We start from the raw sequence: 57,216 nt of genomic DNA, 5'->3' as shown, positions 1-57,216 counted from the left end.
ACCGTCTCCAACCTGGTGATCGTCCCGGTCGAGCACGGCAAGGCGACCTTCTACAACCACGCGGGTACGGTCGACCTCATCGCCGACGTCGCCGGTGCCCACACGCTGTGGGACGACGCGGGCTCCCTGTACCAGCCGATGACCCCCTGGCGTGCCCTCGACACCCGCGTCGGCCTCGGTGCTCCCCGGGCCACGGTGAAGGGCGGCTCCCGGGCGCACCTGTCCCTGCGGGGAACCGCCGCGGGCGGCGCCGACGTGACGGCCGTCGTCCTCAACGTGACGGCGACCAACGTGACGGGCAGCACCTTCGTCGCGGCCCTGCCGACCGACGCGCCGGTGGTCGGCTCACACCTCAACCCGAGTGCGGGCGAGACCCGTTCGAACCTGGTGGTCGTGCCCGTCAAGAACGGCGGCGTCGACCTGTACAACCACGCCGGCGCGGTCGATCTGATCGCCGATGTGGCCGGCTACTACACCGGTGCGCACGTGGGGTCGCTCTACAAGCCGCTGGCACCGGCCCGGCTCATGGACACCCGCATCGGCGTCGGCGTCACCAAGGCGAAGGTGGGCCCGGGCCGGACGGTCACCCTGACCGTCGCCGGAAAGGACGGGGTCCCCGCCACCGGCGCCACCGCCGTCGTGCTCAACGTGACGGCGACCAACACCACGGCGAGCACGTACGTCACGGCCTACCCGTACGGCACCACCCGTACCAGCGCGTCGAACCTGAACGTGCCGGCCGGGGCGACCGTCTCCAACCTCGCCGTCGTCCCCGTCAAGGACGGCAAGGTCACCTTCTACAACCACGGCGGGTCGGCGGACCTGATCGCGGACGTGCAGGGCTTCTACGCCGAGTGACGGCGCGGAAACAGAGCGAAGGCCACCCGGGAGTTCCCGGGTGGCCTTCGCCGTATTCGCGGTGGCCCCACGCTCACGTCGCCTGCGGGCGCCGGGCGGCATACAGCCGGTAGGAGACGTGGTTGTCCGGCTCCGGGCAGTCGATCGCCGTGACCGTCTCCATGATGAAGCCGTGCTGGACCAAGAGGCCCTCCCACAGATGCGGGGTGAGGACCCACATGTTCACGGGGTGGTCTTCAGTGGTACCTGGCAGCCGCAGGATCTCGGGGCGCGGCATCAACTCGGTCGACGGCCCGATGCCGTCCGAGTTGGTGTGCAGCGCCGAGAAGAGGAGCCGGCCGCCCGGTGTCATGCCGTTGGCCAGGACGGGCAGCAGCCGGTCGGGGTTCAGATACGGCATGGAGCCGACGGAGTAGACCAGGTCGTAAGGATCGGCGTCGCGCAGGAAGGTCACGGCGTCGGCGCACACCAGGTGCAGACCCGGAGTGTCCGGGTAGCGGGCGAGGGCGCGTCGGTGCTGGGTGGGAGACGCATCCACGGCGGTGACGTCGGCGCCCCGGGCGGCGAGGTGAGCGGCGTGGCGGCCAAGGCCGCTGCCGAGGTCGAGGACGCGCAGCCCGTTCACGTCGCCGAGGGCTTCGATACCGGGACCGATGTCGAGGAGGCCCCAGTCCCACCGGCCCAGCTCGGGCAGCTCCAGCCCTCTGGCCAGTTGGTGGGCGCCGTAGACGTTCCAGGCCTCGAAGGTGTCCGATTCGGTGGTCACCGAGTACTCCATCCGGTAGCCGGAGCGGGGGTCAGGGACGCAGGGCGAAGCAGCGCAGGACGTCGACGTCGGCGGTCTGGACGGCGGACCAGCCGGTGGTGAGGATCTCCGCCTGCGCGGTAGTGATTCCGAGGCTCTGCGAGGAGTGCGTAGTGGCACGGCGCCCGGAGATCTCGGCGACCACCCAGAAGGTCCCGCCGGGGGCAAGGAGGTGCCGGACGCGGCCGAGGAAGGCGGCTTTGTCATCGATCCACCGGTAGACAAGGCGGCAGGTGACGACCGCGTACGCCGGCTCCGGCAGGGCGCGGAGGTCGTCGGTGGTGATGTCCATGCACCGCCAGACCGGTTCGTGACCGGGCCCGGCGTCCTGGGCGGCGGCGAGCGCGACGGCGCTGGAGGAGCAGTCGATGCCGGTCGTGCGGTAGCCGAGCTGGGTGAGGCGTCGGGTAAGCGAGCCGTCGCCGCAGCCGATGTCGAGGGCGGGCCGGTCGTCACCGGGGCCGAGACGGTCCTCCAGCAGCCGGTTCTCGGCGTCGTCGAGCTGCCGGTAGCGGCGGCCGTGGGACCATAGCGACTCCCAGTAGGCCGCGGACGCGGTGGTCATGAAAGGGCTCCTTCAGGACGGGGACGACGTGGAGGAGCGCGCCGAGGGCGGGGGCGGCCCGGGCATCGAGGAGGACGGCCACGACGCCGGGCGGTGGCGGCGGAGAGCGGGAGGTCCCCGAGTCGAGCGGGCTGCTGGCGGACTGCATCCTGCCCAGAAAGGCGGGGTCGCACACGACGTGGCGCGGGCACGACTGACTGGCCCCCGACGCCGTCATGGAATATCCGCACCGCCGGCGTGGCGGCCAGGAGGAATGGCCGGGCGACGGGGCTGACCGCCAAACCCCACGATGATCGTGGGACCGGTGCCCTCTGGGGAGTGGCTACAGCCGGCCGGCCCCCGCCTCTCCAGCCGGCCGGCGGTCCGCCGCGCAGTAGCCTCTCGCTTCTCTCAGGGGCGTCCGTGCCAGTCGAGGCAGACCACCATGGCGTCGTCGTCGGCGTCGATGGAGCCGCGGTGGCCGGACAGCTCCTGGAGCACCGCTCGGGGTACCTGTGAAGGCGGGAGGAGGCGGGTGTTGGCCATCGCGCGGACCAGGGCGCGCTCGCTGTAGCGTTCGCCGGCCGGGGATGCCACGTTGTATACGCCGTCGCTGACGAAGAGCAGCCGGTCGCCCGGCTCCACGTGGAAGCGTTGCGCGGTGTACATGGTGTCCTCGAACATCCCGAGCGGAAGCTGGGCGTCGAGTGTGATCGGTTCGGCTTTGCCCTGTCTCAGCCGCCACATCTTCGGGGAGCCGGCGTCGATGATCTCCGTTTCTCCTGTGGCGAGGTCAAAGCACAGGTGCAGCACCGAAAGGTGTACCCCGCCTCGGTAGTGACCGTAGACGGCTTGGTCGGCCAGGCAGACCTGATCGGAGAGGGAGAGGCCGGCGCGGCGTGCGTTGCGCAGGGCGTTGATGGCGAGGTTGGTGAGGAGAGCGGCTTCGATGCCTTCGCCCATGCCGTTGGTGACCGTGAGGGTCAGGTGGTGGGCGGACGTCGACCAGTCGAAGTTGTCTCCGTAGATCGCGTAGGCGGGTTCGAGCTGGGCTCCGAGCTCGTACTCGGGGCGGGAGCAGGAGCGGCCGGGCAGCAGCTGCCATTGCATCTCGGCCGCGAGAGTGAGACGGTCCGCCCGGCGGGCCTGGAGGTAGAGGTCGGTGTCCCGCTCGGCGACCACGATGCCGTAGCCGAGGACCTCCGCGACGTCAGCCAGTTCCCGGGCGACGTCCGCGTCGTAGGCATCGTCAGGAAGCCGGACGCTGAGAATGCCGATGCGGTCGCCCCGCACGCTGATCGGAAGATGTGCCAGAACGGTGTTGGTACGTTTGTCCGTCTCTACGTATGGTTCCTGGGCGCCGAAGGCCCGGCCGGGGGCGCTGGTGTGGATGGGAATCGGCTCGGCAGTGTAGGGCAGCGCGCTGACCGGTTGCAGTATGGTCATCGCGTAGTCGGCCATGAGCAGGTCGACGGACTCGGCGGCGTAGGCGGTGGCGAGTGCACGTTGCACCGCTTCGAGCAGGGCGTGGGGCGCGGCTCTGCGCAGGGCGCGTTCCACGGCCGTGAATCTGTCCACCGTTCGGTTACCACCTGTTCGGAATGTCGGGAAAGGAGCGGACGGTCTCTCATGTCGCAGCGACTGACAGGACCTTTGCGAAGTGTCACAGTTGGGGACATGCATTCCCAAGGTGCTCCCGGCGGCGATCGGGATGCTGCCGCGCAGACGACTCGCGAGGTCATCGAGCTGCTTGAAGTGCTCTGGAGCCAAGGCCGCGATGCGACGTCGACGGCTCCAGTGTCGTCGTCACAGCTTCGGGTGCTCTACGCGCTGGACCGCAATCGGGGGATCAATCTACGTACCCTGGGTGAGGCGCTCAGTTCGGCGCCGTCGTCGGTAAGCCGGATGTGTGATCGTTTGCACGCTTTGGGCTTTATCAAGCGCTCCCTCAGCTCCGCAAGTCGCCGCGAGCTCGAGCTGCGCTTGTCGAGCCGCGGGGAAAGCTACCTGAAGGACCTGAGGGCCCGTAGGGAGCGCGCGCTGCTCGAGATCATCACCGACATGGCGGTCGAGGACCGGGCCGCACTCGCGAGGGGCCTTGCCGGCTTCGGCCGCTCCGTCGAGAGCACCAGCTCGAAGGGTGAAGAGCCCAGTGGCAAGGCTGCGGAATCGGCCTGAACCGGTCTCCGGTGAGGCAAGGCGACCGGTTCACAGTACTCCTGATCTTTGACGCCGTGATGGCTCGCCGGCTGGCACACTCCGTGTGGAGTCAGATTGTTTCCTCGTGCCCACGTTTGTCAAACGTCAAATGTTGTCGACAGGCAACGGTTGACCCGTGGCGGTTTGCGTCACATGCGGCGCGGCTCGTCCGACGCAGGAAGTGATCGCTCGGAGGCCGCCGTGGTCCGGCGCAACCGGTCGCGCACAGCCTCCAACGCGTGCCGCACATCCTCGCTTCCGCACTCGGAGGGCAGGGATGCCGCCAGTGCCCGCGCGTGCCGGTCTCGTATGCCGCGGGCCGCAGCCTCGCCCGCGGGAGTCAGATCGAGAAGGGTCCTGCGGCGGTCGTGTGCGTCGCTGACCCGTGCCAGCAGGCCCGCGGCCTCGAGACGTCCGCAGATGCGGCTCATGGTGGCCGGGGTGACGCCGAGGATGCGGGCGAGGGCGCCGGCTGAAATCGGCGCCCCGGTCGCCAGGGCGGTCAGAGCCCGCATGGCGGGAGGCATGGCGAAACCAGGGGCCTGAAGAGCGGCGTCCTCCGACAGGGCGACCAAGGCGGACGCCACGGCAGCGGACGTATCTCCCGCCGCGGTCGCTCCTCCGCTGCCGTTCGGTTGTGCTCGTGCCTCGGTATCGTCCATGACTGCTCTGCTTCGATGCCTGCGCTTCCCGCTCTCGTGCCCCCCGGCGCGATCTGCATGCCTGTACGCGGGCACGCGCGAAGACCGCGGCTCATCCGGGGCACTCCTCGCCCCGCGTGGCGGAAACCACGCGCCGCAGCGGCCCGGTAGGCCCGCCCTGCGCCCGAACGCCCGGCCGCGCCGGATGGACCTTCGGCCTGCCCGTTGTCTCGGTGGAAGCCCCGGGCCGCCGAATGTCTCCACGGGTGTTGCCGGCCCTCCCGGCGGCCCGAGGGCGTTGCGGCAGTGCCCCGGCGCCTGCCTGCCTTCCCCCGAAAGGTGTCCCTCGGCTAACATTTGCCGCGCAACAACAATTGCGAAGGCGGAGGAATGAACACCACAGAGCCTGAGGCCCGGCTCCACATAGAGGGAGCTCTGCGCGCACGGAGCGAAGAGGTAGCCGATCGTTGGGTCCAGCTGCAGCTGGAGCGAGCGGTCCTCGGGACCGGCATCACCGAGGCCGAACTCCGCGAGGAGGCCGACCTCCTGGTTGACGCGCTGCGTGCCGGACTCGAAGGAGACCAGCCCGCCGAACGCGTGGTGGGCGCCCACCCGGGTCTGCGGCAGGCCATCACCGACCTGTCTCTGCGCCGGGCCCGCGCAGGGGCGAGCCCCACAGGGACCTCGCTGGCGGTCCTCGCCCTCAAGGAGGCACTCCTCGAGGCGGTGCAACACGACACGCGCGACCCCGCCGCCCTGCTCCAGGCAGCTCTCTTCATCAACCGTCTGCTGGACGCCGCCGGCGCCCTGTCCTTCTCCACGTATGTCGAAGGCCGTGAGGAGATCATCCGCCGCCAGAGCCGGCAGCTCCTGGAACTGTCCACTCCGGTGGTGCGCCTGTGGGACCGGGTGCTGGCCGTCCCCCTGATCGGCAACCTCGACACCACACGCACCCAAGTGGTCATGGAAAACCTGCTGGAAGCCATCCAGCGCGAAGAGGCGCAGGTCGCCATCATCGACATCACCGGCGTACCCACCGTGGACACCGCTGTCGCCCACCACCTGATGCAGACCGTCAACGCGGTAAGGCTCATGGGCGCCGACTGCGTGATCAGCGGCATCCGCCCGCCGATCGCACAGATCATCGCCCAGCTCGGCATCGACCTCTCCGCCATCCTGACCCGCGCGACGCTCGCCGATGCCCTCGCCGCCGCCATCACGATGACCGACCAGCCGGCGCCACGGCAGCCCGCCCCCGCGGCGGCCCTGTGAGTGGCGGCGTACCGATCCTGCGCCTGGGCGACGTCCTCGTCACCGGACTGCTCGACGAACTCGACGACAAGGGCGCCGTCGCCTTCACCGAAGAACTCACCGAACGCATCGTCACCGATCGCGCGCGAGGCGTTCTCATCGACATCTCACGTCTGGAGCTCGTCGACTCCTTCGTGGCACGGACCCTGATGGAACTGGCGACCACCGCCCGGCTCCTCGGCGCCCGGGTCATCGTGGCCGGCATGAGGCCGGCCGTGGCCATCACGCTGGTCGAACTAGGCCTGCGCCTCTCCGGTGTCGAGACCACCCTGAACGCGGAACAGGGCATGATCGCACTCGGCTGGCAGCAAGCCCCTTACCCCCCAAAGGGGGCAGCAGATGACGCTCTACGGTGATTCCCCCCAGTCACGCCGCACCACCCTGACCGATGCCACACCCTGCTCACCGCACCCCCATCCCGACCGCGTGACCCACCAGATCCGTGCCGAGGAAGACCTGCTCACCGCCCGCCACGCCGTACGCGAAGCCACCGTGCGCGGCGGATTCGGCCTGGTCGACCAGACACGCATCGTGACAGCCGCAAGCGAGCTCGCTCGCAACGCGTACGTCCACGGCGGCGGAGGCTTCCTCGCCCTCGAGCACGTCCAGCAGGAGGGACGGCAAGGACTGAAGCTTTACGTCACCGACCAAGGCCCCGGCATCGCCGACCTCGAGGCCGCCTTCGTCGACGGATACACCACAGGCGCCGGCCTGGGCCACGGGCTCGGCGGGGCCCGCCGTCTCATGGACGAATTCCACGTCCACACCACACCAGGCGAGGGCACGACCGTCATCGCTCTGCGCTGGAACACGCGACGGTGACCCCCGCATCGGCCGGAGGGACACTCCACGTCCCCATCGACCATCACAGCGCCGTCCAGACGGCCGCCGACCAGGCCCGGGCCCTCGCGTGGCAATGCCGGATGCCCGGAGCGCTCCCCGACCAGGCAGCCGTCCTCGCGAGCGAACTCGCCAGCAACATCAGCAAGCACGCGTACGACGGAGCGGTCTTCCTCCAGCCCTCACCCCTGGAGCGGGGCCTCGACGTCATCGCGGTGGACCAGGGTCCCGGCATCGGCGACATCGGCCTCAGCCTCACCGACGGCTTCAGCACGACCAGGACACTCGGAGCCGGGCTGGGCGCGGTACACCGCATCGCCACCGCATTCACGATCCGCTCCGACGCAGGCCACGGCACCCTCGCGCACGCCCAGCTCAGAGCGCCCCACGCCCCACGGCCGCCGACCGACGTCGGCGCCCTGTGCCTGCCCGCCGACGGCCACACGGCCTGCGGCGACGGATACGCCCTCGCCGAACACGACGACGTACGGACAGGGCTCGTCATCGACGGGCTAGGACACGGACCGGACGCGGCGGCAGCAACCCAGCGCGCACTGCGGACCTTCCACTCCTGTTCCGACGCGCCCCTTCCCGACATCATCAGCGCCCTGCACAGAGCGCTGCGGCACACCCGAGGCGCGGCCGCCGCAGCCATCAGGACAGCGGCCGGGACCGCCGAGTACTGCGGCGTCGGAAACATCCGAGCCGCCGTCCTCACACCCCAAGGCGTTCACCGGCAACTCACGGGAGACGCCGGCATCGTCGGATACCACCATCCCCGGACAGTGAGCCGAACCTTCGCCCTGCCCCGGCACGCACGCGTGGTCCTGTACACCGACGGCATCGATCCTCGATGGACACACACCCCCTCAACCGTCCAGCTGACGCTGCCCCCCACCCTGCTCGCAGCCTCACTGGTCCACACACGTCGCCGAAGCCGTGACGACGCCACCGTCCTGGTCCTCGGCCCCCACCCGGGAACTCCATGACCAGTGACACCTTCCGTACGCCGACCGCTCTACGGCGCGGAGTGCGAAGCATCGCACTCGCCCACCGCTTGCCCCCGGACGACCGAGCCCGCCTCGTCCTGTCCCTGAGCGAAGCAGCCGCCACGCCCCTCGGCGCCGGCCACATCGTCACCCTCACCTCCACACACGAGACAACGGACAGCGGCGCCGGCCGGCTGACCCTCACCCTGCACCCGCCGCGCCGCGGTGCCCTGAGCCCGCCGGCAAAGGAGCACCTCCCGCTCCCCGCGGAGACCACCACCGACGGCACCATGGTCTGGCGCGTACCCACCCCTCCGGCCCCGGCGCCCCTGCGCACCCGGCTGCCTGCACCCGGCCGCCGCCCCGGAAAACCGTCTCCCGGCTCGTCCCCGACCTGCCCAGAGACCGACGACTCCGACCTCGCCCTGATCGAAGAGGAACTGCGCACAGCGCTCGCCAGAGCCGACAGCCTCACCGCCGAACACCGCAGACTCAAGCACGAGCTGGCCGAGACCAACAGCGGAGTCCTCGCCCTGTACGTACAGCTTGAAGAGCAGGATGAAGAGCTACGCCGCGCCCACGGCCGCACCCTGCGCGCACTCGAAGACGCCCTGCGCCCGCACCCCATGCACGTCGACGGCCTCGAGCTGGCTGTGCACTACGCCCCCGCCGGCACCGACCAGCCGACCGGCGGAGACCTCTACGACTGGTTCGAGCTGCCGGATGGAACGGTCCACATCACCATCGTCGATGCCCTCGGTCACGGCATCACCAGCACGCGCACCGCTCTCACCGTCACACACGCCGTACGGACCCTGGCTCTCGAGGGCCACCCCCTCGACAGCATCGTGGCACGCACGGACCACATCCTCGCGCCCTTCGACCAGAGCGTCATGGCCACGGTCCTCCTCACACGGCTGAACCCCGCGACGGGTGCGGTCAGCCTCGCCAACGGAAGCCACCCACCGGCGCTCCTCGTCCGCGCAGACGGCACGGCCACCTACCTCGAAGCCCGCGGCCGCGGCATCGGCTACCCCCTGCCCGGCAGCGAACGGGTCGTCTCCGCGCAGCTGAAGCGAGACGACTTGCTCATCCTCTATACCGACGGCCTCACGGAAAGCCGCAGGAACTCCTGCGAGGGAGAAGAGCGCCTGCTGGAAGCCACCCGGCGCCACCGGAACCTGCCCACTGATCACCTTCCCGCCGCCCTGGCCCGCGACATCCTCACCGACGCCCTGCACAAGGACGACACCCTGGCCATCGCCGCTCGCCTCCTCTGAGACGAGCGGCTACGGACGCGTCGTCACACGCGACCGGTTGACGACTTCCCGAACGATCCTGCGGGCGATCAGGTGAGAGGCGCCGATGCCTCCCGGAAACGGTCCGCACGGTCGGCCGATGGCCGGCCACACTGTCGTCGCCGTGCATACCTCCGGGCTGAGCCCGCGTGCTTCCGGGAAGCTGGTGGCGGTGCTGCGTCGCGCAGGTGCGGACGCGGAACGGGGCTATCCAGGAAGGCTCCGACACCGTGATCACACCGTTCACTTCGTGATCATTCCACTGCTTCAGGTTCCCCCTGCTCGAACGCGATGCGGCAGCGTTCGACCTGATCGGCCACCTGCTCCATGTACCAGCGCATGACCTCGTAGGGGACGACGCGCTCGTCCGGGCTCCAGACGCGGACGGTCGGTTGCAGATTCGGATCCTCGTCCGGGACATGTGTCACCAGAAGGCAGCGCCGGGCAAGTGGGTCACCGCGATGTCGGGGTTCTCGGCCCCCTCAACCGACGCCGGCTCAGCTTCGCTCAGCTCCACGGACCCCGCGCCGTCCCGCCTGTGCGGCAATCTTGGTCTGGCAGCCCTTCGTTAGCGGCCCCGCAAGCGGCATGGAGGGCCGCGGCTGGTCAGCCTCCGACGTGGATGCCGGGGCGGCGAGCGGGATCGGGTTCGTGACTGCGGATGATCTCGCGGGTGACCGGAGCGGTGTCACCGCGTCCCAGGAGGAAGTAACGGACCATGTGCACCAGCGGGCTGCCCTCGGCCCAGGCGAAGTAGCAGTGGGGCTGCACCTCGGTGGCATCGCGCAAGGCCAGCAGGATCGCGGCGATGGCGTTCGGTGCAGCCGGCGCCTCGGCGCGCAGAATCCGGTAGCCGTCGACATCGACGCCGTGGATGGTGAGGGTTTCGCTGAAGTCGGAGGGGTCGACCACGTCGATTTCCAGAAAGAGGACGTCGGCGCGGCCGGGCACCGGGTTGACGCCGCGCTGTTCGCGTTCCTTGTCGCGGTACTCGGCGACGTCACCGGCCTGGCGGCGGTTGGCGATGATGTTGATGGCACCGTCGTGGGCGAGGGTCGCGTCGATGAACCGGCGGGCGGCCTCGTCGAAGACGAGACGGTCGGCGCGCAGTTCGGTGGTGCGTGAGACCCGGGAGATCAGCGACACGATGACGATTCCGGCGATGAAGAACGCGGAAATGACGATGCCGTCGGGCTTGTCGATGATGTTGGCGATCAGGGCGTAGAGCAGCACGGCCGTGAGCAGGCCGAAGCCGACGGTGGTGGCGCGTCGTCGGTGGCGGGCCACCGACACGGTGACGGCGAAGGCGCCCGAGACCATCATGGCGAGGATGCCGGTGGCGTAGGCGCCGGCCTGTTCGTCGACGTCAGCGTTGAAGGCGATGGTGATGCCGACGCACAGGATGGTGTAGACGATCACGACGGGGCGCACGGCGCGTCCCCATTCGGGGGCCATGCCGTAGTCGGGCAGGTAGCGGGGGACGATGTTGACCAGTCCTGCCATGGCGGATGCGCCGGCGAACCACAGGATCAGGATGGTGCTGATGTCGTAGACAGTGCCGAACGCCTCTCCGACGTGCTCGTGGGCCAGCCATGCCAGGGCGCGGCCGTTGGCTGCTCCGCCCGGTTCAAAGAGTTCCTGCGGGATGAGGAGGGTGGTCACGAAGCTGGCGGACAGCAGGTAGACACTCATGATGAGCGCGGCGGTGGTCAGCAGCCTGCGGGTGTTGCGGATCCGCGAGCGCAGTCGCTGCTCGGCATCATCCCCCTCGGTGGCGACGAGCGGCATCATGCTCACGCCGGTCTCGAAGCCCGACAGACCCAGCACCAGGAGGGGGAAGGCCAACAGCGCCGGGCCCACCAAGTCACCGAAGTCGCCTCCGCCCGCTGCGAGGGCATCGGTCCACGCCGACCAGGCCCCCGGGGTGGTGAACACATGAACCAGGCCGATGCCGATGACGACCGCATTCAGGGCGAGGAAGACGGCAACCAAGGGGATAGCCACACTGACCGCTTCACTGAACCCGAGCAGGAAGACCCCGCCCAGCACCAACAGCAGCGCCACTGTAAGCGCGACCTCGTGCCCGTGCAGCACCGCAGGGAAGAAGGGGTTCTCCACCACGTGCACGGAGGCATCCGCCGTGGAGAGGGTAATGGTGATGATCCACGAGGTGGCCACGAAACCGAGCAGGACCAGCACGAACAGCTTGCCCCACCAGAACGGCAGCAGGTCCTCCAGCATCGCCACCGAACCGGCGCCGTGCGGGCTCTCCTTCGCCACCCGCCGGTACATCGGCAACATCCCCAGCAGCGTCAGGGCCACGATCAGCAGCGTCGCCAACGGCGAGACCGCCCCCGCGGCCAGAGCGGCGATCGCAGGCACATAGGCCAGGCTGGAGAAGTAGTCGACCCCGGTCAGGCACATCACCTTCCACCACGGATGCGGCTCAGCATGCCCCCCACCCGCCGCTGGGCCCACCGGCTGCACTTGGTGCCGCAGCATCCACCGCCCCAGCCCGCCCGACGGCTGAGCCCGCAGAGCGGGACTGTCCACCACCTCGGGCATACCCGCCTGATCCGCGTCCCTCATATCCCCCATCAACCCTTCCGGCCCGCTCATTCACGGCCACCAGCGCGGGGGCCTCACAGCGCTCATCGAGTATGAGCCTGCCTACGACGCGGACTCGCACCGGACAGGCCGCCCCCTCACATGCCCTGCCTTGAGACCGAACAAGCCACGTTGCCACAGGGAAAGCCCCGGTCAGAGCCATGCCATGGCTCTCATGCCCCAGCACCGGGGCGTCACCACGCCACCTCTCCCGGCCTCCTGACCCGCCAAATCCTGACGCGTCCCTAACGCCTCCAGGGTGGCTGTGAAACCCGCCGGACCCGGCGAGACCACGGGCCCGGCGTGTGGAGGGCTGCTGCATCCCCGGAGGCAGTGAGGTCGCGGCTGTGCGGACGTGACCCGCTGAACTCCTGCACCGCGGCCGTGGAGCGGACTGTGTAGTCGGCGACGCTCCGGCCGTGGAGCCGCAGGGGAGTGACGCGGCCGGCTCTCTGGTGGGGGTGTGGCGCTTGGCAGGGCCCGTGCGGATGACGGCTGGTCCGTACGGACGGCCCCGTGGCGCGAGCGAGAGGGAGCTGAACACGAGCGGGGCTGTCGCTGGGAAGAAGGGAGGCGTACGGGGTCGGGTCAGACGGCGGGAGGGCAGACGAAGACCCGTTCCAGCAGGGTGTACAGGAACTCCCGGTCCTTGTCGTCGAGCCTGTTCAGGCCCTCCTGCGTGGTGAGCATCTTCGCGCGGATCGCGTCGGTGACGCGCTCGCCCTCGGCGGTGAGGATGACGTTCTTGACACGCCGGTCGGAGGCGGCGGCTTCGCGGCGCACCAGGCCGCGCTTCTCCAGCCGGTCGATGATCCCGGTCATGTTGGAGGCGTCGCAGGTCATGGTCTCGGCCAGTGCGCGCATCGCGGCCGGTCCCCGGCGTAGCACGGTCAGGGCCTTGCCCTGGCTCACCGTGAGGTTCTCGCTCGCCGCGGCGACGGTGAAGTCACCGTAGTAGACACCGAGCGCCACGGAGAGCAGCTCCATGAGCTGGGCCGTGTCGGCGCGGGGAGCTTCTTTCATGGGAGCCACTCTAACCGGAAATACTTGACTACCTCAAGCATCGGCCTTTACGGTCCTCACGTTGCATGAAGTTCTCAAGCATCAAGGTTGTCAAGTAATCGCCCCGAGGAGCGTCCCTGTGACCGTCACCGCGTCCCCCACCTCCCGCGCGGCCGAGATCCTGTCCCGGCCCGTCACGCTGAACGGCCTGACCGTCCCGAACCGCATCGCGATGGCGCCGATGACGCGCATGTTCTCTCCCGGTGGAGTCCCCGGTGAGGACGTGCGGTCGTACTACGCCCGCCGCGCCGCCGCCGGCGTGGGCCTGATCGTCACGGAGGGCACGTACGTCGGCCACGAGTCGGCCGGCCAGAGCGACCGTGTGCCGCGGTTTCACGGCGAGGAGCAGCTGGCGGGGTGGGCCGCGGTCGCCGAAGCCGTGCACGCGGCGGGCGGCACGATCGTGCCGCAGCTGTGGCACATCGGCATGGTGCGGCGGCAGGGGCAGGCGCCCTACGCCGACGCCCCGGCGATCGGCCCCTCCGGAATCCGTCCCGACGGCACCGAGGGCACGGGCAGGGCGATGACCCGGAGCGACCTGGACGACGTCATCGGCGCCTTCGCCGAAGCCGCCGCGGCCGCCGAGCGCATCGGCTTCGACGGCATCGAACTGCACGGTGCCCACGGCTACCTCATCGACCAGTTCCTCTGGGCGGGGACGAACCGCCGTACCGACGCCTACGGCGGCGACCCGGTGGCCCGTACGAAGTTCGCGGCCGAGATCGTGACCGCGGTCCGCGAGACCGTATCGTCCGAGTTCCCCGTGATCTTCCGCTTCTCGCAGTGGAAGCAGGACGCCTACGACGCGCGGCTCGCCCAGACCCCGCAGGAGCTGGAGGCGATCCTGGCCCCCCTCGCCGCGGCCGGCGTCGACGCCTTCCACGCCTCCACCCGCCGCCACTGGATCCCCGAGTTCGACGGCTCGGACCTGAACCTGGCGGGCTGGACCAAGAAGCTCACCGCCAAGCCCACCCTCACCGTCGGATCGGTCGGCCTCGACGGCGACTTCATCCACGCCTTCGCGGGCGAAGGCGCTCCCGTCCAGGGCATCGACGACCTCCTCGACCGCTTGGAGCGCGAGGAGTTCGACATGGTGGCCGTCGGCCGCGCACTGCTCCAGGACCCGGAGTGGGCAGCCAAGGTCCTGGCAGGGCGGACCGACGAGCTCAAGCCGTACGACGCGGCTGCGGTACAGACGCTGAGCTAGGCTCCGGCCTCTCGTCAGGGGTTCGCCGGCGGAACCGGCGAACCACCTGTTCCGCACCGGGGCGGCTGGGGGAGGAGGGGAGTCCGGTCAGCTCAGCGTCACCGTGCCGGTGCCCGCGTGGTACGCGTGCAGAGTGTTCGCGGTGGCCCTGCGGGACGGGGGGTGGAAGCCGGCCGCCTGCACCGCTGCCAGCAGGTAGGCGATCTCGGGCGACTTGATGAAGGCGATGCCGCCCAGCGCGTCCACCGCCGTCGACGCGGCCCGCTTGATGCCGTGCCGGATCCCCTCCCGTACGAACAGCACGCGCGCGCTGAGTTCGTCCGACCGATCGCCCTCGTCGAAGGCGCGGGCGATGGCCTCGAGTGCCGCCATCGACGTCTCGATCTCGCACGCGGCGTCGGTGTAGAGCATCGGGCTGGTCGTCGGGCTCGCCAGCATCCGCTCGAGCAGCAGCGACGCGGCTCCCAGGTAGGTGGCCGAGATCAACAGGCCGAACCAGACGTAGCCGGTCTTCTCGTGCCGGCCGGTCGGGTCGTCGACGTCGTTCCAGAACAGCATGTCCGACGGCACGAACACGTCCTCGAGCACCACGGTGTCGCTCTGCGAGGCCGCCAGGACGTGGGTGTCCCAGAACGGCTCGACCCTTATCCCCTCGGACGCGGCCGGCACCACGATGACGCCGCGACGGCCGGTCGCCTCGTCGACGACGCCGGCGGTGAGCAGATCCATCGACGCGGACAGGCTGCACGGCTGCTTCCGGCCGTTGACCGTGAAACCGTTCTCGACCGCCTGCGCCGTCACGGTCGGCATGAAGGCACTCGCCGCACTGGTGCCGGGGTTGCCCTCCGAGAAGCCCGAGGAGAACAGCATTCTCGCTGCTACCACGGCCTTGAGGAGTTCCTTCTCGTCGTCGGAGCCGGTGGCGCTGTGCTCGATGAGCGTGGCGATCGACAGATGATGCATGGTGGTGGCGGCACCGAGCGCCGGTGACAGGGCGCCGATGGCCCGCTGCACGCGGGTCGCCTCCACAGCGGACGCTCCAAGACCACCCCATTTCTCGGGCGCGACCAGCGCGGGCGCGTCCGAGTTCTTGAACATGTCTATGACCCCGCTGTCGCGGGCCTCGAGGTCGAGCAGGCTGTGCCGGGCCAGTTCCTTCCGCAGGCCTGGCAGGTGGCGTTCAAGCGCCGCGCGCTCCGTCGCCATCATGCGCATGGTCATGAGGTTCCCCTGTGTCTTGTCAGGCGACGAGCTGGTGCTCGGCATCCAGCTTCAGCACGGTGTGGAGGGAGGCGGCCGCCTCTTCGAGGTCGGCGAGGGTGTGCTCTGCGGTCACGGCCAGCCGCAGCATGGCCCGATCGAGCGGTACCGCGGGGTAGTGCGCGAGGGCGGCGAAGACGCCGCGCTCGTACAGCTCGTGCCACGTGGCGAACGCCCGAAGGGACTCCCCGACGAGTACCGGCACGATCGGCGTCACCGTCTCGGCACCGCCGGGTCCGACCGCTGGAGCGGCGAGCGGCACTCCGAGCGAGGCAAGGGAGTCCCGCAGGAATCGGGCGTTCGCCAGGCACCGATCGGCCCGTTCCCGACCCTCGGCGGACCGGATGAGCCGGACCGCGGCGAGTGCGCCGCCGACAGCGGCGGGCACCCCCGCCGCGGTGAACTGGAACGCCCGCCCGTTCGTCCGGATCGCGTCGACGAGGTCGTGCGAGCCCACCACGAAGCCACCGGTCGAGGCGATGCTCTTGGAGAACGTGCCGGTGCGCAGCGGTGTCCTGTCGGCCTTGCCGTAGAGCTCGGTGACGCCGGTCAGGTGGGGGCCGAGCACTCCGACCGCATGCGCCTCGTCGACCAGCAGGAGCGCCCTGTGCTCCAGGCACACCTCGGCGACCTGGTCGATCGGGGCCAGGTCCCCTTCCATCGAGTACACGCCGTCCACGGTGACCATGGTCGGCCGGCCGCTCTTGCCGGCCGTGGCCAGCTTCTCGACGAGGCTGTCGATGTCGTTGTGACGGAACCGGACGGACTGCGCGTCGGTGAACTTGGCCGCGTCGTGGAGCGAGGCGTGTGCGTCGGAGTCGGAGACGATCACGTCACCGCGGCCGACCAGGGCGCCCACGGTCGCCAGGTTCGCCTGGTGACCGGTGGTGAACACGATCGCGTCCTCGATGCCGAACCAATCGGCGATCTCGGCTTCGAGTTCACGGTGCAGGTCGATGGAGCCGTTCAGCAGCCGGCTGCCGGTGGACCCGGCGCCGAAGCGCTCCAGTGCCCTGCGCGCGCCCTCGATGACCAGCGGGTGGTCGGCGAGGCCGAGGTAATTATTGGACCCCAGCATCAGGCGGGGGCGGCCGTCCATCGTGATCCGCGGGGAGTTGGCCGTCTGCATGGCACGGAAGTACGGCGACTTGCCTTCCAGCTCCAGGGCCCGGAGGATCTTCATGCTCCAGTTCTCCTGGAGGCGCCGCACGATCTGGCTCTTCTGGTTCCTGGGCACGAAAGGTCTCCGGTTTCTATGAGCGGTCGGGTGCCCGGCGCGGAGGGAGATCAGCTCCAGTCACCCGTGCCGACAGGTGCCTCGTCGAACAGCTGCCGCCGCAGCGCCACCCGCTTGACCTTCCAGGTGGCCGTGCGGGGGATGTCGCTCCAGTCCAGGCGGATCGGGCTGTCGAGATCAGGCAGACCGTTCAGCGCCGCAGTCCACCGCTGCGGATCGATCGCCGCGCCGGAGTAGGTGGAGTAGACGACGCCGGGCTTCCCCTGACGACGGGCCAGCACGACCACCTCGCTCGTCTCGGGCAGCCGGTCCAGCAGGACGTCCTCCACGGCGATGCCGCTCGTGCCCTCGATCCGGTCGATCTCCCGGTCGACCAGCCGGATCATCCCGCTGCGCGACTTGACGCCGAGGTCACCGGTGTTCCACCACCATCCGCTGACCTTGTTGTCGTGGCGGTCCTGCTCACCGACGTACGTCAGGCAACGGCCGGGCTGGCTGATCTCGACCAGACCCACCGTGCCCTTCGGAAGCTGCCTCCCGGTGGCCGGGTCGGTGATCCGGATCTTGGCGACCGTGGGCAGCGGCCAGCCCATGTACTGGGTGGGCGGCGGGAACTGACCGATTTCGCGCACCACCGACTTGACGTACGGCCGTAGCACGAGACCGCCGTTCTCCGTCTGACTCCACGACTGCACCCAGACCGGCAGCCTCGCGTCCGACGCGTCGAGGAACGCGCGGATCGAGCGCGTGTGCACCGCGTCGAAGGAGCTGATGTAGAGGCGGACCTGCCGGAACAGCCTGCGCGGGTCGTCGAGCAGGTGCTCCTGGCGCAGGTACATGTTCGGGAGCATGTCCACGATCGTCGGGCGGTGCTCGGCGAGCAGATCCGCGATGCGGTCGTCGGGCACGTCCGAGACCGCGAGGTACTTCGGCCCGACCGTGGCGATGGCGAACAGAGCGGTGAGCGTGTGCTGGTGGAAGAAGGGGTCGAAGAAGGCGAACGTGTCGCTGTGCCGGAACCCCATCCCGCCCCAGCGCTCGGTCTGGACGTGCGCGATGGAGTGCAGCGTCTCGGCGCTGTGCAGCGCCAGCTTGGGGATGCCCGTGGTGCCCGAGGTGTGCGTGGCGACCATCGGCTCGTCGAACTCGCGCAGCTCGACGGGCGCGGCGGGGCTGCCGGCCAGACTCTCGAAGGAGACGGCACCGTCGGGCAGCACATCACCGGCGCCGATGACGACGGTCCTGCGGGTCAGCTTCGCCAGCGCTTCCGCGTCCAGTTCGGCGATCTCCAGGCAACGCGGGTCGGTCACCAGGAACGGCTGCTCCATCCGCCGCAGCAGCGTGGTGGCCACCTCGTTGCCGTGGTTCCAGGCCAGTTGGAAGGGGATGGCGCCGAGGCGGGCCGCGGCCGAGCCGACGACCTGGACGTCGGGGTGGTTCGCCTTCATCACCGCGACTCGGTCCCACGGCCGCACCCCGGCGGCGTAGAGGCGAGCGGCCACGTCATCGACCAGCGCGGCCCACTGCCGGTAGCTGAAATGAGTGCCGGCGTCGGGCGCGATGTCCGCCGGCCGCGACAGGATGATCCGCTGGTTCGGAAAGCGCTGGGCCGCGAGGTGCCACGCCTCACCGTAACGACCGGTCGCCGGTGTCCGGGAGAACGGCGTGATCCGTTTCAGCCCCCTGCTCGGGGTGTAGACCTTGAGGAACTCCGGTACGTCAGTCGTCATGGTCGCCCTTGGATGTCGGGTACGGATACGTGATGTGCCTCGAGCAGGCCGCCCTACGCGGACAGCGCGGCGCCGGCATCGGCCGCGTGAACCGGATGGCTGCACAGGTCGCATCCGTGATGTGCGACGGCCGGCGGCCGGGAGGCTGTCGTACGGGACTGCAAGGCTGCGGCGGCCGCATACCCGGGAGGCGCGGCGAGCGGGGTCAGAAGCCAGCCGGAGGGAACAGCGGCGCTGCGACCGCCGAATTCGGGACCCGGTCCGATGTCCGCGCTCTGCAGGTGGCCCGCCCCGAGGCCGGATCCGTATGCCTTGAGGAACGCCTCCTTGCGGACCCAGCAACCGAGCAGCGCCCGAGGGCGGTGCGCCGGGGGCAGTCGGTGGATCGTTTCCTGCTCGTTCGGGTGGAGACGGCGCAGCAGGGCGGCATCGACGCGGTCGGCGGCCTCGAGATCGATACCCACCCGGGTCCGGGCGAGGGCGAGCATGAGGTTGTTGCGTGTGCGGGACAGGGAGAAGTGCAGGTCCCTCTGCGGAAGCGTCGGTCTGCCATGGGGCTTGTGACAGGAGGGACAGAGCGCGCGCGAGAGGGTGATCGCCTGCGGTGCGATCCCGAGACAGTTGGCGAGGACGAGTCGTAGGGCCAGGTGCGCGAGGACGTAGGTGTCGCGTCGGTCGGCGTTGAGGAAGCTGTCCGCGCGATGACGTTCCGAGGCGTCGAGCAGGGATGTGAGGCGTTGGGCCCGTCCGGCGGTGTCCGGGTCGGCGTGCAGGGTCCACACGTCGATGTGGCCGGCGGCCGGGCGATATCCGGTGGGTGGAAGGGCGACTTGGGGCAGGAGGTGGTGCTGTGTCCAGGGCATCCGTCTTCCCCCAGGGGCGGTGTGGCGGTGGTCGACCGGTCGGAGAGAGGCGGCGATCGCGCCGCCCTGTCATGCGAGACGGCGGTAGGTGCCGCGGTGGCGCAGCAGTGGCTCGCCGCTTCCGTGGCCGGCGGTGGTGACGGCCCCGATCAGGATGGTGTGGTCTCCGCCGGGGTGGGTGGCGTGGACGGCGCAGGTCAAGGAGGCGACGGCTTCGTCGAGGACCGGCACGGTGTCCTGGTAGTGGTGCGCAACGCCGGCGAACCGTTCCATGAGGGGCTTCTCGGCGAACACCTGGGAGGTGTGGTCCATGGTCGCGCCGAGAATGTTCACCGCGAAGGCGCCGTGTTCGCGGATGAGAGCGAGGGTGCCGGACTGGTTGGCCAGGCAGGCCAGGACGAGCAGCGGGTCGAGGGAGAGCGAGGTGACTGCGCTGGTCGTGATGCCGACGGGCCCGCGCGGGGAGGCGGTGGTCAGCACCGTGACCCCGGCGGCCAGTTCGCCCATGACGCGGCGGAACTCCTGTTGCCGATCCTGCTCAGCTGAACCGGGGGCCGGGGCTGGACGGGGCACGGTGCTGTGTGGCATCTAGGGCCTTTCGTTTGGATCAGGCCGGATCAGGGAGCGGGGTCTGGTGCTGTGCATCGCAAGGCGGAGGAGGGAGTCAACGCGGAGCGTTGGCGACTGACGACAACGCGGCGAGGTGCGGTGCCAGAGCTCGCGAGCCCGGCGTGATCCAAACGAAAGGCCCTAGGCCAGCCTCCCGGTGAGGAAGTCGGCGCGCAGAAGGCCTCGTTGACGCTTGCCGCTGGTGGTGCGGGGGATGCCGCCGCGCCGGAGCACGATCACCTCGTGCAGGTTGAATCCGTACGCCTGGCGGACTGCCATCGCGGCTTCGTGCTTGAGCCGGTGGTGTTCGTCGGGGCGCAGGCGGGTTTCGATCACGGCGATGACGCGTTCGCCACCGTCGTCGGTGCAGGAGAAGACGGCGCTGTTGCCGGCGTCGATGTCGGGGTGGGTCTCGATGGTCTCTTCGACGTCGTACGGCGGCAGGTTGCGGCCGTTGACGATGAGGAGTTCTTTGACGCGACCGACGATGTACAGGTCGCCGTCCCGGGTGAAGCCGAGGTCGCCGGTGGCGTGCGTGCGGTCGGGGACTGGGTTCGGGGTGCCGCCGGGGCTGAGGTAGCCGGCCATGACGGAGTCGCCCTGGAGGTGGATCTCGCCGATCTCGTCGTCGCCGCAGTCCTTTCCCTCGGGCGTGCGGATGTGGACGGTGAGGCCGCCGACGGGCCGGCCGCAGGCGATGACGGTGATCGAGGACCGGTCATGGGTCGCGTCGGTGACCTTGGTGTGGTGGTGCAGGTCCTCGCGATCCAGGCGCAGGGCCTTGACCCGGCCCCAGGACAGGCTGCCGGGCGGCCGCCGGTCGAGGGACATGGTGGCGGCGAGGACGGTCTCGGCCATGCCGTAGCAGGGGATGATCACGTCCTCGCCGAGGTTCTGCCCGGCGAAGGTGTCGTGGAAGTCGGTGAGGACCTGGAGCGGGATCGGCTCGGCGCCGACGTACGCCTGTCGCAGGCTGGACAGGTCGAGGTCGGTGTCGGGGGTACGGCGGAAGCGTTCGGTGGCGGTGCGGTAGCCGAAGGGCGGGGCCGTGGTGATGGTCGCGCCTCGTTCGGAGATGTGCCGCAGCCAGGACAGCGGGTCGCGCAGAAAGCTGATGGACGGCATCAGATCCAGCGGCACGCCGCGGGCGAGGGTGGACAGGGTCAGGATGAAGCCCATGTCGTGGTGGAGCGGCAGCCAATGGCACGCCCGGTCCTGCTCGGGTGTCAGCTCCAGGGCGCGGTGGATGGCGCGTACGTTGGCGGTGACCTGGGCGTAGGTGAGGACGGCTGCTTTGGGGGCGCTGGTGGATCCGGACGTGAGCTGGATGTGGTGCGGGTCGTCCGGGTGCGGTGGGGTGAGCTGTTCCGGGCCTGCCGGCGGGTGCCGGAGGTCGGCCACGGTCAGAATGCGCGGACCGTCGTCGGTGGCGAGGGCGGCGGCGGTGGCGCGGTCGGCGGTGATGACGGCGGCGGGCTCGGTGACGGAGACGACGGCCCGGAACTGGCGGGTGCCGGTCGCGGTGGTGTCGCCCGGGTTGGGCGGGACGACGACGGTGCACGGGACCAGGCCGGCCAGCAGGCAGCCCCACAGGGCGGCCAGGTGGTCGGGGCCGGTGCCCAGCGGCAGCAGTACTCGGTCGCCCCGCCTCAGGCCGCGGGCCAGGAGCGCCCCCGCGGCCCTCCTGGCCTGGTCGTCGAGCTGACGGTAGGTGAGGGATGCGGTGACGCCGCGGGAGTCGAGGAAGGTGATGCCCGCGGTGTGCTCGCCGAGGGTGTGGTAGTCGAGCAGACCGGCGTCGTCGACGGTGGTGACGGCCATGGGCTGGTCCTTCACTTGTCGGCGCGGGCGGCTTTGGCGGCCACTCGCTCGCGGACGTAGTCGGCGAGGTCGCCGATGTGGGTGAAGGCGAACGCCTTCTGCTCGGGGATGAAGACCCGGAAGGCGCTCTCGATGCGGCTCATCGCGGCGACCAGGGTGATGGAGTCGAGCGGCAGGCTGAGCAGCGGCGTCGTCCGGTCGAGGTGGTCGAGGTCGACGTGGGCGAGGTCGGCCGGGTCGAGGATCTCGGTGAGGGCCTCGCGCAGGGCGGTGAGCAGCTCGTCGTCGGTCGGGGTGGCAGCGGCGGGTGTGGTGGTCACGGCCGGCTCTCTCCTGTGGGTGCGGTGATGGTGTCGCTGCGCGGGTCGAGGCCGAGGGCTGCTTTGCCGATCATGTCGCGCAGGGCGTCGAGGTTGGCGCCCATGACGGCGCCGGCGCGGGCGTCGCGGTAGTGCCGTTCGAGCGGGTTGGCGCGCAGGAAGCCGTGGCCGCCGGTGACCTGCATGGCGGTGTCGGCGACCGTGATGGCGGCCTTGTTGCAGATGTACTTGGTCATGTTCAGCGCCGGGAGCGCTTCGAGGGGGTCGTTCTCGGCCGTCCACGCGCCGTGCAGCAGGGACAGGCGTGCGGTGTGCACGGTGGTGGCCATGTCCGCGACGTGGAGGCGTACGCCCTGGAAGGCGGCCAACGGCAGGCCGGTGGGGGCGAGTTTGCGGCGCATGACGTGGTCGTTGGCGAAGTTCTGGGCGGCGCGGGCGATGCCGAGGGAGGCGGAGGCGAGTCCGAGGATGAGGGCGGGCAGGGCGTGGGTGAGGCGGGTCATGCCGCCGCCGGGGCCGCCGACGCAGTTGGTGGTGGGGATGCGGCAGTCGAGCTGGAGGGTGTTGGCGCTGTTGGCGCGCATGCCCATCGCGTCCCAGGTCCGTTTGACGCTGAGGCCGTCGTGGCCGGCGGGGATGACGGCCATGGTCTGGCTGCGGCGGAACTCGGGTTCGCCGCTGTGGGCGTTGATGAGGTAGTAGTCGGCGTGCCCGGCGCCGGTGCAGAACGCCTTGGTGCCGGCCAGGTGGACCGTGTCGCCGTCGGGTGTGGCGCGCAGTTGCGGGTTGAGGATGTTGCCGCCGGTGCCGGGTTCGGAGAATCCCCAGCTGAGAAGCCTGCCTTCGGAGGTGACCTCCTTCAGGACGCGTTCGGCGACGGGGTTGGTCGCGGCGTCGGCGGCGAGGAGGCGTGCGGCGCCGGAGTGCATGGCGTAGATCAGCGCGGTGGATCCGCATGCTTCGGCGAGCTCGGCGACGGCCAGTCCCCACGAGGTGAGGTCGGCGCCGGTGCCGCCGTACCGGGTGGGAACGAGCAGGCCGAGGAGTTCGGCGTCGTGGAGGTCGGCGAAGTTCTGCGTGGGGAAGGCGGCGTCGCGGTCGTGCTCGGCGGCGCGGGGGGCCAGGCAGCGGCGGGCGACCGCGCGGGCCTGGTCGACGATGTCCTGCTGGTCACTGCTCAGTGCGAGGTCAACCATGAAAGCTCCTCGGGATGTCTTGCCGATCTTGCCGGGGTCGCGGCGCCTGGCACCCCCTGGGTCGTGTCCGGAAAGTAGCGCCGTCTGCCCGCAAGGCAGGGCTCGCGGCGTCTGGTGCGTGCGATCGCAAGGCGGAGGGTCGCCCTCGTACTGGACGTATTCGGGTGATCCCGACAACGCGGCGTGGGGGCACCTCCCGTGCCCGAAGGGCTACGGGGGAGCTCGTGCCAGGCGTCGCGGGCCAGGCGGGACTTTCCGGACACGGCCTAGAAGGACGCCGCGGGCACCGGGCTCCGCAGTGAGTGCACACGGGTGGCCAGCTGGTCCGGCGTGTAGAAGCGGGCGTCGATGATGACGTCACCGGCGGGCGGTGCGGTGGTGGGCGCGCGGGTGTAGACGGCGTTGCCGTACACGGTGAGCGGCACCTGGGCGGGCCGGTCGGCGACGGGGATGGGTTCGCGGTGCCCGTGTCCGAGCTGCCAGCGGTGGGTGGCCGCCATGTCGACGGGCCTGTCGCAGGCGCTCGTGCAGTCGGGGGGCGCGAGCCGGTGGTGGCGGGCGGTGGGGCATGAGCGGGCCCAGGCGAGCGGGGTGACGTCGAGCAGGCGCCGCACCGTCAGGCCGCTCTTCTCGGGGACGAGGGCGGCGGCGTCACTTTCCAGGGCCGTGATGCCGAACACGGCGAGTTCGTGCAGGTACGGCTCCTCGAACACCGGTGCCTCGAGCGGGCCGCGCGGCGCCTGGTCGGCGTCGTGGGGCCGTCCGGGCATGAGGGCGAGTCCTGCGGCCAGCTCGCAGCCGGCGTCGGTGAGCGCGGAGGCGGTCCCGAGGTCGTTCACCGTGACGGTGAGCGGCCCCTGCCCCGCCAGGTCCCGCGCCAGACCGGTGAGGCGGATGCTGCTGCGCTGCCAGGCGGCCGGCAGGACGACACCGGCCCGCAGACCGGCCTGCCGGATCCTGGCCAGTGCCTGGCGCAGCGTGAGCGCGTCGGGCAGCTTGGCCGCGCAGCCTTCCTGCCCGATGCTCACCGCGTCGACCGGTAGGCCGAGGACCTCGTCGAGCCGGCCCGGGGTGGTCAGGCGGACTTCCACGGTCATGGCTCCAACCCCCTTCTCTCGTCAGACGTGGGCGCGGCGGCGGGGGGTGTCGCGGAAGCGGCAGCGTTGCTGCTCGCACATCCGGGGCACCCACCCCATCTGCCACATCAGCTCGACGCGGTCGATGTCGGCGATGGTCTGCTTGGTGCTCCAGCCTCGGGCGACACCGTTCAGCGCCCGCCGGTACATCTGGGTGATCTTGGCGTTCTGGCGGACGATGGGGCTCTCGCGGCCGGGGATCTGCAGCGCCGTCACTCCGAGGGCCACCAGGGAGGGCACGTCGCACAGGGCGCAGTCCGACGCACCGTCGAGGAACCCGCCCAGGTCCCTCACCGCTTCCTCCGGCGCCGGGGCGCCCTGGTAGCCGGCGCGGCAGCCGAGGCCGGAGCCGGGCTGGTCGGGCAGGCGGCAGGAGTGGCAGTTCCCGCCGGACCCGGTCTGGACCGGGACCTCGACCTCCAGGCCGTCGACCGCGCAGAACGCGGCGATCTCGTCCAGCGTGGTGGCGTGCGGGACGACGATCCGCCCGATCCCGTAGACCTCCTGCAGCCGCATCGCGTAAGCGACGGTGGTCACCCCCAGGTGGGCTCCGGCGACGAGCGGAACGCCGGGGTGCTCGTCGGCGATCCAGCGGGCGGCGGGCAGGGCGCCGACGACGACGGTGTCGGCGCCCGCGTCGATGCCCTGGGCGACGTGGGCCAGGAACGAGTCCTTGTCGCCGGAGGTCACGGCGGGGGCGTCCGCGCACACGTGGACCCTCATGCCGGCCGTGTGCGCCTGCGTGATGATCTCTTTCAGCAAGCGCCGGTTGGAGACCTGCGTCGGGTCTCCGTCCCGTTTGCCCGGCAGGGCGTCGAAGCTGGAGCCCGTCCCCGCTGGTGGCCGGTGGGCGACGTAGATCTCGGTCGCCCCGCCGGTGATCTGCAGTTCCAGCATCTGCAGGTTGCGCACCGGTGCGTCGAGCCCCACCGATGCCGCCGCCGCGGGATCGGGCACCGCCACGAACGCCGCTTCGCGTTCGGTGTGCGGCGGGGCCATCTCCCACTGCTCGCTCACGTCATGACTCACTGCTCTGCGCCCCCGTCGCTTACCGCTGTATGTCGTGCTGAGGCACCTGCCTGTGCCGGCCCGGCTGTCAGGCGTGGGTCGGCTGCGGTGCGTCGGCCGGGCCCAGCGCCCGCAGCTTGCCGACGGCGTCGACCGTTCGTGCGGCCGCCGCCGTGACGGCGTCCACGGTGGTGGTGCGGCCGGGGCTGAAGCGGACCGCGGAGCGGGCCCGCTGGGCGGGGATGCCCATCGCGGTCAGCACATGGGAGGGCTCGTCGCTGCCCGCGTGGCACGCGGATCCGGCCGAGACACAGACGCCGTGCACCGCGAGGACGTCGACGAGGGTGTCGCCGCGCACTCCGGTGAAGGACACGTTCAGCGTCTCCGGCAGGCACGGCGCTCCGTCACCGTTGACCGCGATGTCTCCCGCCTCCTCAAGTCCCTTGAGGAGATGGGCGCGTACCGTGTGCCGGTACGCCTGGTAGACCGGATCGTCCAGGTGGTGCAGGGCCGCCGTGGCGGCCGCGGCCATGCCGAGCACTCCGGGGACGTTCTCGGTTCCCGCCCGCAGCCCGCGCTCCTGGCTGCCGCCGCGGATCAGCGGCGACAGTCTCACCCCGGGGGCGACCTTCAGCGCGCCGACGCCCTTGGGGCCGTAGAACTTGTGTGCCGAGACGGACACCAGGTCCGCGCCGAGACCGGCCAGGGAGAGCTTGCCCGCGGTCTGCACGGCATCGGTGTGCATGAGCGCACCGGCTTCGTGGGCGATGCGGGCGATGTCGGAGACCGGCTGGATGACGCCGGTCTCGTTGTTGGCGTGCATGACCGAGACGAGCACGGTGTTCGGCCGCAGGGCGCGCCGTACGTCCTCGGGGTCGATCCAGCCCCGCCCGTCCGGCCGGAGGATGGTGATCTCGGCACCGAGTTGGTGCGCCATGGCGCACGATTCGAGGACCGCGGAGTGCTCGATCGCGGTGGTGATCACGTGGACCGGCCGGCCGTCGGTGGCGGCCAGGACGGTGCCGCACACGGCGAGCGCGTCGGCCTCAGAGCCGCCGCCGGTGAAGACGACGTCGTCCGCGGCGCAGTCCAGCAGGGCGGCGATCCGGGTCCGGGAGGATTCCAGGGCGTCCTTGGCCTCGTCGCCGGCGTCGTGCCGGCTGGAGGGGTTGCCCGTGATGCTCATTCCCGCCAGCACGGCGTCGACTGCTTCTCGGCAGACGGGGCTGGTGGCGGCGTGGTCGAGGTAGACGCCCGCTCCGGCCGCCGTGGGCTGGGGCGGTCTAGGCACAGATGAGGGGTGCGTCATCGTCGACCCCCTCCCGGTAGTTCGACACCAGGCGGTGCGCCACCTGCCGACCCAGCGCGGCGACGTGCCGCTGGTCGGGGGCGAGCCCGCCGAGCAGTTCCTCGACCCGCTCGTCGTCCCACGCCTCGATCTCGCCGAGCGGGGCACCCAGGGCGGCCTCGGTGATGACGCTGGCGGTGGCCAGCGAGGCGGCGCAGCCGTGGGCGCGGAAGCGGATCGCCGCGACCGTGCCGTCGGCGATGCGGGCGGTCAGCATGATCTGGTCCCCGCACACCGGGTTGCCGATGAAGGCCCGCACATCGGGGTTGTCGAGCTCGCCGGCGTTGCGCGGGTGGGTGAAGTGGTCCACCACGGTGGGGCTGTAGCGCGGCATGGTGTCAGCCCTCCACCGGCGCGGTGGCGGCGGGGATCTCGCACTCGGCGACGATCTCCTGGCTGTCGATGAACTTCTCGATGCTCACCGCGCAGCAGCCGAGTTCGGCGCCCTGCAGGCGGCGGCGGAAGGAGACCGTCTGGCCGGTGCGGCCGCACGGGCAGGGGGTGTGGTCGACCTCGCCGACGTCCTCGCTGAGGATGAAGGCCGGGTAGCCGGTGGACAGGGCGTCCATCAGGGCGATGACACCGGTCTTGCCGGGGGCGAGTTCGACGTCGGTGTCCTCGACGTCGCGGATCGAGATGTAGGACCACGGCGGGACGTGCTTGCGGTGGTGCTCGCACTCCACGGCCAGCATGTTCGACTCGATCATGCCGTACATGTCGCGAACCCGGTCCGCGGGAATGCCCAGGTACTTCTCGATCTTGGCGTTGAACTCCTCTCGGCCGATCGACTCGCCGGTGTACCTCTTCCAGCCGCCGAGGGTGATGATCAGCGACTCGGGGTCGAGCTGGAGGGTGATGTCCTCCAGCTCGAGGTAGCGCAGGAGCCGGCCGACGAGGAACGGCGGGCCGATGATGTGCCGCGTCATCGACTCCTCCCACTTGTCGAGCTGACCGAGCGCCTCCTCGGGGTCGAAGGCGTAGTCGCGCACGACGTAGGCGTGGTCGTCCAGCAGGCCGTTGAGGACGTTGAACGCCTTGACCATGCCCATCTCCGGCGTCTCGGCCGTCGAGGGGCACAGGAACAGGCCCGCGCCCTTGCCGACCTGGAAGAACTCCCGGTACTGGGCGAAGATCGCGGTCATCACGCGGCTGACGGTCCGCACGTCACGACGGGCGACGCTCGGCACGCCGCCGGTGCCGGTGGAGCGGATCTCCAGCTCGACGTCGGTCAGCGGAGCGGTCATGAGCACATGCGCGTCGGGCTGCTTGAACATGCGCACGGGCAGCAGCGGGATCTTCACCAGGTCGGCCGGCGTCTTGAGGTCATCGGCCGTCACGCCGGCGGCTTCGCACTGGGCGCGGTAGAAGGCGTTGTGCTCGGCGTGCTCGGCGAACGCACCGCGCATCGCGGCGGTCACCGAGGCTTCCCACTCGCTCTCGGACTGGCGGAAAGCGATGTCCGGACAGCCGAGCATGGCAGCGAGTTCCATGGATCCCCCTTGGCTTTGGGCAGCGAGAACTGCACACTGCGGTCGGGTAGTTGGCTCGAACCAACCCGATCGCGGCGCGACCTACTATTGCAGTAGTACTACGTGGATAGTCAAGGATCGGCCGATGTCCTATGCTGCTCGCCATGGCAAGACTGGGTGACCTTGAGCGAGCGGTGCTGGACTGCCTGTGGCAGGCCGAGCAGCCGCGGACCGTGCGCGAGGTGCACGAGGCGCTGGTGGAACGGCAGTTGGCGTACACCACCGTCATGACCACTCTGCAGCGCCTCGCCCGCAAGGGCCTGGTCACCCAGGACGCACAGGCCCGGGCCCACCTCTTCAGTGCGGTGGCCACCCGGGAGGAGATGTTCGACGAGCTCATGACCGACGCTCTGGGCATCGCCGGCGACGAGCACGAGGCGATGCTCCGCTTCGTCGACGGCATCAGCCCGCAAGCCCGCGCGGCGCTGGCCGAAAGGCTCGAGCGCGACAACCACGCGTGATCTGGCAACGCCACAGACCGGACAGCACCACGCTGCGCCGGCACCAGGCCTGGCTCCAGGGGTAGAGCCGGGCCGCGCAGGCGAGAACAAGTGAACCAAGGTAACGGGGGGTTACGTGGATGCGCTGTGTCTTGTGCTGTTGTCCGTCCTGCTCCTGGCAGGAGTGTCAGTCGTGGTCACCCACACCAAATGGCCCTACCGCGCCCCGTGCGCGGCACTGTGCCTGTGGCTCGGCGGTTGCGTCGCCGCGCTGACCGGCCTGCTGGCAGCCACGTACACGATGGTCGTCCACTTCGACGAGACCGCCCAGCACCGGATTCTCCGGCTGCCCGCCGACATCACCGCCGTCCTGGCCGCATGGATATTCGTCGGCCGCGTCCTGCGCGCGTACGTCAGGATCCACCGCAAGGGAACACGGAGACGTCAACGGCATCGGGCCCTGCTGGGCCTCTTCGGCAAGAGCGTGCACCACCTCCAGGCGGTGATCCTGCCCAGCCGCCAGCCCCTCGCCTACAGCGTCCCGGGTCCCGACGGCGGTCATGCCGTCATCTCCGACTGCGTCCTGGCGGAGTTCACCCGCGAGGAGGTCGATTCCGTCCTCGCCCACGAGAAAGCCCATCTGCGTCAACGCCACCACCTGCTGACCCAGTTCAGCGACGCCTGGTGTACGGCACTGCCCAAGCGTACGTTCGCCGTCCGATTCGCCGAACGCTTTCACGGCCTCATCGAGATGCGGGCCGACTGCGCCGCCAGTGTCCGGTGCGGACGCCTCGCCACCGCCTCCGCGCTCGCCCGTATGGCCTACGACAAGAGCCCTGAGCCCGACGCCGACTCCGGTTGTCCGGTGGCCGCCCGCCGCCGGCACCTGCTGACCAACGACCGATGTTGCAGCTCGCTGACCGCCTCAACGGCCTTCTGCGCGGCCTGCGCCGTCGCTGTCGCCCCCGCAGTCCTCACGGCCGCCGGCGTCCTCGCTGCCGCCTGTACGTGGATCTGCCACTGACCGCCCTCACACGAGGGCTTTTTTGTTGAGCCGAGAACGTTCCTCGAGAAGGGGTACTGATGAACGAGTCGCAGGTCTCCGAGTCCATCGAGATCGCCGTGCCGCCGAGCGTGGTGTACGCCGCGGTGACGAACGTCGCCGACATGGGCCGCTGGAGCCCCGAATGCACCGGCGCGAGCGTCAAGGAGGACGGCGCGCGCCAAGAGGTGCGGCCGGGTATGAAGTTCACCGGCCACAACCGTTCCCCCAAGCGGCCGTGGTCGACCCAGTGCACCGTCACCGCGGCCGAGCCGGGCCTGAAGTTCACCTTCCTCGCCCGCGGCGTTGGCCTGCGCGTCGCCCTGTGGAGCTACCGCTTCGAGCCGCTCGACGATGGCCGGGCGACGAAGGTCACCGAGACCTGGATCGACCAGCGCGGCTGGTTCATGCACGTCATCGGCCCCAAGGTCAGCGGCATCCACGACCGGGCCACCCACAACCGCCAGACCATGCAGGTCACTCTGCGACGTCTGAAGGAGACGCTCGAAAAGGAGCACCAAGCCGCCTGACGGCTCCGGCACGCTGTAGGGACAGCGGGGAGGGGCATACCGTCCGGTGTGCCCCTCCCCGCCGCGCTGTCCGCGGGCAGTGCCGGGACAAGACCGTGCTGCCGGGCCGGACGGGGGTGACCGGCCCGGCAGCGGGCGGGCGCGGCAGCACGGGGAAAGGAGCCGTGCCGCGCCCTGCCTGGCCGCCCGGCACGGGCCGGGCGGCCAGGAGCCGTTACGAGGTGGCGCTCTCGACCTTCGTCCCGGTCGGCTCCTGCAGGAGCGGCCTCTTGTCCCGGGCCGGGAGCAGGGCGACCACCACCACCGCGGTGACCGCGGCGAGGCCCGCGCAGATCAGCGAGACGGTCGACATGCCGGCCACGAAGGCATCGCGGGCCGAGTCCGCGAGGCCGCCTGCCTGCGCGGCCGGGAGCTTGTCCGCGACCTGGATGGCGCCGGCCACGTTGTCCCGGATCGCCTCCTGCGCCTGTTCCGGCAGGGCGGAGGGGATGTCGTCCTCGACGTTGTCGCGGTAGGCGGAGTTCAGCGAGCTTCCGAGGACGGCGACGCCGACCGACGCGCCGATCTGGCGCATGCTGTTGGCCAGCGCCGAACCGGCGCCGACCTGGTCGGCGGGCAGCGAGCTGAGGATGGCGTCCAGCGTGGTCGGCATGGTGAAGCCCAGCGCCAGGCCCATGATGGCCAGCGCGGTGCCGGTGACGGTGAAGTCGGTGTCGGGGTCCACGGTGGAGAGCAGTCCGAGTCCCGCGACCCACAGCACCATGCCGGTCGCGACGATGACCTTCGTACCGATCCTGCCCACCAGACGCCCGCCGACCCCCGCGGCGATGATCAGCGCGCCGATCATCGGCAGCAGGTGAAGCCCTGTGTCCATGGCGTCCTTGCCCTGCACCTGCTGCAGGAACTGCGGCACCACGAACAGCACACCGAACAGGATGAACATCACCGCGGAGATCGCGACGCTGGACCAGGTGTAGCGGGCGTTGCGGAAGAACCCCAGGTCCACGAGAGGACTGGATGCCTTGCGCAACCAGACGAACAGCATGCCCAGCAGCACCAGCCCACCGATCATGGTGATCAGCACGGTCGGGTCGCCCCACCCGGCGTTGGGGACCTCGATGACGCCGTAGACGAACGCGGAGACGCCCAGCAGTGACAGGGCGGCACCGATGAGGTCGAGCCGCTTGGCGTTCGGGTCGCGGGATTCGGGCACGAACAGCAGCATGCCGATGACCGCGACGATGACGACGGGGATGTTGATCAGGAAGATCGAGCCCCACCAGAAGTTGTTCAGCAGCCAGCCGCCGGCCAGCGGGCCGAGCGGGAGCCCGAGGGCGAACCCGGCAGTGGCGATGGCCATGGCCTTGGAGCGTTCCTCCTTAGGGAACATCAGCGGCACGATCGACAGCGCGAGCGGCGTGATGGCGGCGGCGCCTGCGCCCATGACGATGCGCGCGACGATCAGTCCGTCGGGAGTGTCGACTCCCAGGACCATCAGGGAGCCGATGCCGAACAGCAGCAGTCCGCCGATCAGGACGCGCCGCCGTCCGATGCGGTCGCCGAGTACGCCGAGCGGCAGCAGCAGACCGGCGAAGGGGAGGGTGTAGCCGTCGGTGAACCACTGCAACTCGGTGGTGGTCGCCTCGAGTTCGGTGGCCAGAGTCGGCAGGGCGACGGTCAGGATCGTCGCGTCAAGCCCGACGATCATCAGGCCGAAGACGGGTGCGGCCAGAGCGAGCCAGCGTTTACGGGCCAGCCCGCTGTTGCCGGGTGACGACGGATCAGTTGCGGTGGTGCCGGGCATTGCCATGGATGCTCCTCAGCAGGGCGCAAAAGAAAAGACGATGGGGTGCCGGGCCGTCTGCCCGGCCGGGCAGGAGCCACCGATCGGCATGATCCGACGTGGCCCGAGGCGCGTGCGGGCGCGCCGGGAATCCCCCTGAGCTGTTCCGTGTCGCTCAGGGGGCCGATGAACCATCCCCCTTGTGAAGTGATGAAGCCTCAGGCTTCCGCTGTCTGCGAGAGGCAGCGCTGTCAGGTCAGTTGCAGCAGGCACACCCCGGGGCACAGCCACCGGCGTCCTGGTCGTCGGCCGGCTGCGCACCGGCCTTCAGCGTGCTCAGACCGCTCGGTGCGCAGCAGCCGTCGCCTCGCCATGCTTCCCGGCCCTCCCTGACCGCGATCGCCGCTATCATCAGCGCGGCGATCGGGTCCGCCCACGACCATCCGAGGGTGGCGTTGGCGAGCAGGCCCACCAGCAGCACGGCCGACAGATAGGTGCACAGCAGGGTCTGCTTCGAGTCCGCGACCGCCGAGGCCGACCCCAGCTCCCGCCCCGCGCGCCGCTGGGCAGCGGACAGGAACGGCATGACGGCCAGCGACAGGGCTGCCAGCACGATGCCGGGGACCGACGACTCCGCCTCGCCGCTGCCCACCAGGGCGCGGATCGCGTCCACGCTCACGAAGGCGGCGAGCGCGAAGAACGACACCGCGATGATCCGCAGCGCCTTCTTCTCCCGCGCTGCACGCACGGCGTGCTCACGGGCCGAGAACTGCCAGGCGACCGCGGCCGCCGACGAGACCTCGATGATCGAGTCGAGACCGAACCCCACCAGGGCGGAGGACGACGCCATGGTTCCCGCGGCAAGGGCGACGATCGCCTCGACGACGTTGTAGGCGATGGTGGCCGCGACCAGCACTCGTATGCGACGGGCCAGCACCTCGCGGCGTGCGGGGGCCGGCCCGAGCGCCGTCTCCGCGGCCATCAGCAGCAGCCCTTCTCCTCGGCATCCGGGCACGTACTGTCCTCGGCGACGGCCACCACGGCCTCACGCAGGTCGTCCAGCGCGTGTCCCAGGCGGGGGTCGGCGAGCTCGTAGAGGGTACGACGGCCCTCGGGCACGGCCACGACCAGGCCGCAGTCGCGCAGACATGCCAGATGGTTCGACAGGCGCGTACGGGAAATACCGAGAGCGTCGGCCAGATCGGACGGGTAGGCGGGAGCCGAACGAAGGGCGAGCAGCAGCCGGCAACGGATCGGGTCGGCGAGAGCGCGGCCGAACCGTGCCAGGACCTCGATGTCTTGCGCGAGATTCAGCACACCGAAGACGATACACGGAACGCTGAATTCATGAAACCCTGAATCAACAGCTCCGGGCGGAGACACACCCTTTCGTGTCGGCGTCCGGCCGTCCGCAACTGCGCTGCCGCAGACCGGCCTACGGGATCGGCGGCCTGAACGCCGGCCACCTCGGTGCCCCACCTCCCGCCCCGCCTGCCCGCAAGCGCCTCGCGCCTGCTGCCTGGCGCCCTCGCCGCGGGCATCGGTGCCTGTACGTACCCTCGGCACCGGTCTGGCGAGGCGCCCACAGGGCGATGACGGCCGAAGGCCAAGGGTGTTCAGGTCGATCCCTTATCGTCTGCGCCGACCGCAGTACTCCCTGTCGCGCGGCACCGGCCTGTCGAGGAGTGACGAAGTTGAGCAGCACGCCCCCGCCCGCCTCCGGGACGCCCGACGCACTGCAGCGGCGTCTAGGCGTGCCGGACGCGGTACTGATCGGGCTGGGGGCGATGGTCGGCGCCGGGATCTTCGCCTCGCTGGCCCCAGCTGCCCGCGCGGCCGGCTCCGGGCTGCTGATCGGGCTCGCGGTCGCCGGCGTCGTCGCCTACTGCAACGCGACCTCCTCCGCGCGGCTCGCCGCCCTCTACCCGGCCTCCGGCGGCACCTACGTCTATGGCCGCGAACGCCTCGGCGCGTTGTGGGGCTACCTGGCCGGCTGGGCGTTCATCGTCGGCAAGACCGCATCGTGCGCGGCCATGGCCCTGACCGTCGGCTCCTACCTCTGGCCCGGCCAGGCCCACGCGGTCGCCGTCGCCGCAGTGGTGACACTGACCGCGCTCAACTACACCGGAGTGCAGAAGTCCGCCCTGCTGACCCGCGTCATCGTGGCCGCCGTCCTCTCGGTCCTCGCCGCCCTCGTCGCTGCCTCACTCACCTCCGACGCCGCGGACACGGCCCGCCTGAGTGTGGGCTCCGACGCCACTGTCGGCGGGGTGCTGCAGGCGGCGGGGCTGCTGTTCTTCGCGTTCGCCGGCTACGCCCGCATCGCCACCCTCGGCGAAGAAGTCCGCAACCCGGCCCGCACCATCCCCCGTGCCATCCCGATCGCCCTCGCCCTCACCCTCGTCGTCTACACCGCCGTCGCCGTCTCCGTCCTGCTCGTCCTCGGCCTCGGCGGTCTGGCGGCCGCCGGAGCGCCGCTGACGGACGCCGCCCGAGCGGCCGGAGCCGACTGGCTCGTCCCCGTGGTCCGGGCGGGCGCGGCGGTCGCCGCCCTCGGCTCGCTGCTCGCCCTCATCCTCGGCGTCTCACGCACCACCCTGGCCATGGCCCGCGACCACCACCTGCCCCATGCCCTGGCCGCCGTGCACCCGAAGTTCAACGTCCCCCACCGGGCCGAGCTTCTCGTCGGAGCCGTCGTCGCCACCGCCGCCGCCACCGCGGACCTGCGCGCGGCGATCGGCTTCTCCTCCTTCGGGGTCCTGGCCTACTACGCCGTCGCCAACGCCTCCGCCTTCACCCTGACCCGAGCCGAGGGCCGCCCGGCCCGGATCATCCCCCTCGTCGGTCTGGCCGGCTGCCTCGCCCTGGCCTTCGCCCTCCCCCTGTCCTCTGTCCTGACCGGCACCGCCGTGCTCCTGGCCGGTGCCGCCGTCTACGGGATGCGCCGCCGGTCGACGCCTGACCCCGGCTCTGACTCCCGCCCCGGCAGACCCACCTGACCAGCAGGCCGGCAGCGGCGGTGACCGAACGTGCCCGTCCGGGCTTGCGACCTGCACCCGGGTACGGGTTTACCGTCGGAGGTGTCCCCGGCCTCGGGGACGTGACGACGGGAGTGAGTGCCATGAGCGATCCGGTATGGGTGCCGCATTCCTGCACGCTGCCCACCGAGGAGCGGCCCCTGCGGGTGGCGGAGTGGGACGCCCTGTTCGCCGAGCGGCTGGCCTCGCTGTCGAGGCCCGAGCCGCTGTGGCTGCACGTCGAGCTGGCCGCCGGCCAGGGCGTCGAGGCCCAGGTGCGCGACCTGGTGGAGCGGGAGGGCGCCTGCTGTTCGTTCTTTTCCTTCACCGTCACCCCGGGCGAGGCCGCGATCGGCCTGGACATCCACGTAGACCCGGCGCACGAGGCGGTCTTGCAGGCCCTGGCCGCGCGGACTGCCGCCGGAGGGCTGCAGTGAGCGCTGGGCCGCGCAGCGGCCAGGTCGCCGAGGCGGCCCGGGGTGAACATCCAGACCCCGCGCTACTGACAAGCGGCGCGACCTGCCGGCCGAGCCGGAACGCGGTAACGGCGGTTACCGCCTCCACGGCGAGGACGCGGTAACGGCGGCCACCGCCTCTACGGCGAGGACGCGGTGACCGCGCAGCTCCGGTCCGGGTGACCTCGAAGGGGGCCGGCGACCTGGTCGAGCACGTCGCCGGCGGACGTGCCGAGGTACGCGAGATCGCCCCGGAGCTGCAGGACGGGATCGACCCGCGGTGCTTCACGAGGCGCGCTTGCGCCGTCGGTGTCCGCCTCTCGTTGCTTCGTACGGGGCACCCGAGCGGCTTGTTGGGCGTGTGCGCTGGCGGTCGCCGTCGTCGCGGCGAAGCATGGCCCGGTGGCGCCTGATCGGCCCCGGCCTTGCAAGTCCTCGCCGCGGGCCGGGTTTGCCGTCCGCCCGATCCCCTTCCCGAGGAGTACCTCCGTGACCTTCAATCCGCTCGAGCAGCGGGGGATCCCGCTGGACCGGCAGCTGCGCAACTGGAGCGAACTCAACGTCAAGCCGATCGACCCCGACCGGTGCGACCCGTACACCCGGTGCCGGATCATCGCGATGAACGGCATCGAAGTCGAAGCGATCATGTTCAGCCACCAGCTCGCCCGCAACACCGTCGATCCGGAGGTGAAGCGCCGGCTGGCGCAGACGCGCTACATCGAGGCGCAGCAGCAGAAGGTGGTGAACTGGCTGCTGCCCGGGGTCTCGTCCGTGCTCGAGACCACGATCGCCTACGAGCAGGTCGCGGTGGACCTGACGGCGTGGGTGGCGCGGATGGAGCCGGACCCGTACCTGAAGCAGGCGTACGAGTTCGGCGTCCTGGAGGACTTCGACCATCTGTACCGGTACGCGAACCTGTACGAGATGATCGAGCACCGCAAGGCGGAGGCGATCGTGGACGGGCTGACCGAGGTGATGCCCGGCCGGCCCACGAAGTTCCACCACCGCGACCCGGTGGACAACGTGCGCGACGCGTACGCGAAGGACGAGACCGACCCGCTGTCGAAGCTGCACGCGCTGACCATCATGTCGGCCGAGCAGCAGACCATGAACTTCTACATGAACACCGGCCCCACCTACATGGAACCGATCGCCCGGCAGCTCTACCAGGAGATCGGGCTCATCGAAGAGGAGCACGTCACCCACTACGAGTCCCTCGTCGACCCCGGCGAGACGTGGTGGGAGCAGCTGGTCAACCACGAGTACAACGAGTGCTACCTCTACCACTCCTTCATGGAGCAGGAGAGCGATCCCAAGGTCAAGGCGGTCTGGGAGCTCCACCTGAACATGGAGCTGGAGCACCTGCGCATCGCCTGCGACCTCATGCGCCGGTACGACGGCCGGGATCCGGAGTCGGTGCTCGCGCCGGAACTGCCGAACGTGCTCACCTTCGAGCCGAACAAGGCGTACCTGCGGGAGCTGCTGGACACCCAGATGGACCTCACCACACTCGGGGCCGGCTACGTCCGGGAAGCGCACGAGCGGTTCGAGAAGATGCAGGAGCAGATCCACGGCGGCGAGGAGCCCCCCAGCGAGCGCGTCATGACCGAACATGACGCGATGTTCGGCCGGGAGTACCGCATCGAGTCCGAGGGCAAGCACCCCGACCCCGCCATGCGCGAGAAGTAGGGATTCGACATGGCCGAGCTGCAGACCCCCCAGGCCGGGGACGACTACGCCCCCGACACCGATGTGGTGGCGCTTCTGATGCGCCAGCACGGTGACATCCGCAACCTCTTCGACGAGGTCGAGGCCGCGTCCGGTGAGGCGCGCCGGGATTCCTTCCGCCGGCTCGTACGCCTGCTCGCCGTCCACGAGACCGCGGAGGAGGAAGTCGTCCACCCCTTCGCCCGCCGTGCGCTGCCGGGTGGTGCGCAGGTGGTCGAGGACCGTCTCGCCGAAGAGAAGGCGGCCAAGGAGGCCCTCTCGGTGCTCGATGATCTCGACACCGACGACCCGACGTTCATGCCCCGGTTCATGAAGCTGCGCACGGACGTCCAGGAACACGCCCGCGCAGAGGAGCGCTACGAGTTCACCCACATCCGCCGCAGTACGGACAGCACGAATCTGGCGGCGATGGCCAAAGCTGTCAAAGCCGCCGAGGCGATGGCCCCGACACGGCCGCATCCGGGCGTGGAGTCCGGCGCGGCCAACATGGCCTTGGGGCCGGTCGCCGCCCTCATGGACAGGACCAGGGACGCTGTCCGCAAGGCCATGGGCAAGGACGGCTGACCGCAGCGGGACGGGTTCCGGGGCCGGCGTCGATGTCGATGTCGCTGTGGAGGCGTGGCCGTGGTTTCTGGGTCAGCCTCGACCGCCTGGGCGCCGCGTTCGCGCAGGCCCTGCCTGCACCCGGCGCGCCCACGGGCCGGGCCGTAACTGCGGCCCTCGTTAACCGGCTTCGCACTTCGGCCGCGCTTTGCCTCGCTGTGCGCCCGCTCGCCGTCCCCGTGCCGGTGCCGGTGAGGCCACGGCCGCGCGGCAGGGTTCGCTCCGGTGCCCGGTCTTGCCTGTGCGCCCGCGGCCAGGGCGCGGGCGCCGTCGGCTCCGGCCCGAAGGCGGCCGGCCGGCCGCCGTGTGAGCGGCGGGGACGTGGCGGAGCCGGTGCGGGGGAGTGGCCGGTGGCATCTTCGCCGCCGTGCCCGCACCCGCGCCCATTTCGCGGAGAGGCCGGGTCGTGACGGGCCAGAGGCTGGCCCCGCCCGTCGCCCCGGTCCTGGAGCCGGCTGCCGCCGTGCTCGTGCGGGCGTCCAGGCCGCCGTTCCTTTTCCAGCTTCCGCCGGCGTACGGCCGCAGAGTCCTGGAGGAGGTGCAGTCCGGCCCGGTCGACCTGCCGGCCGTGGAAGAGGAGTGGGTGACCGTGCGCGGCGGCCCTACGGGTGAGGTCCGGGCCCGGGTCGTGCGGCCCGCCGGGGCCTGCGGCCGGCTGCTGCCGGCCGTCGTCTATCTCCACGGAGGGGGCTGGGTGTTCGGCAACGCCCGCACCCACGACCGTCTGGTGCGCGAACTCGCCGTCGGCGCAGGCGCGGCCGTGGTCTTCCCCGAGTACGGTCTCTCGCCCGAGCACCGCTATCCGGTGGCCGTCGAGCAGAACTGGGCGGTGGCCCGCTGGATCACCACCGACGGCGCCGCGCACGGCCTCGACACCTCCCGGATCGCCGTCGCCGGCGACTCGGCAGGCGGCAACATGTCCGCCGCCCTGACCCTGATGGCCAAGGAGCGCGGGGGCCTACGCCTGCGCGCGCAGGTGCTCTTCAACCCGGTGACCGACGCCTCGTTCGACACCGGGTCCTACCGCCAGTTCGCCGAAGGCCACTTCCTACGCCGCGACGGAATGCAGCGGTACTGGGACCACTACACCACCGACGAACAGGGGCGGGCGCAGATCACCGCCTCCCCGCTGCGCGCCACCACCGAGCAGCTGACGGGACTTCCCCCGGCCCTGGTGATCACGGCCGAGGCCGACGTCCTGCGCGACGAGGGCGAGGCATACGCCGACAAGCTGCGCGCCGCCGGAGTGCCGGTCACCGCGGTCCGCTACCAGGGCATCATCCACGACTTCGTGATGCTCAACGCCCTGCGCGGCACCCACGCCGCCCGCTCCGCGATCGACCTCGCCGGCAGAACCCTCCGCCAGGCCCTGACCGAGGCTTGAGACGGCTACCCCGGCCGTCGTGACAGGGGCAGCGCCCGAGAACTGGTGATGAGAGCCGAACCCGGAGAGCTGAGGCTCCGCCAAGCGACGATGTCTATGAGCATGCCTTAGGTGCGGCGCCCTCTTGGTGATCGACGGTCATCACCTGGTCAACATGGTCGCCTTGGCCGACGTCGCACGGCCCCGGCGGACGCGCTCTGTCGGAGCTCGTGCTGTCCTCGATCACGCGGAGGACCCGGGGGGCCGGCACCCTTCATGAGCATGGCCCTGGGGGTACGGCGCTGTCGGCCTCTTCCGGATCCCAGGACGAGCGAATCCGCACTCGGCATCCCTCTGGCGCGATCCAGGCCTTACGGCCCGCCCCGACTAGGACGCTCTCTGTCCTAGATGTCTCCTACCGTCGGCCCATGACCACTTCGTCGCAGGAACCGACCCCTTTCCTCCCAGACGAGCGCGGCGAAATGCTGCAAGCACTCGCGGAACAGCGGGAGTTGCTGCTGATCACCGTGCGCGACATCACCGATGACGAGGCCTCGCAACGCACCACCGTGAGCGACCTCACCCTGGGCGGAATCGTCAAACACCTTGCCCGGGGTGAGCACGCATGGGCACAGATCATGGCCCTGGGGGACGGAGAACTGCCGCAGGGCATGCTCGAGGCGGAGCAGTACCGCATGGCCGACGGCGAGACCCTCGCCGGGCTGATCGAGCAGTACGCCACTGCCGCGCGGACAACCGAGGAACGTGTGGCTGCCCTGCCGGACCTCGACCGGCGCGTGCCACTTCCCAGCACTCCATGGTCCCCGCCGGAGCCCGTCCACTGGTCCGCGCGCCGGATCCTGCTGCACTTGATCAGGGAGACGGCGCAGCACGCCGGTCATGCGGACATCATCCGGGAAGCGCTCGACGGAGCCACCACCACCGCCCAGCGGGACTGACCTTCCCCGTACCCGGTCGGCCGGCCATCGGCAGCACGTCACCGGCATCCGCCCGTGGCCGCGGGCGAGGCCACGGCCCGGCTCTGCCGCCTTCTCGCCCTCGTCCACTTGGAGGGCAGTCCGACAGTCAAACGCTCTGCCATTGATCCTGAGTGGGTGCGCCGAGCCTCACCCCGCCAGGAGCCGGTTGCGCCACCACCCCTCTACGCCCAGAAAACTTACGGGCAGTGTGAGTTCCGGACGCAGCACGCTCCGGCGGTCGAATTCGGCGTCGAGGCGTGCGATGACCCGGCCGAGGTCGGCACGCGCGCCGTGAGGAAGCCACAGCAGTACAGCCTGCAGAAGGTCTCTCGCCAGAATCGGGTTACAGCAGTCGCAGCCGATCTCGGGTTCCGGCAGTACACGGCCAGGCTGTCTCAGGTACCGCTGGCAGTCTGCAAGGGCCGTAGCGACAGCGCCAGGCCAGAGCCGGTCATCCTCTACCCGGCGGATGGCTGCACGGGTCAGCCCCGAGACTCCACGGATGCGACGGACCGGCACACCTCGTCCGGGCTGCCGACGCGACGCGCGCAGCCCCTTCGGCCGCCTACGCGGCACAACCCTTTCTGGTGATCGTCATGGCGACTATCGTGCCATGGACGGGTGCTCGACGGCGAGGCCGCCCGATCGGGCCAGGTGCGATGGGTGATCTGGGGGGAGCCGGTCCAGCCGGGGGCGGGGCTGGGGGCGGCCCGTCTTTCGTGGGCCAGACCCCAAGACGGGCCGGTCGAACTCCGTGCTCTCGTCACACAGAACGTCGAGGGCGACGGCGGACGCGGTGTGCTCATGCTTGTTGGCTTACTCGCGTACAACCTTTCGGGCCGAGGGCTCGTCCAACTGTTCGCAAGTGACTGGCCAGAGCGAGGGAAACGCACGCATGACGCGTCGATGGGGACAGATGACGGCGGGGGTGGCGGCGGTGGTGCTGCTTGCCTCCCTGAGCACCACGGCGGCGCAAGCGGTGCCCGCGGCGGATCCGGTGGACGTACGGGTCTACGGGGGCGTCGACCGTTCGAACGTTGCCCCCGGCGCAAGGGTCGGCCTGCGGGCCACTGCTGGTACCCAGGGCAAGGGGACGATCCCGCACCTCGGCCTGACGATCACGCTGCCCGAGGGTGTCAGCTTCGACGGCAACATCGACGATGCGACCAGCGGCAGCTGCGTGGCGGTCGCCAACGGCCGGACCCTCACCTGCACGGGAGAGAAGAGCGGCCCGACGGAGTCGCTTTCGGTCTATGTGCGTGTGAAGTTCGCTGCGGACCTGGCACATGACACCGAGCTGGATTTCACGGTCACCGCGGACATCGGTGACACCGTCGATCCCCGGCCGGAGAACAACAGCGCGACGGCCAAGGCCGCCGTGCGGGCACCGGCGGACCTCGGGCTCGCCTGGACCGGGCCGTCCGGGCCGGTCGCCCCCGGCGAGAAAGTACCGACGAAGCTCGTCGTCACCAACCACGGCCCCGCTACCGTCCCCTACGTCCCCCTCGTCATCGACCTGAACTGGGACCTCACCCGACCCGACGGCTACGACAAGAGCTGCTGGGCCGCCCCCTCCACCCTCACCTGTGACGCGGTGGGCGAGCTGAAGCCGGGCGAGAGCCGCACGTTCCCGTTCGTCTGGGAGTTCCCTCAGAAGACCCCGGGGGCGACTCACACCATCGGCGCCCGTCTCAGCAGCGCTGACACGCCCGATGCGAACGCGGCGAATGACGAGGCCGCACTCATCCTGAAGATCGGCACGGCCCCGAGCGCCAAGCCCACCAAGCCGACCCCGACCGCGAAGCCGAACCCCGAGCCCACCGGGACGCCCACCCCGAGCGCCTCCGCTACGACGACCGCGGCTCCCGGTCCGACCACCCCCGCCGGGCCCGGCAGTTCCGGCGGGGCGCTGGCAGCGACCGGCGCGGATTCGGTCACCACGACCGCGGGCGCGGCCGTCGCGCTGACCCTGGCCGGCGGAACGCTCCTGGTCGCCCGCCGACGCTTCCGGCACCGCACCTGAGCACCACCCCGCCGGACGGCCTCGAGGCCGTGCCGCTGTTGCCGGTGATTGAGCGACGCTTCCGGTACCCGGGGCGTCGTCGGCTCGATGACCGGTCGGTTCTCGAGGGCCTAGGGGCAGCGTGGCCCGCTTCGCCGACGACGAGAAGCAGTTGGGCCGAAGTTGCGCCCAGGCTCTGGCGCGGGCGGGTGGTTAGGGGCCGGAGCCGGCGCCGCAGCGTGGGTCCGGCTCCGGATTTCGCCTCTCCGCTTCCGCCGCCAGGGCCTGGGCGCAACTTCGGCCGACCGTAGGGCCCCTCACACTGCGGTCAAGGTGATCGGGCGGTGTTCCAGGGCGTCTGTAACGATGTGCCCGTGCAGGTTGATGAGGCAACGGTGGCAGTGGGCAGGAGCGGCGTGGAGTGGACGGGTGCGGTGAGCCAGCGTCTCCGGTGCTGTGTCTGCGGCGGGTCGACCGAGGGGGCCGAGGACTACGTACTTATCGAACTGACGGCGCAGTTCTCTGACGCGCGCCAATGTCTGGGTGCGCATGCGAAGCACCTGAGCTCCGTCCTTGCAGAAGGCTTCTCCGTGGAGGTTCACCAGATGTAAGGCTGCCGTCATGAGCTAGCGCGCTCTTGGTCCGCAGCCAGGGTGGAGGCCCTCATTTCGTTCTGAGTGTGTTGGGTACGGAGAAGGCGCCGTCACGGAACGGGGCGAAAGGACGTCGGCCCGCGTCTGGCGAGGCACAGCAGAGCCTGGGTGTGGTGTGTTCACTGAGTACCAGGAGCGCGAACCACGGCCTTTCGCTCTAGCGTGTCATAGCCGCCCCTGGGTCGTGGTTGATACCGGATTGCTCCACGCTCGTACACCGCATCGAGACGGCCGCGCTCGTCACCGGCTTCGTCGGTTTCGTGCAGCACGAGTACCCGGCCGGGCGCGAGACCGCCGCCGCCATCGCGGCCGTGGTGCTCGGGGCGCTGACGGCCGTGGCGCGTCGCCGGTGACCGCACGCCGGCCTCACCGCGTGGTCGGCCCGACCGCCGGGCGGGGCCAGTCCGTAGACGACGGCCGTGTTCCCGGTGCTCGACGGCATCAAGGGAGCTGCTCGGCGGCAAGCCCGGCGCGGGACGATGGTCCGGGGGCGGGGCTGACGCCTTCTCCGCTGGCGGCGGAGCCGGTGGACGCCACGAATCCGGCAGCGCGGTCGCACTGCCTGAGGGGCCAGGGTTGTGACATCGGCTTCGAGGTGATGGGCGTCGCCGAGCGTGACAAAGTCTCGCACGCATCGCAGTCCCTGACGAAGGAGTACGAACCTCGGTGCCGATGTCACGCAGGGTACGACCCTTCGCACTCCTGTCGTGGGAGCACTCCTTGGGACGACGCAGTCAGTCCCGATCGGACGGCGGCTGGTCGACGCGGCCGCCCTTGTGCGGCGCGGGGATGTAGCCCTGTGCACCGCTGGGCAGTGCGGCGACACACGCCGCTGAGCAGGCGTTCACCAAGAGGGGCAATACGTCGGTGGCCACGCGCAGTGAAATCCACATCTGCTGGAGCCCAGCCTGTCCGATCGGGCGGTCGCATACGCTGCATCTGTGGACGGCCGTGGTGCCCCAGCGCCGGGGATCCAGGTTCTCCGGGGCGAGGCCTGTGACGGAGTCCAGTGAAGGCTGCAGGTGCGGGAACGGCGGTCGCGACTTGTAGTTGCCGAACAATGCGCGCGTACTCACCGTGCTGCGGGTGAGCTTCTCGCACCGGGTGAGCTCGTAAGGAAACCAGTGCAGCCGGTAAGAGGTGTAGGGCGAGAACGCCTCCAAGTTCGTCATGGCCCCGATCTCGGGCGGGATCCGGACCAGATTGCTGCCGTAGAGCACAAGGTGCTTGACCATCGTGAGCCGCGCGATGCTCGGAGGCAGGGTGATGATCTGCCGCCGCTCCTCCGGGCTGAGTTCCAGGAGGGGGCGAAACTCCTCGCGCCCGTCGGCGGCGGCTTCGTCAATCAGCTCCAGCAGGCGCCTCCAACCCGGAGCGGACGTATCCTGCCGCTCGGTGTGAAATCCGACGCGGCCTCGCGGGTGCGGCTTGGACTGGTCGAAACACGCGCAGGCATCCTGGCGAATTCCGCGCCGTTCCGGGGTTGGATCCGACGTGTCGCCCCAGCGGTTCACATAGAGCTGTGGCTCTCTCTCGCTCGTCATGGCGCAAAGATACGAGGACGGACGCAAACCCCATGAGGCCAGCACCTCATCTGTGGAGCTCGACCGTGCTGCTCACCGTGGTGGGACATCAGCGGCGCGGCAAGAGGACGACACCAGCAGCGTCGTCCCCTGCCCCGCTTCCGAGAAGGAACACCCGGCTGTTGTTGTACTTGCTCAGCTCGCTGCGAAGCCGCTGGAGCGCACGGCCCGGCCCGGCGATCGCGAAGGCCAAGTACGCACCGAAGCTCGGGACCGGCGCCTAATCGCTCGATCCTCCGCACCAATACGGAAGGCGCTGAACGCTCGCGCGAGAGGTTAGTTCTGCGCAGGCCGGAGCCGTCCGATGGAGCGCTCATCTGTCAGCCACTCATCGGCTTCATGCTGGGCGATGAGTGCTGCCAGGCCGGCTCGGATCTCGGGCTGCTGCCGACCGAACGCGGCACGCGTCGAAGTCACCGAACGGCATGCGCGCTCTCCTCTGTGATTGGCCGCTGGACCGGAGGACTGGCTGCCCTTCACCGACTGGCGAGACGCCCTGCGCGAGACCCGGACCGGCAGCGCTCGCCTCGTTGTATCCGGCTCCCGCCCGTCCGTAGCCCTCGCCGCCTTCTCAAGTGCGAGACACGGTGGGCCCCGGAGGGGCGGCTCTTGGGGTGGTGATCTTTGACCTCGGCGGAGCGGGGCGGGCGCGGTCGCAGGAGTGGCGCCTGCAGAACGAGACGATCTGTGGCCGCGGTAGGAGGCTCCGTATCTCCGGCGACACCGCGCCGGAGGTAGGCGTCGACTGGGCGGGGTCGGCGTCAGCGCGCCCCGTAGGGTGGTCTGATGTTCGATCAGTTGGAGATCAGGGTGTTGCCGCCGGGACCCCGGTTCGCGGCTCAGGTGCGGTTCTGGGTCAACGGCGAGGACATCGTCGAAGAGGCAGTCGACAAGGGCGGCCGCGGGCCGTACGCCGCCGAGGTGCTGCCGGCGGGGCGGCCCAGCCCACTCCGGGCCACCGGAGAGGCCCGCCGCCTGGAGCTGGGGGAACCCGAGTGCACTGGCGGGTGCTGCGGCTTCCTGACCGTGGTCGTGCAGCGGTTCGGCGAGATCGTGCAGTGGTCGGACTGGGAGGTCCCATCGCCGGCGCACATCCCCGCGCCGTGCCCCCGCCCGCCGGAGCTCCACTTCGACGCCGTTCAATACGACACCGAAGTGGCCCGTGCTGAGGCGGACCGCTGGTGGCGGGTGTACTCGTAAGCCCAGTGCCGCGCGCCCTGCCCGACTGGGGAAACCGAGCGCGGCGCCCCCTACGCCGACCGCGAGACGCCGGCGATTCGCAGCCACGGCAGGGCGGAAACCGGCACTGCCAACGGGTGGGGCGGCTTCAGGTGCCGGTCTGGAGTAGGTGGTGGGCTTCCAGGGGCCGGTCTGGGCGTCAGTTGGTGATTACTGGGCCTCGGTGTGCTCACGAGAGGGAGCGTCAGCGCATGGACCAGCGCGGCCTGGACCGCTGGCTCGCGCGTCAGGGACATGTAGGCGCTCCGGAAAGACGTTCGCTGTCTGCCGTCTAGTCTCGCCTCTTGAGGGGGGATTTTGGAAAAGCCGATCTTGCTTGAGTCCATCAGGTACTCCGCCGTGTGCCAGGGGTGCGGTGCCGAGGCGGAGTGGTGCGGTGTTCAGGCGCTGGTGGGCGAGGCACTGCGGTGGGATGTTGAGTCGACGTGTCCGGCCTGCGGGTTTGCCCTGGCTGTGTGTGACGGTGACCTGCCGGAGGAACTGCGTGGCCGACTGCTCTCCGAGCACGGGCGGGCAAGGTTGCGGGTAGCACCGCCGACGCGGAACGCCGCCATCATGCGGGTGCTGCGGGCGGAACTCGGCATCGGCCTGGACGGCGTCCAGGCCGTGCTGGAGCAGGTCTTGACCGGGCAGTACTCAGGAACCCTGCCTGAGATGGAGCTCCTGGCGCGGAAGCTGCGGGCATCAGGCATCGAAGCGGCCGCTTCACGGACGGTGGATTGAGTGCGCCTGCCGGGTGGAACGGCTGGGTTCGGCCAGGACGCCCGCCGCCCGCTACATGCTGCATGAGCACCCGGCCGTACGAGAGACCGCCGCCGCGCTCGCCCGCCGATGTGGACGCCGGCACCGGCCTGCGCGAGTGCTCGCTCCCGAAGATGTGCGCGAGCTCGCCGGTGATGTCCCGATCGCGGGCGGGGCGGGCGCGTTCGCCGCGCCCGCCGAGGTGCCGGCGAACGACCCTGCGTCCAGCCCGGTCACGTCCTGGCGACAGGGGCTACGGCTCATCGATGGCCTCGGCCGTGGACCGCAAGGCCGCATGTGCTGGGTGCAGCGCGCCACACGCCGCGTCGGCTGCGGAGAGCAACGGAGGGAGCGCAGCGGCCTTGAGATCGGTGACAGGCCCCTGCACTGAGAGGTCATCTCATGTGGTGACTGCCTGTGGGGAATCCGCGACGAAGCGGGCCATCTGCCGCAGGCGGTGCCAGTACTCAGGGTGGTCCACTTCCTCGAGTACAGGTATGACCTGGTCCAAGCGGTCGATGCAGCGAAGCAGACCGCTTCGACCTCGCACTTCAAGCTCGCCACCGTTCTTGATCCAGATAAAGACGAAGCCTGCGGTGTCCGAGTCCAGCATCACCAGGTCGAAGCCGGCCCGGTCCGCGCCAGCCAATCTGGGAGGAAAGGGCAATTTCATGAACTCTTCGAACAGGCGTGCAACGGCCACAAGTGCAGTCTCTTTGCTCACGCTCGCCATCATGGCGCAGCTTGCACATCGCATGGAGTCGTCGCGAGTCTGCAGTAGCAGATGAGGGCGCGAGCGAGGAGGTGCTCGGCTTTGCGTCCGTAGCGGCGGTGCAGCCGACGGCAGCCGGCGAGCCAGGCCATAATCCGTTAGATGGCCCAGCGGCGTCGTCCGAGCCGCTGTGAGGTCTCGACGCCCTTGCGGGCGATGCGGTGCCGGACGCGCCTCGCTATGCCAGCCTCTGCCGCAGGTGGCGGTAGTCGTAGCCCTTCGCGGCGTGGAGTTTGCCGGGCTGGCGTCGGCCGAGGCGGGAGCGGATCGGGGGTATGCCCTTCACCAGCGGTGCGCCGGTGCGCTCCACCGGCGCGTACGGCCGGGCGTAGGGGGTGCGAGTGTGGGCGAAGCCGGCCCGTACCGCAGATGTGCGACGATCCCGACGTGTCCATATCTGCCCCTCCGCCGTCCGATGCGCTGCGCTCGCCCATGCGTCCCGCTTCGGCGATGTCCGTCCTGGCAGCGCTGCTGGATCGCTCATTGGATCAGATGGCGGAGGCTGCGGCAGACGTCCGGCTGTTCGACCGGGAAGCCATTCGTGCGGCGTCGGATGTGTGGGACAACAATCTGTTTCCACTGTTCTGGGCCGCAAGCACGTCCAACGCCGGTCGACGCGAGCGGCGGGCGAGGACCGTACTGGAGTGGATGGCCGGTCTCGGCGAGCGGCGGCGCGGATGGATGACGGAACAGGCCACGATCGCCGGGTACGACATCGAAGCGCTCCTACCACCGGCCAAGCCTCACACGCCAGGCCGCGACTATCTCGGACACGTCATGGCACCGCAATGCCGGCTTGCGCGCCAGAACGTGGATGAGCTGGCCCACGACTACGATCTGGCGACGGCGTCCGTCCGCCACCTGAGCGTAGAACGTGCCGGTACTCGCCTGACCGCCTTTCTCCAGCTGGTCGTTGACCGCAAGTTCGCCGTCGATGAGGCCGCGCCGCCTGCCCTGCTGGACGTGTGGCTGGATGGCGTCACCGATATCGCCTTCGACCCTTCCGGCACACGGGGAGTGGTCCTGGACGCCGGAGAGCGGGAGCTCGGAATGTCCCTGGGCCCGGGCGGCCGGCTCCGCGCCGCCGGTGGTGAGTATCGCCTGGACGACCGTTCATGGCACCTGTCGGCCGCCGGTCGACGCGCGGACGCAGTCACCCCTCCTCGCACCAGCCGGTCGGGGCGCCCGCGTCGGCCGCCAGGTGGAGACTTGGGCTCCGACGCGTACGCTGCCGCAGCACTTCTGCGCCACGCCATGCTCGAGTTCCGCTCGGTGCGCTATGCCGCCCGCGCGGATCGCGTTCCCGTGCTGAAGCTGTGCCGAGCTTTCTCCGGAGCGGGTGAAGCGATCCTGGCCGCCGGGGCGCAACGTGGCGCCCGCCGCCGTGATGCGGCTTTCCTCGACGTCATCCGGACCTGGGCCGACCAAGGCGGTCCGGACATCACCCGCTAATTCTCGGCCACCCTCGGGACACAGGTAGGCCGCCCCGACATCGTCGAGACACCACCGGCTCCTGAACGAACACCTCCCTCCCTCGCCGACGACCCACCCGTGTCGGGTACGCCTGCACAGGCAGTTCTCGTCATGGCTGCCTGGACGGCGGCACACATCGACTACGAGACAGAGCGTCCGGCCGCCGCGCAGCTCCAACTCGCCCTGCCACCCCGCGCCCACCCACGAGGGCTCTTCAGTACCTTGGCGACTGCGCACTGTCGGCTGCACCGAGCCGAAGTCCTTCCACCTCCACGCCGACGCGTTCCAAGGGACCGGCCCGTTCGTCCAGGCAGGGAAGCCCACTGCTGCCTGCAGCCTTGACCTTCACCAAGGCGCCCTGTTCATCGCGGCCGCAGACGACTGGAGTGCGTCAGTGAGCTGACCCTCGCCCAGCGCCGGTATCGCTCATCGGTCCGCGAGATCGACCGGCCTGACACCGACCCCCAGGACTACGCCCGGCCGCCCTGCTCGCCGTGCGACCCACAAGCCAGTCAGACAGCGGCGCAATCTGACGCTCGCGGCACACTGCCCTCACCACCCGCGCGAAGCAAGGGGGTTGAGGCTCTGCCCCGTCCTGCGCGGCCGGCCCTACGAGCCGGGCCTGGACGAGCAGATCGTGCGGACGGTCGTCGGCGACTTCACAGGCCCGGCGGGTCCAGGGTGACGACCGCCTCAAAACCTTGAACAACACCGCCTTCCGGCCCCCGCCACCCGCTGCTCCCGGCGAGCCCGCCCGAGCCTCTGGTACGACACCCCACGCGATCCGCGTACCAGAGGACTTGCCGGCCCGGACCGTGATCGACGGGCACAGGTGACGACCGAACGGCTCACGCCCCACCACGCCGAACGCGGCATGTCCGTTCGTCGCGTCGGGTCGTCCGACACGGCGGCGGCCCCGAATCTCCGACCAGGAGATCCGGGGCCGCCGGATGCGTGGCGTTCTCGACCCACGGCCACGCGGTGGGGGGGCCTTGTCGGGCGGGTTATCCGGCGTCGCTGAACCGGGCCGCGGAAGCCCGCAGGAATCCGCCACCGGCCGCGGTGATCGACACCTTGGGGGCCTGGCCGGCCGCGAAGTCGTAGGTTCCGAGGTCGATCCAGCCGGTCCCCGCGGTGTTCTGGTTGACGGTCTTGGTCTGGTTGCCGGTCGCCGTGGTGATCGTGTAGGTGACCCACGTCGCGCTGGTGCCGCCCGGAAGGGCGACCTCGACCTTGTAGGTCGACGCGGCCGCCTTGGCCGGGGCCGTCCACACCACACGGGGCGCGGGCGATGCCGTGGGATCGGCGTAGACGCTGGGATACCCGTCCGTGGTGGTGAGGGCGCTGGTGGTCCAGGTACCGGTGGTGCTGAAGGGGCGGGTGCCGTCGGTGCCGGGAGTGGTGTCGGCGGGGGTGACGATGGCGCCGCAGGCGGTGGTGCCGCCGGTGCCCAGGGGAGTGGTGGCGGTGGACAGGATGGTTCCGGTGCCGGCCTGGACGGTGTAGGAGCCGCCGTTGGCGCCGAGGGCGAACTGGGTGGCGCTGCCCGCGACCTTGGTGGTCGTGGTGGTGCCGCAGACGGTCCGGTTGACGTTGTAGAAGGCCGGTGCGGGGTCGGAGGCGGTCCAGGTCAGGGTCTTGCCGCCCTGCTCGCCGGTGATCTTGGCGTTGGTCGCGGGGGCCTGGGTGGTGGTGAGGGTGCCGGTCCAGGCGGTCGAAGTGCCGTCCGCGCCCACGGCCTTGACGGACACGGGGTAGTTGGTGCCGGGCTTGAGGTGGCTGACGGGGATCAGGTCGACGGCCGAGCGGTTGACCTGGAACGGGGTGCCGCCCGCGACGGAGACTTCGTAGCGGATGGTGCCGGAGGCCGGGGTGACGGCGATGGCGCCGGAGGTGGGCCCGCCGAGGGTGCCCGTGACCTGCAGTGCCGGAGCCTGGTCGGTCCGGGGAACGGTGCCCTCGACCTTCTCGCTCCAGGCGGTCGACGCGGTGCCGTCAGTGTTCAGACGCCGGATCTGCAGCGCGTACGTGTGTCCGGGGGTCAGGCCCTCCACACGGGTGCCGGGCCGGTTGGTGGTCTGGTAGTCCTTCACCTTCGTGTCGGACGCGGTGTCGGTCACCGTGACCTGGAACGTGCCGTTGCGCTGGGCGTTGGCGGCACTGCTGGTCTCGGTGAAACCGAGCACCAGGCCCTGGTCGACGGGCATGACCTTCACGGGGTTCGGACCGTAGGGAAGGGTGCCGTTCGGGGTGAGCTTGGCGGTGGCCGGGGCGCTGCTTCCGGCCGTGTTGTCGGTGGTGATGGAGAGCGTGTACTCGGTGCCGTTGGTCAGACCGGTGAGGTCGGCGAAGGGCTCGTACGTGGTCTTCGCCGCGGCGACGGTGCCGTCGGGCGCGGTGGCCTTGACGGTGTGCTTCAGGCCCTCGACGGGGTCGCTGAAGCGGACGCGTGCGGAGCCGTCGGCGACGGCCGTGCCGGTGATCTCGGGCTTCGCCGGAGCCTTGAGGTCCTTGAAGGAGACGGCCTCCTGGAAGCCGAGCGGGGACAGCAGGGAGACGCGGACCCGCGCGGCGTCGTCGCTGTGCTTCCAGGCCACCGGGACCTGCAGCGCGGGGTCGCCCGGCTCGATCTTCGGCAGGTCCACCACGGCGCCGCCGACGACCTTGCCGTCGGTGTCCGTGACCCTCACCGCCAGCTTGTAGCCGGACAGCGTCCACGACGGACCGGCCGTGGCCAGCGGCCCGCGCGGAGTGACCGTCACCACCGTCTCATCGGTGCCGTTGTCGTTCTCCACCCCGGCCACCGCGATGCTCTTCACCGGCGCGTTCGCGGCCTGCACGGCCCCGTAGGAGGCCTTCGGACGGCCCCACACGTCCACGTCGCCGTATCCGCGCACCTTGTTCGGGCTGCTGTCGGCGTAGGTGCTGCGGTAGTCGTTGTAGGTCCACTGCGACCAGCCGAACAAATAGTCCTTGTTCGCGAAGTACGACTGGGCCATGTCGCCGGTGGTGGTCTTCTGATCGAGGCTCTCCTGGCTGGTGAGGTAACCGCCCTGGCTGGAGAACCTCATGTCGGTGCTGTACTCCGAGATGAACATCGGCTTCGTCGGGTAGAGCTTGTGGGCCCACTGCACCCCGCCGTCGAAGTTGCCGTACAGGTTGATGGCCGCGAAGTCCATGTACTGCATGCCGTCCTTGGCGCCGCAGTTGGTCTCACCCGTGGCGCACGGGACCTTCGACGGTTCGTTGATCTTGTTGTTCACCTGGGTGACGAACCGGCTGGGGTCGATGTTCTTCGAGAAGGCGGCCATCCGCCTGTCGTACGTCCTGCCCGCCTCGGTGTGCGAGGCGAGTTCGTTGCCGACGGACCAGGCGAAGATGCTGGGGTGGTTGAAGTCCTTCTGGACCTGCTCGGCCATCTGCTGCTTGATGTTGGGCAGGGCGGTCGTCAGGTTGGCGTTGTCACCCCAGACGGGGGTCTCGCCGATGATGAGCATGCCGATGCGGTCGGCGTAGTCCAGGACGGCGGGCGCCTGGGCGTAGTGCATGAGCCGGGTCACGCTCATGCCCGCGGTCTTCATCATGTCCAGATCGTGACGGACCTGGGCGACGGGCTCGGTGCTGCCGTTCACCGGGTCGTCGGAGACGCGGTTGGCGCCGGCGACCTTGAGCTTCTTGCCGTTGAGCAGCATGTCGGTGCCGGCGATCTGGAGCCGGCGGATGCCGAAGGTGTCGCTGATCGCGTGGACGACCGTGCTGGGGGCGGAGCTGACGGCGAGGGAGGCGTTGAGGCGGTAGAGGTCGGGGTCGTCGAGTTGCCAGAGGGAGTAGGTGTCCGCGTCCAGGTCGGCGTGGAGGGTGACGGGTGCGGTCTGTCCGGCGGGGATGGTCGCGGTTCCGGTGAGGCCGGTCGCTCCGGGAACGTCCGCGCCGGTGGCGGCCGAGGTGATGGAACCCTTGACGGTGACCTGCTGGTCGCTCGTGCCGGTGTTGCGTACGAAGACCTTGCTCGTGACCGAGGCGGTGCCGTCGGTCAGGTTCGGCGTGGCGGTGATCTCCTGTCGCGTGGCGGACAGCGACCGTGTGGTCGTGAGACTCACGTCCCGGGACAGACCGCCCCAGGGGTACCAGGCGCCGGTGGTGACGGTGTTGTCGGCCTTGACGACCACGGTGTTCGTGCCGGTGGTGTCGAGGGCGGAGGTCACGTCCATCTGGAATTCGGTGTAACCACCGGTGTGCGTGTCGCTCTCGGACCAGACGAGGCCGGTGCCGTCCTTGCCGTTGTCCGCGTCGTGGGACGCGTCCTTGAGGGCCAGGCTCTTGACCGGCTTGCCGTTCACCCACACCTGGCAGGTCCGGTAGCAGGCGTCGAAGGTGAGCCAGTAGCGGGCGTAGGCGTCACCGCGGTGCGCGACGGTGAAGGAGCGCTGGTACCAGGCGACGCCCCGGTAGTTGTTGTAGGCGTCCCGGGTGTCCCAGTTGCCGGGGACGGGCAGGCTGTCCCAGCCGGCGGTGTCGGCGCCGGGGGTGGAGAGCTTGACCGGGTCGACCGGGGTGGCGGCGTTCTCGGTCTTGAAGTTCCAGGTGCCGTTGAGGCTCTGGGAGGGGTTGCCGTGGGTGACCTGGTGGCCGGGCGCGTCCTGGTCGGGTGCCTGGAAGGTGCATCCCTTGGCGGTGGTGGGATGACCCGCCGGAATGCCGGTGAGCGAACGGACCGTTACCGGGCCCACGGCTATCCTGCTGTGGTACGAGCCCAGGGCGAAGGTGCCCCCGGCCGTGGGGGAGGTCTCCGCCGCGACGAGGCGTCCACCGAGGTAGACGGCCGTCACCCCGCCCGCGCGCACGATCCGCACGTCGAGCCAGTCGCCCGTCGTGACCGGTGAGTCCCCCGAGCACTCGACGGGGCCGGCCAGGGGCGCGGTGATCTGGACTCCCGCTCGTCCGTTGGGCTTCACTCCCGTGATCTGGGCGGCGAGGCTCTTCGTCGTCGGGTTGCCGGCGTCCTGCATGTCCATCACGAACGACACGGTGCCGTCCGGGCGGATCTCGTCGACACGGACCCTGGTCGTCAGCTCGTACGCGCCGGGCAGGGTCAGGGCGCCGGAGGGGCGCAGGTAGCTCCCGCCCGTCGCCGACGTGGTGTCGACCGTCAGTGCGCCGGCCCGCGCCGTCCAGTCGGCGCCGCCGGCGGGCGTCCGGGTCTTCGTCCAGTGAACCAGGCCGCCGGAGAAGTCATCGCTGAACACCGTGTCGGCGGCGGTCTCCTGGGCCGCGAACGTGCCGGACGGGGCCGCGGGTGCGGCGAACGCGGGCGGTGCCGCGAAACCGACGACCAGTGCCGTCACCGCGGCGAACGCGCCGATCGTGGGACGTCTCATCGAAGAGAACAAGGCTAGGCCTCCTTGACAGGAAAATGACTTCCGAGTGCGGGGATGCCCTCGGGTACTCGCTCATCCGGGTGATTCGATCCGCACACCAAATCGGTCGTGCAGCATTGGACGTTCAGAAGTCCTTGGATGAAACTCCTGTGAACATGGCGAGAAGAGTGTCCGCCGCCCACACGCCCGTCAAGGGTCTGTCGGGGCAATGCGCAGAGCCCGTCCGGCTCTCTCCGAGCGGTCGCGGGCGACGGTGCGCAGAGAGGCCCTCCCGCCGTCCCGCTCGCGCCGAAGGGCACGGCTCGGCGGCCGCGGACTTCCCGGGGAAAGACTGCGACCGCCGAGAGGGGGTGGGGTGCCGTCCGTGTACGCGCCGGACACACGCGCGCACGTGTGCGCGGCCCACCGGCACCGGACCCGGAGATCAGCCCGGCACCGGCCCCGGAGATCAGTCCTTGAGCAGCTGCGTCGCCTGCTCGCGCGCCGTCCGCATGGCCTCCTTCGGCGAGGCCTGGCCGACGAGCGCCGCCTGCACCTGCTGGGCGACCGCGCTGATGATCTGGGCGTTCTTCGCGTACGCCCAGAACGGCCCGGGGGTCGCCGTGCTCGTGATGCGACGCGTCCACTGGGTGGTGAAGGCGTCCGCGGCGATCTCCCGGGCGGCGAGGCCCTTGCTGGTGGCGGGGGGCAGGCTGACGGCCTTGAAGTACTCGGTCGTGGTTGCCACGTCGGAGGTGGTCTTGAGCGCGAACCGGCCGGCCGCGTCCTGGCCGTCGCCCTTGATGACCACGATGACGTGGCCCCACAGCTGCGCCTGCGGCGAGTCGCCGGCCTGCAGTACGGGCCGGGAGAACGGCACCATCGCCGGACCCAGCTCCTTCGGGTCCTTCGCGTTCGCGAGCGTGGGGGCCTTGCCGACGACGGCGTCGTCGTAGAAACCGACGGTGCCGCGGCCGAACAGGGCACGGGCGCCGTTGCGGTCCACGTCCTTGGCGATGAGCTTCTCGTCGTACAGCTTCTTGTACCAGGTGACCGCCTCGATGGAGGCATCGTCGCCGATGAGGACCTTGCCGTCCTTGAGGATGGGGGATCCGAAGGTCTGCATCCACGGGAAGATATCGCCGAGCTGCGCGATCGCGGTGGAGGCGGCGTACGGGGTGACGCCCTTCAGCTCCTTGAGGGCGCGCAGCGCGTCCTCGAACTGGGTGATCGTGGTGGGCGCGGTCTTGATCCCGGCCTCGTTCAGCAGGTCCTGGTTGCCGATGAGCCCGATCGCGCCGGTGGTCCACGGCAGGCCGTACAGCGTTCCCTTGTAGTGGCCGCTGGAGAGACCGGCGGGCGTGTATCCGCCCGACATCGCCAGGTCGCCGAGGTCGGCGAGGCTGCCGGTCTGGGCTATGGCGGCCAGCCAGGCGATGTCCAGCTGCACGGCGCCGGAGACCTGGCGTCCGTTGAGCTTGAGGCTCAGCTCCTGGAGGTACTGGTTGTACGGCATCGTGGTGGTGCTGATCTTCGAGCCGTTGCTGGTCTCCCAGGACTTGATGAAGCGCTCGATGGTCGGCTTGTACGCCGGCTCGCTCAGCGACCACGAGGTGAAACCGAAGTCCTTGGCGGCGGTGTCGCCACCGTTCCCGGCGCCGCCTCCGGTGGCGCAGGCGGAGAGAACACTGGATCCGGCGATGCCGACGGCGCCGATGCCGGCGGCGCGCAGCACGCTGCGGCGGGAGAGGTCGGACAGGGACATGGCGCCTCCAAGGCGAGTGGGCGGTACGACGGGCGGTACGACGGGTGGGATGAACGCGGCGGGTGAACGCGGCGGGTACGAGAGGGCTGTCGCTACTTCACGGAGCCCGCGGTGAGGCCGCCGACCAGGAAGCGCTGCAGGAACATGAAGGCGACGACGACCGGGAGGGAGACCACCAGCGACGCGGCCATCAGCGTGGGCCAGGCGGTCTGGGTCTCGCCGATGTAGGTGTGCACCAGACCCGGCGGCAGGGTCATCGTGTTGTTGTCGGAGAGGCTGAGCGCGAAGACGAAGTCGTTCCAGCCGCGCACGAAGGCGAACAGTCCCGCGGCGGCCATGCCCGGTGCCGCGAGCGGCGCGATCACGGAGTGCAGCGTGCGCCAGCGTGAGGCCCCGTCGATGGCGGCGGCCTCCAGCAGCGCGTCCGGGATGGTGTCGAAGATGCCCTTCAGCATCCACACGCACAGGGGGAGCGTGAACGTGCTGAACGACAGCACGAGCGCGGTATAGCTGCCCAGCATCCCGAACTCGCGGAACAGCGCGTAGAGCGTGATCAGCAGCAGCGACTGGGGGAACATCTGCGAGGCGAGCACGAAGTTCATCAGCGACCGGCGGCCGCGGTAGCGGAACTTGGAGAACGAGTAACCCATGTAGGTCGAGATGACCACGCTGAGGAACGCCGTGGTCAGCGAGACGATGACGCTGTTCTTCAGGTAGTGGAACAGCGGTCCGTCGTCCAGCACCGCCCGGAAGTTCTCGAAGGTGAGGGCGCTCGGCACGAAGTCCGGGGGGAACTGGAACACCCGGTCCGCCGGGCTGAGCGCCGTGACGAGCATCCAGTACAGAGGGAACAGCGCGAACACCCCGATCACCAGCAGCGCGGTCCAGGCCAGGGCCCGGGAGCGCACGAGGTCCGGGCGGATCCGGGGGCGGCGCCCGCCACGCGGGGGGAGGGACCGCTCCTCGGTACGGGTCGGCTCCAGGGTCGTCGTGGTCATGAGCGGTCCTCACGGTGAGACAGGAACAGGTAACCGCCCACCAGCGCGAGCAGGAGCAGCATCCACAGCCCGCCGAGGGCGCTGGCCCGGCCGAGGTCGAATCCCTGGAAGGCGTCCTGGAAGACGGCGACGGCGAAGGTCTGCGTGGAGTTGGCGGGGCCGCCTCCGGTGAGCACGTAAATGGTGTCGAAGTGCTGGAAGTTCCAGATGAACTCGAGTAGGAGGGCGAGCAGGCCGATCGAGCGCACGCTGGGCCAGGTGATCGAGCGGAAGC

At 70.1% G+C, this 57,216-nt stretch carries 51 protein-coding genes and 1 pseudogene (2 of these 52 running past the window's edge); 22 read left to right on the top strand and 30 right to left on the bottom strand.

Translation table 11 applies throughout. The features are described 5' to 3' along the window. Nucleotides 1-858, top strand: the end of a protein-coding gene (locus tag ACZ6RC_RS11510; RefSeq protein WP_469581249.1) for a flagellar hook assembly protein FlgD. 2,556 nt of this gene lie to the left of the window's left edge; 858 of the gene's 3,414 nt are visible here — the last part of the coding sequence; its start codon lies beyond the left edge, outside the window; it ends in the stop codon at nt 856-858. A 73-nt stretch (nt 859-931) separates the two neighbouring features. On the opposite strand, the gene ACZ6RC_RS11505 is transcribed toward ACZ6RC_RS11510, so the two are convergent. The 3 genes from ACZ6RC_RS11505 to ACZ6RC_RS11495 form a co-directional block, all read right to left on the bottom strand. Continuing rightward, a complete protein-coding gene (locus ACZ6RC_RS11505) occupies nt 932-1,624 on the bottom strand; it encodes a class I SAM-dependent methyltransferase (RefSeq protein WP_469581246.1) in 693 nt (230 codons plus the stop codon). Nucleotides 1,625-1,655: 31 nt separating this feature from the next. Beyond that, the gene (locus ACZ6RC_RS11500) at nt 1,656-2,228 is read right to left on the bottom strand and encodes a class I SAM-dependent methyltransferase (RefSeq protein WP_469581243.1); all 573 of its coding nucleotides are present in this window, start codon (nt 2,226-2,228) and stop codon (nt 1,656-1,658) included. A gap of 390 nt (nt 2,229-2,618) precedes the next feature. Continuing rightward, a complete protein-coding gene (locus ACZ6RC_RS11495) occupies nt 2,619-3,785 on the bottom strand; it encodes a PP2C family protein-serine/threonine phosphatase (RefSeq protein ID WP_469581240.1) in 1,167 nt (388 codons plus the stop codon). 99 nt (nt 3,786-3,884) lie between these two features. Between ACZ6RC_RS11495 and ACZ6RC_RS11490 the strand changes: the two genes are divergently transcribed. Then, nucleotides 3,885-4,385, top strand: coding sequence for a MarR family winged helix-turn-helix transcriptional regulator (locus ACZ6RC_RS11490; RefSeq protein ID WP_469581236.1), 501 nt, complete (start codon nt 3,885-3,887; stop codon nt 4,383-4,385). 170 nt (nt 4,386-4,555) lie between these two features. On the opposite strand, the gene ACZ6RC_RS11485 is transcribed toward ACZ6RC_RS11490, so the two are convergent. Further along, nucleotides 4,556-5,068 carry a MarR family winged helix-turn-helix transcriptional regulator gene (locus tag ACZ6RC_RS11485; RefSeq protein WP_469581234.1) on the bottom strand — a complete coding sequence of 171 codons (513 nt, stop codon included), beginning with the start codon at nt 5,066-5,068 and terminating at the stop codon, nt 4,556-4,558. A 369-nt stretch (nt 5,069-5,437) separates the two neighbouring features. Between ACZ6RC_RS11485 and ACZ6RC_RS11480 the strand changes: the two genes are divergently transcribed. The 5 genes from ACZ6RC_RS11480 to ACZ6RC_RS11460 all read left to right on the top strand — a co-directional run bounded on the left by ACZ6RC_RS11480 (nt 5,438) and on the right by ACZ6RC_RS11460 (nt 9,467). Then, nucleotides 5,438-6,319, top strand: coding sequence for an STAS domain-containing protein (locus ACZ6RC_RS11480; protein WP_453611060.1), 882 nt, complete (start codon nt 5,438-5,440; stop codon nt 6,317-6,319). Then, nucleotides 6,316-6,714, top strand: coding sequence for an STAS domain-containing protein (locus ACZ6RC_RS11475; protein WP_391134610.1), 399 nt, complete (start codon nt 6,316-6,318; stop codon nt 6,712-6,714). The genes ACZ6RC_RS11480 and ACZ6RC_RS11475 overlap by 4 nt, the downstream gene beginning before the upstream one ends. A 70-nt stretch (nt 6,715-6,784) precedes the next feature. Further along, complete coding sequence (locus ACZ6RC_RS11470; protein ID WP_453611058.1) at nt 6,785-7,180, top strand: anti-sigma regulatory factor; 396 nt, start codon at nt 6,785-6,787, stop codon at nt 7,178-7,180. Beyond that, nucleotides 7,177-8,187, top strand: coding sequence for a SpoIIE family protein phosphatase (locus ACZ6RC_RS11465; protein WP_469581228.1), 1,011 nt, complete (start codon nt 7,177-7,179; stop codon nt 8,185-8,187). The genes ACZ6RC_RS11470 and ACZ6RC_RS11465 overlap by 4 nt, the downstream gene beginning before the upstream one ends. Further along, complete coding sequence (locus ACZ6RC_RS11460; RefSeq protein WP_469581226.1) at nt 8,184-9,467, top strand: PP2C family protein-serine/threonine phosphatase; 1,284 nt, start codon at nt 8,184-8,186, stop codon at nt 9,465-9,467. The genes ACZ6RC_RS11465 and ACZ6RC_RS11460 overlap by 4 nt, the downstream gene beginning before the upstream one ends. Nucleotides 9,468-9,739: 272 nt before the next feature. Here the strand turns inward: ACZ6RC_RS11460 and ACZ6RC_RS11455 are convergent, their stop codons facing one another. From ACZ6RC_RS11455 to ACZ6RC_RS11445, 3 genes are all read right to left on the bottom strand, one after another. Further along, the gene (locus tag ACZ6RC_RS11455) at nt 9,740-9,913 is read right to left on the bottom strand and encodes a hypothetical protein (protein WP_469582888.1); all 174 of its coding nucleotides are present in this window, start codon (nt 9,911-9,913) and stop codon (nt 9,740-9,742) included. Between the two features lie 178 nt (nt 9,914-10,091). Further along, complete coding sequence (locus tag ACZ6RC_RS11450) at nt 10,092-12,050, bottom strand: APC family permease (protein ID WP_391134596.1); 1,959 nt, start codon at nt 12,048-12,050, stop codon at nt 10,092-10,094. A 630-nt stretch (nt 12,051-12,680) separates the two neighbouring features. Continuing rightward, the gene (locus ACZ6RC_RS11445) at nt 12,681-13,115 is read right to left on the bottom strand and encodes a MarR family winged helix-turn-helix transcriptional regulator (protein WP_469581222.1); all 435 of its coding nucleotides are present in this window, start codon (nt 13,113-13,115) and stop codon (nt 12,681-12,683) included. Nucleotides 13,116-13,233: 118 nt separating this feature from the next. Between ACZ6RC_RS11445 and ACZ6RC_RS11440 the strand changes: the two genes are divergently transcribed. Then, nucleotides 13,234-14,361 (top strand): NADH:flavin oxidoreductase, encoded by a 1,128-nt coding sequence (locus tag ACZ6RC_RS11440; RefSeq protein WP_469581219.1) that lies wholly within the window; start codon nt 13,234-13,236, stop codon nt 14,359-14,361. Between the two features lie 87 nt (nt 14,362-14,448). On the opposite strand, the gene ACZ6RC_RS11435 is transcribed toward ACZ6RC_RS11440, so the two are convergent. The 13 genes from ACZ6RC_RS11435 to ACZ6RC_RS11375 all read right to left on the bottom strand — a co-directional run bounded on the left by ACZ6RC_RS11435 (nt 14,449) and on the right by ACZ6RC_RS11375 (nt 28,379). Then, nucleotides 14,449-15,582 (bottom strand): acyl-CoA dehydrogenase, encoded by a 1,134-nt coding sequence (locus ACZ6RC_RS11435; protein WP_469581216.1) that lies wholly within the window; start codon nt 15,580-15,582, stop codon nt 14,449-14,451. A gap of 19 nt (nt 15,583-15,601) precedes the next feature. Beyond that, the gene (locus ACZ6RC_RS11430; RefSeq protein WP_469581213.1) at nt 15,602-16,858 is read right to left on the bottom strand and encodes an aminotransferase class I/II-fold pyridoxal phosphate-dependent enzyme; all 1,257 of its coding nucleotides are present in this window, start codon (nt 16,856-16,858) and stop codon (nt 15,602-15,604) included. Nucleotides 16,859-16,908: 50 nt separating this feature from the next. After that, the gene (locus ACZ6RC_RS11425) at nt 16,909-18,588 is read right to left on the bottom strand and encodes a class I adenylate-forming enzyme family protein (protein ID WP_469581211.1); all 1,680 of its coding nucleotides are present in this window, start codon (nt 18,586-18,588) and stop codon (nt 16,909-16,911) included. A 53-nt stretch (nt 18,589-18,641) separates the two neighbouring features. Beyond that, nucleotides 18,642-19,451 (bottom strand): 4'-phosphopantetheinyl transferase family protein, encoded by an 810-nt coding sequence (locus ACZ6RC_RS11420; protein ID WP_469581208.1) that lies wholly within the window; start codon nt 19,449-19,451, stop codon nt 18,642-18,644. 69 nt (nt 19,452-19,520) lie between these two features. Continuing rightward, nucleotides 19,521-19,958 carry a flavin reductase family protein gene (locus ACZ6RC_RS11415; RefSeq protein ID WP_469581206.1) on the bottom strand — a complete coding sequence of 146 codons (438 nt, stop codon included), beginning with the start codon at nt 19,956-19,958 and terminating at the stop codon, nt 19,521-19,523. A gap of 243 nt (nt 19,959-20,201) precedes the next feature. Then, complete coding sequence (locus tag ACZ6RC_RS11410; RefSeq protein WP_469581202.1) at nt 20,202-21,881, bottom strand: AMP-binding protein; 1,680 nt, start codon at nt 21,879-21,881, stop codon at nt 20,202-20,204. An 11-nt stretch (nt 21,882-21,892) separates the two neighbouring features. Continuing rightward, the gene (locus ACZ6RC_RS11405) at nt 21,893-22,201 is read right to left on the bottom strand and encodes an acyl carrier protein (RefSeq protein WP_391134569.1); all 309 of its coding nucleotides are present in this window, start codon (nt 22,199-22,201) and stop codon (nt 21,893-21,895) included. Beyond that, nucleotides 22,198-23,397, bottom strand: a complete 1,200-nt coding sequence (locus ACZ6RC_RS11400; protein ID WP_391134566.1) for an acyl-CoA dehydrogenase family protein — start codon at nt 23,395-23,397, stop codon at nt 22,198-22,200. Before ACZ6RC_RS11400 ends, ACZ6RC_RS11405 begins: the two co-directional genes overlap by 4 nt. A 266-nt stretch (nt 23,398-23,663) precedes the next feature. Then, a complete protein-coding gene (locus ACZ6RC_RS11395; protein ID WP_469581198.1) occupies nt 23,664-24,494 on the bottom strand; it encodes a hypothetical protein in 831 nt (276 codons plus the stop codon). Between the two features lie 21 nt (nt 24,495-24,515). Beyond that, nucleotides 24,516-25,550 (bottom strand): peptidase U32 family protein, encoded by a 1,035-nt coding sequence (locus ACZ6RC_RS11390; RefSeq protein WP_469581196.1) that lies wholly within the window; start codon nt 25,548-25,550, stop codon nt 24,516-24,518. Between the two features lie 79 nt (nt 25,551-25,629). Beyond that, nucleotides 25,630-26,832: a cysteine desulfurase family protein gene (locus ACZ6RC_RS11385; RefSeq protein ID WP_469581193.1), complete on the bottom strand. Its 1,203-nt coding sequence runs from the start codon at nt 26,830-26,832 to the stop codon at nt 25,630-25,632. Then, entirely contained in the window at nt 26,825-27,223 is a 399-nt protein-coding gene (locus tag ACZ6RC_RS11380) for an iron-sulfur cluster assembly scaffold protein (RefSeq protein WP_469581190.1), read from the bottom strand. Before ACZ6RC_RS11380 ends, ACZ6RC_RS11385 begins: the two co-directional genes overlap by 8 nt. Nucleotides 27,224-27,227: 4 nt before the next feature. Then, a complete protein-coding gene (locus ACZ6RC_RS11375) occupies nt 27,228-28,379 on the bottom strand; it encodes a LuxE/PaaK family acyltransferase (protein WP_469581186.1) in 1,152 nt (383 codons plus the stop codon). A 143-nt stretch (nt 28,380-28,522) separates the two neighbouring features. On the opposite strand from ACZ6RC_RS11375, the gene ACZ6RC_RS11370 reads away from it, so the two are divergent. The 3 genes from ACZ6RC_RS11370 to ACZ6RC_RS11360 all read left to right on the top strand — a co-directional run bounded on the left by ACZ6RC_RS11370 (nt 28,523) and on the right by ACZ6RC_RS11360 (nt 30,430). Beyond that, complete coding sequence (locus ACZ6RC_RS11370) at nt 28,523-28,879, top strand: BlaI/MecI/CopY family transcriptional regulator (RefSeq protein WP_391134547.1); 357 nt, start codon at nt 28,523-28,525, stop codon at nt 28,877-28,879. A gap of 172 nt (nt 28,880-29,051) precedes the next feature. Next, nucleotides 29,052-29,882 (top strand): M56 family metallopeptidase, encoded by an 831-nt coding sequence (locus ACZ6RC_RS11365; protein WP_391134544.1) that lies wholly within the window; start codon nt 29,052-29,054, stop codon nt 29,880-29,882. A gap of 59 nt (nt 29,883-29,941) precedes the next feature. Next, nucleotides 29,942-30,430, top strand: a complete 489-nt coding sequence (locus tag ACZ6RC_RS11360; RefSeq protein ID WP_469581183.1) for an SRPBCC family protein — start codon at nt 29,942-29,944, stop codon at nt 30,428-30,430. 214 nt (nt 30,431-30,644) lie between these two features. On the opposite strand, the gene ACZ6RC_RS11355 is transcribed toward ACZ6RC_RS11360, so the two are convergent. The 3 genes from ACZ6RC_RS11355 to ACZ6RC_RS11345 form a co-directional block, all read right to left on the bottom strand. Further along, the gene (locus ACZ6RC_RS11355) at nt 30,645-32,240 is read right to left on the bottom strand and encodes a DHA2 family efflux MFS transporter permease subunit (RefSeq protein WP_469581180.1); all 1,596 of its coding nucleotides are present in this window, start codon (nt 32,238-32,240) and stop codon (nt 30,645-30,647) included. Nucleotides 32,241-32,469: 229 nt separating this feature from the next. Then, nucleotides 32,470-33,195: a cation efflux transmembrane domain-containing protein gene (locus tag ACZ6RC_RS11350; RefSeq protein WP_469582798.1), complete on the bottom strand. Its 726-nt coding sequence runs from the start codon at nt 33,193-33,195 to the stop codon at nt 32,470-32,472. Continuing rightward, nucleotides 33,195-33,530 (bottom strand): ArsR/SmtB family transcription factor, encoded by a 336-nt coding sequence (locus ACZ6RC_RS11345; protein ID WP_391134532.1) that lies wholly within the window; start codon nt 33,528-33,530, stop codon nt 33,195-33,197. Before ACZ6RC_RS11345 ends, ACZ6RC_RS11350 begins: the two co-directional genes overlap by 1 nt. A gap of 377 nt (nt 33,531-33,907) precedes the next feature. Here ACZ6RC_RS11345 and ACZ6RC_RS11340 point away from each other — a divergent pair, with 377 nt between their 5' ends. The 8 genes from ACZ6RC_RS11340 (at nt 33,908) to ACZ6RC_RS11305 (ending at nt 43,367) form a co-directional block, all read left to right on the top strand. Further along, on the top strand, nt 33,908-35,212 hold the full coding sequence (locus ACZ6RC_RS11340; RefSeq protein ID WP_469581176.1) for an APC family permease: 1,305 nt from the start codon (nt 33,908-33,910) through the stop codon (nt 35,210-35,212). 122 nt (nt 35,213-35,334) lie between these two features. After that, entirely contained in the window at nt 35,335-35,667 is a 333-nt protein-coding gene (locus ACZ6RC_RS11335) for a hypothetical protein (protein WP_469581175.1), read from the top strand. Nucleotides 35,668-36,174: 507 nt separating this feature from the next. After that, nucleotides 36,175-37,374 (top strand): hypothetical protein, encoded by a 1,200-nt coding sequence (locus ACZ6RC_RS11330; protein ID WP_469581172.1) that lies wholly within the window; start codon nt 36,175-36,177, stop codon nt 37,372-37,374. A 9-nt stretch (nt 37,375-37,383) separates the two neighbouring features. Beyond that, a complete protein-coding gene (locus tag ACZ6RC_RS11325) occupies nt 37,384-37,977 on the top strand; it encodes a hemerythrin domain-containing protein (protein WP_391134520.1) in 594 nt (197 codons plus the stop codon). A 445-nt stretch (nt 37,978-38,422) separates the two neighbouring features. Next, a complete protein-coding gene (locus tag ACZ6RC_RS11320) occupies nt 38,423-39,400 on the top strand; it encodes an alpha/beta hydrolase (RefSeq protein ID WP_469581169.1) in 978 nt (325 codons plus the stop codon). A 407-nt stretch (nt 39,401-39,807) separates the two neighbouring features. Continuing rightward, on the top strand, nt 39,808-40,338 hold the full coding sequence (locus ACZ6RC_RS11315; protein ID WP_469581166.1) for a DinB family protein: 531 nt from the start codon (nt 39,808-39,810) through the stop codon (nt 40,336-40,338). Nucleotides 40,339-41,254: 916 nt separating this feature from the next. Beyond that, nucleotides 41,255-42,382 carry a COG1361 family protein gene (locus ACZ6RC_RS11310; protein ID WP_469581164.1) on the top strand — a complete coding sequence of 376 codons (1,128 nt, stop codon included), beginning with the start codon at nt 41,255-41,257 and terminating at the stop codon, nt 42,380-42,382. A gap of 820 nt (nt 42,383-43,202) precedes the next feature. After that, nucleotides 43,203-43,367 carry a hypothetical protein gene (locus ACZ6RC_RS11305; RefSeq protein ID WP_469581161.1) on the top strand — a complete coding sequence of 55 codons (165 nt, stop codon included), beginning with the start codon at nt 43,203-43,205 and terminating at the stop codon, nt 43,365-43,367. A 381-nt stretch (nt 43,368-43,748) separates the two neighbouring features. On the opposite strand, the gene ACZ6RC_RS11300 is transcribed toward ACZ6RC_RS11305, so the two are convergent. After that, entirely contained in the window at nt 43,749-44,558 is an 810-nt protein-coding gene (locus ACZ6RC_RS11300) for a leucine-rich repeat domain-containing protein (protein ID WP_469581159.1), read from the bottom strand. An 825-nt stretch (nt 44,559-45,383) separates the two neighbouring features. Here ACZ6RC_RS11300 and ACZ6RC_RS11295 point away from each other — a divergent pair. Beyond that, nucleotides 45,384-45,797, top strand: a complete 414-nt coding sequence (locus tag ACZ6RC_RS11295; protein WP_469581157.1) for a hypothetical protein — start codon at nt 45,384-45,386, stop codon at nt 45,795-45,797. Nucleotides 45,798-46,133: 336 nt separating this feature from the next. Continuing rightward, entirely contained in the window at nt 46,134-46,559 is a 426-nt protein-coding gene (locus ACZ6RC_RS11290) for a hypothetical protein (protein WP_469581154.1), read from the top strand. A gap of 418 nt (nt 46,560-46,977) precedes the next feature. On the opposite strand, the gene ACZ6RC_RS11285 is transcribed toward ACZ6RC_RS11290, so the two are convergent. Both ACZ6RC_RS11285 and ACZ6RC_RS11280 read right to left on the bottom strand, forming a co-directional pair. Next, nucleotides 46,978-47,301: a hypothetical protein gene (locus ACZ6RC_RS11285; RefSeq protein ID WP_469581152.1), complete on the bottom strand. Its 324-nt coding sequence runs from the start codon at nt 47,299-47,301 to the stop codon at nt 46,978-46,980. 8 nt (nt 47,302-47,309) lie between these two features. Then, nucleotides 47,310-47,641, bottom strand: a pseudogene (locus tag ACZ6RC_RS11280) (hypothetical protein); the annotation flags it as partial. A 95-nt stretch (nt 47,642-47,736) separates the two neighbouring features. On the opposite strand from ACZ6RC_RS11280, the gene ACZ6RC_RS11275 reads away from it, so the two are divergent. After that, entirely contained in the window at nt 47,737-48,801 is a 1,065-nt protein-coding gene (locus tag ACZ6RC_RS11275; RefSeq protein WP_469581149.1) for a hypothetical protein, read from the top strand. A gap of 1,025 nt (nt 48,802-49,826) precedes the next feature. Here ACZ6RC_RS11275 and ACZ6RC_RS11270 read toward each other — a convergent pair. The 4 genes from ACZ6RC_RS11270 to ACZ6RC_RS11255 form a co-directional block, all read right to left on the bottom strand. Beyond that, entirely contained in the window at nt 49,827-54,200 is a 4,374-nt protein-coding gene (locus ACZ6RC_RS11270; RefSeq protein WP_469581145.1) for a glycoside hydrolase family 2 TIM barrel-domain containing protein, read from the bottom strand. Between the two features lie 448 nt (nt 54,201-54,648). Beyond that, entirely contained in the window at nt 54,649-55,944 is a 1,296-nt protein-coding gene (locus tag ACZ6RC_RS11265) for an ABC transporter substrate-binding protein (protein WP_469581142.1), read from the bottom strand. A 92-nt stretch (nt 55,945-56,036) separates the two neighbouring features. Further along, nucleotides 56,037-56,942 (bottom strand): carbohydrate ABC transporter permease, encoded by a 906-nt coding sequence (locus ACZ6RC_RS11260; protein WP_469581139.1) that lies wholly within the window; start codon nt 56,940-56,942, stop codon nt 56,037-56,039. Beyond that, nucleotides 56,939-57,216, bottom strand: the end of a protein-coding gene (locus tag ACZ6RC_RS11255) for a carbohydrate ABC transporter permease (RefSeq protein WP_469581136.1). It continues 634 nt past the right edge of the window; the window shows 278 of its 912 coding nt (coding positions 635-912); its start codon lies off the right edge, out of view — the gene reads right to left on this strand; its stop codon occupies nt 56,939-56,941. Before ACZ6RC_RS11255 ends, ACZ6RC_RS11260 begins: the two co-directional genes overlap by 4 nt.

Source organism: Streptomyces sp. NPDC048353, assembly GCF_055587165.1.
This window is presented reverse-complemented; position numbering and strand designations above follow the sequence as displayed.

Coding starts and splice junctions, on each gene's coding strand:
- ACZ6RC_RS11500 (WP_469581243.1), bottom strand. CDS start 2,228: ATGACCACCGCGTCCGCGGCCTACTGGGAGTCGCTATGGTCCCACGGC.
- ACZ6RC_RS11490 (WP_469581236.1), top strand. CDS start 3,885: ATGCATTCCCAAGGTGCTCCCGGCGGCGATCGGGATGCTGCCGCGCAG.
- ACZ6RC_RS11485 (WP_469581234.1), bottom strand. CDS start 5,068: ATGGACGATACCGAGGCACGAGCACAACCGAACGGCAGCGGAGGAGCG.
- ACZ6RC_RS11480 (WP_453611060.1), top strand. CDS start 5,438: ATGAACACCACAGAGCCTGAGGCCCGGCTCCACATAGAGGGAGCTCTG.
- ACZ6RC_RS11460 (WP_469581226.1), top strand. CDS start 8,184: ATGACCAGTGACACCTTCCGTACGCCGACCGCTCTACGGCGCGGAGTG.
- ACZ6RC_RS11450 (WP_391134596.1), bottom strand. CDS start 12,050: ATGCCCGAGGTGGTGGACAGTCCCGCTCTGCGGGCTCAGCCGTCGGGC.
- ACZ6RC_RS11445 (WP_469581222.1), bottom strand. CDS start 13,115: ATGAAAGAAGCTCCCCGCGCCGACACGGCCCAGCTCATGGAGCTGCTC.
- ACZ6RC_RS11435 (WP_469581216.1), bottom strand. CDS start 15,582: ATGACCATGCGCATGATGGCGACGGAGCGCGCGGCGCTTGAACGCCAC.
- ACZ6RC_RS11425 (WP_469581211.1), bottom strand. CDS start 18,588: ATGACGACTGACGTACCGGAGTTCCTCAAGGTCTACACCCCGAGCAGG.
- ACZ6RC_RS11420 (WP_469581208.1), bottom strand. CDS start 19,451: ATGCCCTGGACACAGCACCACCTCCTGCCCCAAGTCGCCCTTCCACCC.
- ACZ6RC_RS11415 (WP_469581206.1), bottom strand. CDS start 19,958: ATGGGCGAACTGGCCGCCGGGGTCACGGTGCTGACCACCGCCTCCCCG.
- ACZ6RC_RS11410 (WP_469581202.1), bottom strand. CDS start 21,881: ATGGCCGTCACCACCGTCGACGACGCCGGTCTGCTCGACTACCACACC.
- ACZ6RC_RS11400 (WP_391134566.1), bottom strand. CDS start 23,397: ATGGTTGACCTCGCACTGAGCAGTGACCAGCAGGACATCGTCGACCAG.
- ACZ6RC_RS11395 (WP_469581198.1), bottom strand. CDS start 24,494: ATGACCGTGGAAGTCCGCCTGACCACCCCGGGCCGGCTCGACGAGGTC.
- ACZ6RC_RS11380 (WP_469581190.1), bottom strand. CDS start 27,223: ATGCCGCGCTACAGCCCCACCGTGGTGGACCACTTCACCCACCCGCGC.
- ACZ6RC_RS11375 (WP_469581186.1), bottom strand. CDS start 28,379: ATGGAACTCGCTGCCATGCTCGGCTGTCCGGACATCGCTTTCCGCCAG.
- ACZ6RC_RS11370 (WP_391134547.1), top strand. CDS start 28,523: ATGGCAAGACTGGGTGACCTTGAGCGAGCGGTGCTGGACTGCCTGTGG.
- ACZ6RC_RS11360 (WP_469581183.1), top strand. CDS start 29,942: ATGAACGAGTCGCAGGTCTCCGAGTCCATCGAGATCGCCGTGCCGCCG.
- ACZ6RC_RS11355 (WP_469581180.1), bottom strand. CDS start 32,240: ATGGCAATGCCCGGCACCACCGCAACTGATCCGTCGTCACCCGGCAAC.
- ACZ6RC_RS11350 (WP_469582798.1), bottom strand. CDS start 33,195: ATGGCCGCGGAGACGGCGCTCGGGCCGGCCCCCGCACGCCGCGAGGTG.
- ACZ6RC_RS11335 (WP_469581175.1), top strand. CDS start 35,335: ATGAGCGATCCGGTATGGGTGCCGCATTCCTGCACGCTGCCCACCGAG.
- ACZ6RC_RS11325 (WP_391134520.1), top strand. CDS start 37,384: ATGGCCGAGCTGCAGACCCCCCAGGCCGGGGACGACTACGCCCCCGAC.
- ACZ6RC_RS11315 (WP_469581166.1), top strand. CDS start 39,808: ATGACCACTTCGTCGCAGGAACCGACCCCTTTCCTCCCAGACGAGCGC.
- ACZ6RC_RS11310 (WP_469581164.1), top strand. CDS start 41,255: ATGACGCGTCGATGGGGACAGATGACGGCGGGGGTGGCGGCGGTGGTG.
- ACZ6RC_RS11300 (WP_469581159.1), bottom strand. CDS start 44,558: ATGACGAGCGAGAGAGAGCCACAGCTCTATGTGAACCGCTGGGGCGAC.
- ACZ6RC_RS11295 (WP_469581157.1), top strand. CDS start 45,384: ATGTTCGATCAGTTGGAGATCAGGGTGTTGCCGCCGGGACCCCGGTTC.
- ACZ6RC_RS11270 (WP_469581145.1), bottom strand. CDS start 54,200: ATGAGACGTCCCACGATCGGCGCGTTCGCCGCGGTGACGGCACTGGTC.
- ACZ6RC_RS11265 (WP_469581142.1), bottom strand. CDS start 55,944: ATGTCCCTGTCCGACCTCTCCCGCCGCAGCGTGCTGCGCGCCGCCGGC.
- ACZ6RC_RS11260 (WP_469581139.1), bottom strand. CDS start 56,942: ATGACCACGACGACCCTGGAGCCGACCCGTACCGAGGAGCGGTCCCTC.